The organism is Pseudomonas fluorescens (genome assembly GCF_902497785.1).
Taxonomy (GTDB): domain Bacteria; phylum Pseudomonadota; class Gammaproteobacteria; order Pseudomonadales; family Pseudomonadaceae; genus Aquipseudomonas; species Aquipseudomonas fluorescens_BO.
Map to the genome: position 1 here is coordinate 125232 of NZ_CABVHK010000016.1, position 50484 is coordinate 175715.

46 protein-coding genes and 2 tRNA genes (1 of these 48 cut by a window edge) are annotated in these 50484 nt (G+C 60.3%); 28 read left to right on the forward strand and 20 right to left on the reverse strand.

Translation table 11 applies throughout. The features are described from left to right. Window positions 1-832, forward strand: partial view of an NAD(P)/FAD-dependent oxidoreductase gene (locus F8N62_RS23175; RefSeq protein ID WP_150712862.1) — the 3' portion only. Its footprint begins 782 nt before the window's first position; 832 of the gene's 1614 nt are visible here — the last part of the coding sequence; the start codon falls outside the window, past its left edge; it ends in the stop codon at window positions 830-832. Window positions 833-928: 96 nt separating this feature from the next. Here the strand turns inward: F8N62_RS23175 and F8N62_RS23180 are convergent, their stop codons facing one another. Further along, entirely contained in the window at window positions 929-2023 is a 1095-nt protein-coding gene (locus F8N62_RS23180) for a PLP-dependent cysteine synthase family protein (RefSeq protein ID WP_150712863.1), read from the reverse strand. A 239-nt stretch (window positions 2024-2262) separates the two neighbouring features. Between F8N62_RS23180 and nhaA the strand changes: the two genes are divergently transcribed. Then, entirely contained in the window at window positions 2263-3450 is a 1188-nt protein-coding gene (gene nhaA, locus F8N62_RS23185; RefSeq protein WP_150712864.1) for a Na+/H+ antiporter NhaA, read from the forward strand. 337 nt (window positions 3451-3787) lie between these two features. Here nhaA and F8N62_RS23190 read toward each other — a convergent pair whose 3' ends face one another. Continuing rightward, the gene (locus F8N62_RS23190) at window positions 3788-4252 is read right to left on the reverse strand and encodes a glycine zipper 2TM domain-containing protein (RefSeq protein ID WP_131059267.1); all 465 of its coding nucleotides are present in this window, start codon (window positions 4250-4252) and stop codon (window positions 3788-3790) included. A gap of 168 nt (window positions 4253-4420) precedes the next feature. Between F8N62_RS23190 and F8N62_RS23195 the strand changes: the two genes are divergently transcribed. Further along, on the forward strand, window positions 4421-4657 hold the full coding sequence (locus F8N62_RS23195; RefSeq protein ID WP_150712865.1) for a hypothetical protein: 237 nt from the start codon (window positions 4421-4423) through the stop codon (window positions 4655-4657). Between the two features lie 5 nt (window positions 4658-4662). Here the strand turns inward: F8N62_RS23195 and pdxH are convergent, their stop codons facing one another. The 5 genes from pdxH to dinG all read right to left on the reverse strand — a co-directional run bounded on the left by pdxH (window position 4663) and on the right by dinG (window position 12635). Then, the gene (gene pdxH / locus F8N62_RS23200; RefSeq protein ID WP_150712866.1) at window positions 4663-5310 is read right to left on the reverse strand and encodes a pyridoxamine 5'-phosphate oxidase; all 648 of its coding nucleotides are present in this window, start codon (window positions 5308-5310) and stop codon (window positions 4663-4665) included. 24 nt (window positions 5311-5334) lie between these two features. Further along, window positions 5335-6468, reverse strand: a complete 1134-nt coding sequence (locus F8N62_RS23205; RefSeq protein WP_150712867.1) for an OmpA family protein — start codon at window positions 6466-6468, stop codon at window positions 5335-5337. 112 nt (window positions 6469-6580) lie between these two features. Further along, window positions 6581-7726, reverse strand: a complete 1146-nt coding sequence (locus F8N62_RS23210; protein ID WP_150712868.1) for a serine hydrolase domain-containing protein — start codon at window positions 7724-7726, stop codon at window positions 6581-6583. A gap of 247 nt (window positions 7727-7973) precedes the next feature. Continuing rightward, a complete protein-coding gene (locus F8N62_RS23215; RefSeq protein WP_150712869.1) occupies window positions 7974-10394 on the reverse strand; it encodes a beta-galactosidase in 2421 nt (806 codons plus the stop codon). A 96-nt stretch (window positions 10395-10490) separates the two neighbouring features. Next, entirely contained in the window at window positions 10491-12635 is a 2145-nt protein-coding gene (gene dinG, locus F8N62_RS23220; RefSeq protein WP_150712870.1) for an ATP-dependent DNA helicase DinG, read from the reverse strand. Window positions 12636-12734: 99 nt separating this feature from the next. On the opposite strand from dinG, the gene F8N62_RS23225 reads away from it, so the two are divergent. Continuing rightward, window positions 12735-13199 (forward strand): CopD family protein, encoded by a 465-nt coding sequence (locus F8N62_RS23225; RefSeq protein ID WP_150712871.1) that lies wholly within the window; start codon window positions 12735-12737, stop codon window positions 13197-13199. Window positions 13200-13384: 185 nt separating this feature from the next. Here the strand turns inward: F8N62_RS23225 and F8N62_RS23230 are convergent, their stop codons facing one another. The 4 genes from F8N62_RS23230 to F8N62_RS23245 form a co-directional block, all read right to left on the reverse strand. After that, window positions 13385-14143 (reverse strand): collagen-like protein, encoded by a 759-nt coding sequence (locus F8N62_RS23230; RefSeq protein ID WP_150712872.1) that lies wholly within the window; start codon window positions 14141-14143, stop codon window positions 13385-13387. Then, window positions 14136-14414: a DUF1145 domain-containing protein gene (locus F8N62_RS23235; RefSeq protein WP_150712873.1), complete on the reverse strand. Its 279-nt coding sequence runs from the start codon at window positions 14412-14414 to the stop codon at window positions 14136-14138. The genes F8N62_RS23230 and F8N62_RS23235 overlap by 8 nt, the downstream gene beginning before the upstream one ends. Before the next feature lie 148 nt (window positions 14415-14562). Beyond that, a complete protein-coding gene (locus F8N62_RS23240) occupies window positions 14563-15282 on the reverse strand; it encodes an OmpA family protein (RefSeq protein WP_150712874.1) in 720 nt (239 codons plus the stop codon). Window positions 15283-15371: 89 nt separating this feature from the next. Continuing rightward, the gene (locus tag F8N62_RS23245) at window positions 15372-16067 is read right to left on the reverse strand and encodes an OmpA family protein (RefSeq protein ID WP_150712875.1); all 696 of its coding nucleotides are present in this window, start codon (window positions 16065-16067) and stop codon (window positions 15372-15374) included. A gap of 190 nt (window positions 16068-16257) precedes the next feature. On the opposite strand from F8N62_RS23245, the gene F8N62_RS23250 reads away from it, so the two are divergent. The 4 genes from F8N62_RS23250 to F8N62_RS23265 all read left to right on the forward strand — a co-directional run bounded on the left by F8N62_RS23250 (window position 16258) and on the right by F8N62_RS23265 (window position 18071). Further along, window positions 16258-16755: a DUF6231 family protein gene (locus F8N62_RS23250; protein WP_150712876.1), complete on the forward strand. Its 498-nt coding sequence runs from the start codon at window positions 16258-16260 to the stop codon at window positions 16753-16755. 4 nt (window positions 16756-16759) lie between these two features. Beyond that, entirely contained in the window at window positions 16760-17236 is a 477-nt protein-coding gene (locus tag F8N62_RS23255) for a YchJ family protein (protein WP_150712877.1), read from the forward strand. Window positions 17237-17370: 134 nt separating this feature from the next. Continuing rightward, on the forward strand, window positions 17371-17865 hold the full coding sequence (locus tag F8N62_RS23260) for an LEA type 2 family protein (RefSeq protein WP_150712878.1): 495 nt from the start codon (window positions 17371-17373) through the stop codon (window positions 17863-17865). Beyond that, window positions 17862-18071: an SEC-C metal-binding domain-containing protein gene (locus F8N62_RS23265; protein ID WP_007906737.1), complete on the forward strand. Its 210-nt coding sequence runs from the start codon at window positions 17862-17864 to the stop codon at window positions 18069-18071. Before F8N62_RS23260 ends, F8N62_RS23265 begins: the two co-directional genes overlap by 4 nt. 122 nt (window positions 18072-18193) lie before the next feature. Here the strand turns inward: F8N62_RS23265 and F8N62_RS23270 are convergent, their stop codons facing one another. Beyond that, window positions 18194-18745: a cysteine hydrolase family protein gene (locus F8N62_RS23270; protein WP_150712902.1), complete on the reverse strand. Its 552-nt coding sequence runs from the start codon at window positions 18743-18745 to the stop codon at window positions 18194-18196. A 259-nt stretch (window positions 18746-19004) separates the two neighbouring features. Here F8N62_RS23270 and F8N62_RS23275 point away from each other — a divergent pair, with 259 nt between their 5' ends. The 10 genes from F8N62_RS23275 (at window position 19005) to pdeM (ending at window position 32269) form a co-directional block, all read left to right on the forward strand. After that, on the forward strand, window positions 19005-21455 hold the full coding sequence (locus tag F8N62_RS23275) for a penicillin acylase family protein (RefSeq protein ID WP_150712879.1): 2451 nt from the start codon (window positions 19005-19007) through the stop codon (window positions 21453-21455). Between the two features lie 154 nt (window positions 21456-21609). Continuing rightward, a complete protein-coding gene (locus F8N62_RS23280; protein ID WP_150712880.1) occupies window positions 21610-22644 on the forward strand; it encodes a ligase-associated DNA damage response exonuclease in 1035 nt (344 codons plus the stop codon). Beyond that, window positions 22641-24329 (forward strand): ATP-dependent DNA ligase, encoded by a 1689-nt coding sequence (locus F8N62_RS23285; RefSeq protein WP_150712881.1) that lies wholly within the window; start codon window positions 22641-22643, stop codon window positions 24327-24329. Before F8N62_RS23280 ends, F8N62_RS23285 begins: the two co-directional genes overlap by 4 nt. A gap of 413 nt (window positions 24330-24742) precedes the next feature. After that, a complete protein-coding gene (locus F8N62_RS23290; RefSeq protein WP_150712882.1) occupies window positions 24743-25525 on the forward strand; it encodes a transporter substrate-binding domain-containing protein in 783 nt (260 codons plus the stop codon). 56 nt (window positions 25526-25581) lie between these two features. Beyond that, entirely contained in the window at window positions 25582-26310 is a 729-nt protein-coding gene (locus tag F8N62_RS23295) for an ABC transporter permease (RefSeq protein ID WP_150712883.1), read from the forward strand. Next, entirely contained in the window at window positions 26307-27017 is a 711-nt protein-coding gene (locus tag F8N62_RS23300) for an ABC transporter permease (protein ID WP_150712884.1), read from the forward strand. Before F8N62_RS23295 ends, F8N62_RS23300 begins: the two co-directional genes overlap by 4 nt. Window positions 27018-27026: 9 nt before the next feature. Then, entirely contained in the window at window positions 27027-28145 is a 1119-nt protein-coding gene (locus F8N62_RS23305; protein WP_150712885.1) for a succinylglutamate desuccinylase/aspartoacylase family protein, read from the forward strand. Window positions 28146-28158: 13 nt separating this feature from the next. Then, entirely contained in the window at window positions 28159-28923 is a 765-nt protein-coding gene (locus F8N62_RS23310) for an ABC transporter ATP-binding protein (RefSeq protein ID WP_150712886.1), read from the forward strand. A gap of 206 nt (window positions 28924-29129) precedes the next feature. Then, a complete protein-coding gene (locus F8N62_RS23315) occupies window positions 29130-31616 on the forward strand; it encodes a ligase-associated DNA damage response DEXH box helicase (protein ID WP_150712887.1) in 2487 nt (828 codons plus the stop codon). After that, on the forward strand, window positions 31616-32269 hold the full coding sequence (gene pdeM / locus F8N62_RS23320; RefSeq protein WP_150712888.1) for a ligase-associated DNA damage response endonuclease PdeM: 654 nt from the start codon (window positions 31616-31618) through the stop codon (window positions 32267-32269). The genes F8N62_RS23315 and pdeM overlap by 1 nt, the downstream gene beginning before the upstream one ends. Window positions 32270-32387: 118 nt before the next feature. On the opposite strand, the gene F8N62_RS23325 is transcribed toward pdeM, so the two are convergent. Both F8N62_RS23325 and dcd read right to left on the reverse strand, forming a co-directional pair. Then, window positions 32388-32597 (reverse strand): hypothetical protein, encoded by a 210-nt coding sequence (locus F8N62_RS23325; RefSeq protein ID WP_150630745.1) that lies wholly within the window; start codon window positions 32595-32597, stop codon window positions 32388-32390. Window positions 32598-32703: 106 nt separating this feature from the next. Beyond that, on the reverse strand, window positions 32704-33270 hold the full coding sequence (gene dcd / locus F8N62_RS23330) for a dCTP deaminase (RefSeq protein ID WP_110658603.1): 567 nt from the start codon (window positions 33268-33270) through the stop codon (window positions 32704-32706). Between the two features lie 354 nt (window positions 33271-33624). On the opposite strand from dcd, the gene F8N62_RS23335 reads away from it, so the two are divergent. After that, window positions 33625-33834, forward strand: a complete 210-nt coding sequence (locus F8N62_RS23335) for a cold-shock protein (protein WP_002554837.1) — start codon at window positions 33625-33627, stop codon at window positions 33832-33834. A 164-nt stretch (window positions 33835-33998) separates the two neighbouring features. Here F8N62_RS23335 and F8N62_RS23340 read toward each other — a convergent pair whose 3' ends face one another. Further along, on the reverse strand, window positions 33999-35006 hold the full coding sequence (locus tag F8N62_RS23340; protein WP_150712889.1) for a DUF481 domain-containing protein: 1008 nt from the start codon (window positions 35004-35006) through the stop codon (window positions 33999-34001). A gap of 252 nt (window positions 35007-35258) precedes the next feature. Between F8N62_RS23340 and F8N62_RS23345 the strand changes: the two genes are divergently transcribed. The 4 genes from F8N62_RS23345 to F8N62_RS23360 all read left to right on the forward strand — a co-directional run bounded on the left by F8N62_RS23345 (window position 35259) and on the right by F8N62_RS23360 (window position 40032). After that, window positions 35259-35612, forward strand: a complete 354-nt coding sequence (locus F8N62_RS23345) for an MGMT family protein (RefSeq protein ID WP_150712890.1) — start codon at window positions 35259-35261, stop codon at window positions 35610-35612. Window positions 35613-35655: 43 nt separating this feature from the next. Next, window positions 35656-37215, forward strand: coding sequence for an AmpG family muropeptide MFS transporter (locus F8N62_RS23350; protein ID WP_150712891.1), 1560 nt, complete (start codon window positions 35656-35658; stop codon window positions 37213-37215). A gap of 130 nt (window positions 37216-37345) precedes the next feature. Beyond that, window positions 37346-39061: a proline--tRNA ligase gene (locus F8N62_RS23355; RefSeq protein ID WP_150712892.1), complete on the forward strand. Its 1716-nt coding sequence runs from the start codon at window positions 37346-37348 to the stop codon at window positions 39059-39061. Window positions 39062-39078: 17 nt separating this feature from the next. Then, on the forward strand, window positions 39079-40032 hold the full coding sequence (locus F8N62_RS23360; RefSeq protein WP_150712893.1) for a hypothetical protein: 954 nt from the start codon (window positions 39079-39081) through the stop codon (window positions 40030-40032). A 95-nt stretch (window positions 40033-40127) separates the two neighbouring features. On the opposite strand, the gene dinB is transcribed toward F8N62_RS23360, so the two are convergent. After that, window positions 40128-41189 carry a DNA polymerase IV gene (dinB, locus tag F8N62_RS23365; protein WP_150712894.1) on the reverse strand — a complete coding sequence of 354 codons (1062 nt, stop codon included), beginning with the start codon at window positions 41187-41189 and terminating at the stop codon, window positions 40128-40130. A 301-nt stretch (window positions 41190-41490) separates the two neighbouring features. On the opposite strand from dinB, the gene F8N62_RS23370 reads away from it, so the two are divergent. From F8N62_RS23370 to F8N62_RS23385, 4 genes are all read left to right on the forward strand, one after another. Beyond that, window positions 41491-41567: transfer RNA gene (locus F8N62_RS23370), tRNA-Met, on the forward strand. A gap of 297 nt (window positions 41568-41864) precedes the next feature. Beyond that, window positions 41865-41941, forward strand: a tRNA-Met gene (locus F8N62_RS23375). A gap of 277 nt (window positions 41942-42218) precedes the next feature. Beyond that, window positions 42219-44861 carry a bifunctional lysylphosphatidylglycerol flippase/synthetase MprF gene (mprF, locus tag F8N62_RS23380; protein WP_150712895.1) on the forward strand — a complete coding sequence of 881 codons (2643 nt, stop codon included), beginning with the start codon at window positions 42219-42221 and terminating at the stop codon, window positions 44859-44861. After that, window positions 44861-46156, forward strand: coding sequence for a virulence factor family protein (locus F8N62_RS23385; RefSeq protein ID WP_150712896.1), 1296 nt, complete (start codon window positions 44861-44863; stop codon window positions 46154-46156). Before mprF ends, F8N62_RS23385 begins: the two co-directional genes overlap by 1 nt. A 295-nt stretch (window positions 46157-46451) precedes the next feature. Here the strand turns inward: F8N62_RS23385 and F8N62_RS23390 are convergent, their stop codons facing one another. Genes F8N62_RS23390 through F8N62_RS23400 form a run of 3 tightly spaced genes read right to left on the reverse strand, consistent with a single transcriptional unit; the run spans window position 46452 to window position 48458 of the window. Next, on the reverse strand, window positions 46452-47123 hold the full coding sequence (locus tag F8N62_RS23390; RefSeq protein ID WP_150712897.1) for a PP2C family protein-serine/threonine phosphatase: 672 nt from the start codon (window positions 47121-47123) through the stop codon (window positions 46452-46454). After that, window positions 47120-47818: a hypothetical protein gene (locus tag F8N62_RS23395; RefSeq protein ID WP_150712898.1), complete on the reverse strand. Its 699-nt coding sequence runs from the start codon at window positions 47816-47818 to the stop codon at window positions 47120-47122. The genes F8N62_RS23390 and F8N62_RS23395 overlap by 4 nt, the downstream gene beginning before the upstream one ends. A gap of 1 nt (window position 47819) precedes the next feature. Beyond that, a complete protein-coding gene (locus F8N62_RS23400) occupies window positions 47820-48458 on the reverse strand; it encodes a MarR family transcriptional regulator (protein ID WP_150712903.1) in 639 nt (212 codons plus the stop codon). Window positions 48459-49139: 681 nt separating this feature from the next. Here F8N62_RS23400 and F8N62_RS23405 point away from each other — a divergent pair. Continuing rightward, window positions 49140-49445, forward strand: coding sequence for a DUF3077 domain-containing protein (locus F8N62_RS23405; RefSeq protein ID WP_150712899.1), 306 nt, complete (start codon window positions 49140-49142; stop codon window positions 49443-49445). A gap of 212 nt (window positions 49446-49657) precedes the next feature. Here the strand turns inward: F8N62_RS23405 and F8N62_RS23410 are convergent. After that, on the reverse strand, window positions 49658-50484 hold an 827-nt coding region (locus F8N62_RS23410; RefSeq protein ID WP_191632427.1), incomplete at its 5' end, for a KUP/HAK/KT family potassium transporter.

The window sequence follows — 50484 nt, forward strand, 5'->3', positions numbered from 1 at the left end:
GGCCCTCGGCCACAGCGCCCGCGACACCTTCCGCATGCTCCACGGCCGTGGCGTGTTCATGGAAGCCAAGCCGTTCTCGGTGGGTTTCCGCATCGAGCACCCGCAGTCGCTGATCGACCGCGCACGCCTGGGCAAATACGCCGGGCACCCGAAACTCGGGGCTGCCGACTACAAACTGGTGCACCACGCCAAGAACGGCCGCTCGGTCTACAGCTTCTGCATGTGCCCGGGCGGCACGGTGGTCGCGGCGACGTCCGAACCGGGCCGCGTGGTCACCAATGGCATGAGCCAATATTCGCGTAACGAGCGCAACGCCAACTCCGGGATCGTCGTCGGCATCACCCCGGAGGTCGATTACCCGGGCGGCCCGCTGGCCGGTATCGAATTACAGGAACGCCTGGAATCTCACGCCTTTGTGCTCGGCGGCAGCAACTACGAAGCACCGGCGCAGCTAGTGGGCGATTTCATTGCCGGCAAGCCGTCCACCGAGCTGGGCAGTGTTGAACCGTCCTACAAACCCGGCGTTGCACTGGGTGATTTGGCTCTGGCATTGCCGGCATTCGCCATCGAAGCGATTCGTGAAGCCTTGCCGGCGTTCGAGAAGCAGATTCGCGGTTACTCGCTGCATGACGCAGTGTTGACCGGGATCGAAACGCGCACCTCTTCGCCGCTGCGGATCACCCGTAACGAGTCGATGCAGAGCCTGAACGTGAAGGGCTTGTTCCCCGCGGGTGAAGGCGCAGGTTATGCGGGCGGGATTCTGTCGGCGGGTGTGGACGGGATTCGGATCGCAGAAGCCGTAGCGCGCGACATCCTCGGCCTGAACGCTTAAGGGTTTCACAACAAAACGATCGCAGCCTTCGGCAGCTCCTACATGAGACTGCATTCCTCTGTAGGAGCTGCCGAAGGCTGCGATCTTTTGCTTTCCTCAGATATTGGCGCGCAGCACCGTGGCCGGCAGCGGCTCCCCGCGCTCGACACTCGCCGCCACCACATCCATCAACCCCTTCAACTCATACCCTTGAGCCTTGAGCCAGGCCTGATCGTAATAACTGGTTTCATAGCGCTCGCCACCGTCGCACAGAATCGCCACGATCGACCCCGACTCCCCCGCTGCCGCCATCTGCTGTGCCGCCATCAGCGCGCCGATCAGGTTGGTCCCACTCGATCCACCGACCCGACGTCCCAAGTGTTGCGCCAGGTAATGCATCGCCGCCAGTGACAGCGCGTCCGGCACTTTGACCATCGCGTCGATCACCTTCGGCAGGAACGACGCTTCGACCCGGGGCCGACCAATGCCTTCGATCCGCGAGCCGTGATCCAGGCGCAGGCTGGCATCGCCGGTCAGGTAGTAATCGAAAAACACCGAACGCTCGGCATCGGCGCACAGCACCCGGGTGCAATGCTGGCGATAACGCACGTAACGCCCGAGGGTCGCGGTGGTGCCGCCGGTGCCGGGGCTGGAAATCAGCCAGCTCGGTTCCGGATGCTGTTCGAAACGCATCTGATGGAAGATCGATTCGGCAATGTTGTTGTTCGCCCGCCAGTCGGTGGCGCGTTCGGCGTAGGTGAACTGATCGATGAAGTGCCCGTCATGTTCGCGCGCCAGGCGTTCGGATTCGGCGTAGATTTGCGTCGGATCGTCGACCAGATGGCTGTTGCCCCCATAGAAAGCGATCTGCGCAATTTTCTCCCTGGACGTGGTCGCCGGCATCACCGCAATAAACGGCAGGCCCAGCAATCGGGCGAAATACGCCTCGGAAATCGCTGTCGACCCACTGGACGCCTCAATCACCGGCGCACCGGGTTTGAGCCAGCCGTTACATAACGCGTAGAGAAACAACGAGCGCGCCAGGCGATGTTTCAGGCTGCCGGTCGGGTGGCTCGACTCATCCTTGAAATACAGCTCGATGCCCGGAAAACCCGGCAGCGGCAACGGGATCAGGTGGGTGTCGGCGCTGCGCTGGAAATCGGCTTCGATGATCCGGATGGCTTCCCGGGCCCACTGTCGGTGGTCGCTCATGGTGGTTTTCTCGTTGAGACGGCCTTGTCGCAAGGCTCAGCCCTCAAGCTTAGGAAAGATCCTACATCCCGCATAGATACAGCTGAGCTTCAATAGGTCCGGCAACTGCTAGGCTCTGCTCCGTGCCCACCCTTTGCGTTGTAACGGCATATAACAAAAAAGAATATAACTTTTGTTTTAACAACTAACGGTACGGGTTAGGGTGTGCCACCTTTTTGATTATTCGATGGAGAGCGACCTTGCCTCTGCGTAGCACTTTCACGCGTTTCTTTCAGTTGGAAGCTGCCAGCGGTCTGCTATTGATCGCCGCGGCAGCCCTGGCCCTGGTCATCAACAATTCCCCGCTGTCGTGGATCTACAGCAGTTTTCTGGACACGCCAGTCGTTGCCCAGATCGGTGCGTTGCAGATCGCCAAACCTGCGCTGTTGTGGATCAACGACGGCCTGATGGCGCTGTTTTTCCTGCTGATCGGCCTCGAAGTGAAACGTGAAGTCCTTGATGGCCAGCTCTCGAAACCCTCGCAGATCGTCCTGCCGGGCGCAGCCGCCATTGGCGGCATGGTCGTGCCGGCATTGTTCTACTGGTTTCTCAATCGCGATAACCCGGCCGCCCTGGCTGGCTGGGCCATTCCGATGGCCACCGACATCGCCTTCGCCCTCGGCGTGCTCGCCCTGCTGGGCAAACGCGTGCCGGTCTCGCTGAAGCTGTTCCTGATGACCCTGGCGATCATCGACGACCTCGGCGCCATCATCGTCATCGCCATCTTCTATTCCGGCACCCTCTCGACCTTGTCCCTGGCGTTCGCGGCAACCTGCATCATCGCGCTGATCGCAATGAACCGGCTTGGGGTGGTCAAGCTCGGGCCTTACATGATCATCGGGTTGATCCTGTGGGTATGCGTACTCAAAAGCGGTGTCCACGCGACGCTGGCGGGCGTGACCCTGGCCTTCTGCATCCCGCTGCGCACGAAAAACGCCGAACCTTCGCCGCTGCTGACGCTGGAACATGCTCTGCACCCGTGGGTGGCCTACGGCATCCTGCCGCTGTTCGCCTTCGCCAACGCCGGCCTGTCCCTGAGCGGCGTCACCGTGGAAAGCTTCACCCATCACGTGCCGATGGGCATCGCGGTCGGCTTGCTGCTGGGCAAAACCATCGGTGTGTTCGGCCTCACTTGGCTGGCAGTAAAAATTGGCATCGCCGCCCTGCCCCAAGGCGCTAACTGGGGCCAGGTGCTGGGTGTGGCAATTCTCTGCGGGATTGGTTTCACCATGAGCCTGTTTGTCGGTTCGCTGGCGTTTGTACCGGGCGCCAGTGAATACGCCGGAATGGACCGGATGGGGATCTTGACCGGTTCGATATTGGCGGCGCTGATCGGGTATGCGGTGACGGCGGCGGCGAGTCGCAAGAGCGCTGCGCTGCCATCCTGATCAACAGAAACAACTCCTGGCGCTATTAGAGACGCGTCCTACAGCCACCACCCGCCTCGTTCGTTAACGTCGCACAACCCTTTAAAGAGGGTTGTCGACTAACGTATGAAAATCATCCCTCTGTAGGAGCGAGCTTGCTCGCGAAAAACGTCATTGCAACGCACTCATTCAGACAGGGCGCGTTATTGTTCAAGTCCATCGCAGGCAAGCCAGCTCCAACAGGGGATGCGTACGGCGCGTATCAACGAAGTAACGGATATGTCGTCGACCCGAACCCCCCTGCAAAAAAACCCCGACCAGCTGACGCTGATCGGGGTTTCTTTTCACCCGCTTGGGCTTAGTGCGAAACGCGGCTAGTACCATCCACAGTAGCAATCCGCACCCGCTCACCCACACGGAATACTTCATTCTCCTGAACCTGCTGCACGTAGGCGCGCATGCTGCCGTCGTCTTCGCGAACGGTGATTTCAACGCCCTGAGCACGGGTCAGGCCTTCTTCGGTTGCCGAACCGAGCAGACCACCGGCCACAGCGCCGATCACCGCGGCGACGATGCTGCCACGACCTCCGCCGATGGCACTACCGCCGACACCGCCGACGACTGCACCGGCAGCGCCGCCGATCGGGGTTTTGGTGCCTTCGATTTTCACCGGACGCAGGGATTCGATGGTGCCCATGCGAACGGTCTGCACTCGACGCGCTTCGTCACGGGAATAGGAGTCACCGGTCAGGCTCGATTGGCAGCCGGTGAGCAACATCGCCATCGTGGAAAAAGAAGCAACCAACAGAACAGACTTACGCATAGCATCAACTCCAAAGGACAGGTAGCCATTAAACTCCGCAGCTTGACGCCTGTCACGACGTCGCCCGGATAAAAATGATTTGATTCAGGCCAGGTACAGGCGCCTCCACGAACTCAACACGCACTGGCGGCCATTCGCAGCAACTGCGCCGCTGGCCCAAGGATTGTCATGGATTACTTCATCATTGTCGTCACCACTGTCGCCGGCCTGTACTTCCATGGGTGGTTGTACGTTCGGATCAAACGCTGGATGGACCGCGATCTGGCGTTAGCCCTGGCAGGTAACGACGAGCATAAAAAAGTCTTTATGCTCCAGCAACTGGCGAACGCTCAGGCACAGAAGATCAAGCGTCGGGACCTGCCGCAGTGGCTCGAGGCCGCTGCGGCAGGCTATCCCGGTCGGTAGACTGCCTAGGGTGCCAGACGTTCAAGAATCCAGTCGGTGCCCTGGGAACGGTAGTTGAGGCGATCGTGCAGGCGGCTCGAACGGCCCTGCCAGAACTCGATGCGCTCAGGTAGCAGACGATATCCGCCCCAATGCTCGGGGCAATGGGGCTGTGTGTCGCTGAAACGTTGCTCGGTGTTCTTGAGCAGCGCTTCCAGTTCAGCGCGATCGGCGATCACGCGGCTTTGCGGTGAAGCCCAGGCACCGAGACGACTGCCCAGCGGCCGCACCTGGAAATAGGCATCGGACTCCTGCGGCGTAACCTTCACCACCCGACCTTCGATGCGTACCTGGCGCTCCAGGGCCGGCCAGAAAAACGTCATGGCCGCGAACGGATTCGCGGCCAGGTGCTGGCCCTTGGCGCTGTCGTAGTTGGTGAAGAACGTGAAGCCCTGCGTGTCCAGGCCCTTGAGCAGCAGAATGCGGCAATGCGGCCGACCGTCCTTGTCGACGGTGGCCAGGGTCATGGCGTTTGCCTCCACCGGTGCCTGCTCGGTTTTCACCGCGTCGGCGAACCACTGATGAAACAGCGCGAACGGCTCGACCGGGGCTTGCGCCTCGGTCAGGCCATCTCGGGTGTAATCGCGACGCATATCAGCCAGGCCCTGGGTCATGGCGCATTCCTTTTGGTTAACGAATCACTTTTTCACAGCATCGGCGGCAACGACTTTCTTGTCAGCGGTCGCGGCTTTGGCCGGCGCGGTCTTCTTGGCCGGCGTCGCGGTTTTGGCCGGTGCTTTCTTGGCTGGAGCCTTGGCAGCGGCCTTCTTGGCCGGGGCTTTTTTCGTGGCAGGCACGGCAGCTTTCTTCGCCGCCGGTGCCGGGGTAACCGGCGTGGCCACTGGCTTGACGTCCTGGGCCGCGACCAGTCTCACCGGCGCCGGAGCGGGCATGTTGTACTTGCTCAGCAGCGCAATCATGGTGTTTTGCGGGGTCACCAGCAATTCGACGCGACGGTTCAAGGCACGGCCTTCCACACTGTCGTTGGCCGCACGCGGGGCTTCACTGCCCATGCCGCGCAGCATCAGGCGATCACGCTGCAGACCGCTGAGGCGGAAGATCGCCGCCACCGCTTGTGCGCGTTCCTGACTCAGTTTGACGTTGGCCGGTGCGGCGCCCGAGGTATCGCTGTGGCCGAGTACCAGCACCGCGGTCTTCGGATCGAGTTCGAGGATTTTCGCCACGCGAGTGAACGGACCCAGGGTCACCGGCAACAACATGGCCGGGCGATCAGGGTTGAACGAGCCTTCTACCGGCGCGGTGACGACCAACACGTTTTCACGGCGCTCGAGTTGCAGGTTGCTGTCCTTGATCGCCGTGCGCAGGCGCGGCTCGTAATCGTCGAGCCAGGCTTGGGTAACTTTCGGATCAGGCATCGGCACGACTTTGGCGGCGGGCGACTCTTTGCCGCCGAACGGCCACCACCATTTGGCACCCGTGTCGGTCTCGGCCTTGGCCACTTCAACCGGTTTGGCTTCAGGTTTTACCTCTGGTTTTTTGTCCGGAACCTCTTCGGAACCGAATGGCCAGTACCAAGGGTTGGAGCTTTCGGCCTTGGCAACCGGAGCGGCCGCGACCGGTTTCACAGGAGCTGGAGCTGGAGCTGGAGCTGGCGCCGATGCTGGTGCTGGTGCTGGTGCTTTAACCGCAACTTTGTCGGAAGAACCGAAAGGCCACCAGCTGCTGCCATCAGAATCATTTTGTGGGTTCTGTGCACAACCGGTGACAGCGACACACAGGGCCAAAGCGAGGGTGGTTTTATTGAATGACATTGGATATCCACAAAATGAAGTCATAAAAAATCAGGCCGGCGGGACCGGATAAACAGACGCTTGGAAAACATAAAGGCCTTTGGGTTCCGGCCCTGGAACCCTTGAGCGCGTTTTACAGACAAGTGGCCAGTACCCGCGCAAGCTTTTGCGCGCGCGGATCCATCAAGACGTAAGGCCCCAGGGTATTTGTCACAAAACCGAAGGCGACATCGTGTTCCGGGTCAGCAAAACCGATGGAACCGCCGGCGCCCGGATGGCCGAACGCCCGTGAGCCGAGGCCGTAGGTGGCGTTGGGAACGTCCGGTTGATCGAGCATGCAACCCAGGCCGAAACGGGTCCGGGTCAGTAAAGTCTTGTCTTCGCCGAGGCTGTGTTCGCGGGTCAGCTCGTCGAGCAGTTCGCCTTCCAGCAAGCTGCCGTCGAGCAGACCGGCGTAGAACCCGGCCAGGCTGCGGGCGTTGCCGTGGCCGTTGGCCGCCGGTTGTTGCATGCGCCGCCACTCGGGTTTGTTGGTGCTGGTCAGGACCGACGGCGGATTGGTGAACGCGCGCGTGGTCATGGCCGTCGGTTCGCGCATCGTCACTTGCAGCAGGCGCTGGGCCGCAGCATCGCCGGCGTTGCCCTTGCCACGGGCGATGTGCGCCACGCGATGGAATTCTTCATCCGCGAGCCCGACATGGAAATCCAGGCCCAACGGTTTGGCAACACGAGCGACGATCGACTCGCCGGGCCCACGCCCGTCAGCACGCCGCAGCAACTCGCCGACCAGCCAGCCATAGGTAATCGCGGCATAGCCGTGACCGGTCCCCGGGGTCCACCACGGCGACTCCGCCGCCAGTGCGTCGACCATGGTGTGCCAGTCGTAGAGCGCTTCCGGGGCTAGCAACTCTCGCAGCGCCGGCAGACCGGCCTGATGGCAGAGCAACTGACGCAGGGTCACGGTCTCTTTGCCGGCGGCAGCGAATTCAGGCCAGTAGCGGGCAACCGGGGCGTCCAGTTGCAGCTTGCCTTCGGCGACCAGTTGCAGGGCGGTGACGGCGGTGAAGGTTTTGGTGCAGGAAAACAGGTTGGCGATAGTGTCGCTGTGCCACGGCTCAAGACCGTCCTTGTCGGCGGTGCCGGACCAGAGGTCGACCACGGTTTCGCCGCCGATCTGAATGCACAACGCTGCGCCACGTTCCTGGGAATCGTCGAACAACGCAGCGAATGCCTCACGCACCGCTTCGAACTTGAGCTCGTAATGACCCTGAATCTGCACCCGCTGTTTCCTCGGATAAACGTTTTACAAAGTGGCCGGCATTGTTCCAGCCATTGATGGTTTTGGGAACAGGGTTGGGCTGGGCGGTCGAATCGACCATGGTGATTAGAGTTTTATATTGCCTGTCAGGCCGTCATCGCGGGCAAGCCCGCTCCCACAGGATCGGGGCTGCCTTCTTGATTGGCGGATAACCGATAACCTGTGGGAGCTGGCTTGCCAGCGATGAACGATGACGCGGACTCAGCGCCTAGTGACCTTTCCCGGAATGCCCACCCGAGCTTCCAGCGCCCTGCCCCGCACCTTTGCCGCCGTCGGCCTTCCTGCCACCCTGGGCATCGTGACTGGCTTTTTCCCCTTCAGCCTTGGCCTTCTCGGCTTCTTTGCTCAACTGATCGACGGTCGCCAGGTTGCTCTTGCGCACACTGTCGACAAAGCCTTGAAACGGCAGATCGGTAATGCCTACCAACCCGAAATGCCCGTTCTCCCCATCCAGCAGACGTCCGGTCACCGGTTGATCGAGGTACTGGAACCAGTGCACACCCACAATCGACGGCTCGCTGAGCGCCTGTTTGAGGAAGTTGGCGTACGCCGGTCCCCGGTCTTCTTCTTTCGCGAGTTGTGTCACGCCGCCCCAGAACGGGCCGCGATCGGCCGAGCCGAAGTTGAATTCGCTGATCAGCACCGGTTTGTCGAGGCTGCGCAGCCTGGCGAAGTCGTAGCCATCCTGCGGTTGCAGCGTGTACATGTTGAAACTCAACACGTCGCAATACTGGGCGCACGATTCCACGGCTTCCGGGGTGCTGATAGCGAAGCGACCGCCCAGCAACAGCTGATTCGGCGCATGCCACTTGAGCGAGTCGGAAATGGTTTTGAAGTATGTGTCGGCAAACACTTTCTGGAAGTATTTGAAGTCGGCCTCGATTTCCGGGTGTTCGGCGCTCGGCAGCGGTGGCACGAAGCCCGGGTCTTCCATCAATTCCCAGGCTGGCAGGTCGATGCCCCAGGCTTTGGACAGGCCCGCCTGGTTGCGGTATTTGTCTCGCAGCTGCTTGAGGAACGCGCGTTTGGCCGGCACGTCGGTGGTCATCTTCAACGTGCCGTAGGCCAGCGCGTAACGGGCTTTCGGATCATCGCCGGGGCCGGCCCAGGCCAATTCGTTATCGGCGAAGTAGCCGATCAGCCACGGATCGTCGCGGTGATCACGGGCGGCGATGGCCACGGCACGCTCGGTGGCCATGGCGAAACGCGGGTCGAACGGGTCAGGCATGCCACCCCACCAGTCGGTGCCGGTGCTGATGCTGGCGTAATCGCCGACAATCGACAGCGGCAAGGTGTAAGGCACGCGATCAGCGTTAGCCAGCGCCGGGGCGCTCCAGTTGCCGACCGTGTTGAAACCCCAGGCTTGCAGACGATCCAGGGTGTGGCTCGCCCAGCGCTGTTGATCAACCACCGCGGTGCAAGGCTCGGCGGGTTTCTGCTCAACCGCCTCCGGGACCGGGGCTTGCTCCGCGCCCGCCTTGGCCGCTTCGGCGACACCGGCCTTGGTCTCGCTGCCCACGCCACAAGGAGCGCCATACAGACGCTGCAAGTTCGCGCCATAAAAGTCATACCAGCGACCGGCGTTGTAGCCCCGGCCCTGATCAACGCCATTGCCCCCCCGGTTGTCGCCTTCGCCAAAGTGGCTGGCCAGCGGCTCATCGGGTTTTGGCAGCGATTCGAACATCCACTCGCGACCGGCGATGTACGTCTGGTTGACGTCCGGCGTGACGGTGCTGACCCCCAGTGAATAGAACGGATGGCCTTCTGGCGTCACCAGATACCAGCGACCATCACGTTTCTCGGTGCGGAAAAAACCGCTGGCCTTGAACGCCGGGCCTTTGTTCCAGCCACCAAACTTGTCCAGCGATGACTTCTCGCGCTCGGCCAGCCAGGTTTTGGTTTGTTGTTGTTCCTTGGTCGCGGCGCTTTTTAATTGCTCATCGCTGCTGACCTTTTCCGGCCATTTGCTTCGGGTCGATTGACCGTAAGCGTCCACCAATGCGCCGTAAACGGTTTGAGTGACCGTATCGCCGTCCTGCACGCCGAAGCGCTCAAGCAGAATGCTCTGGGCCACTTTCGGTTGATCCATCGACAAAGTCACCGACACCACCTGGCTGCGATCCAGTTCACCGGCGCTGCTGGCCAGCAGGATGCGTTGGCCATCAACGGTCATCGGCATTGGCGGCCCGGCTTTCATGCCCAGGCTCAGCGGCGAACTCGGTTGCAGCGGCACCAGCAAGGTCTGCGCAGGACCGGCCGGCAGGTCGACGCGACTGGTCAGCGTCTTGCCATCGTTGCTCTGGATTTTCACGTACAGGGTCACGGCCCAGTTCATCGCGCTCTGGATGCGCAGGCTCATCACGCCCGACTGCGACCAGTCCCAGGCACCGGTTTGCGGGGTCAGGCGCAGGGTCGGTTGCGCCACCGGGTTGAACGTCACCCGGCGCAACACTTCACCTTCGGCCGTTTGCTCCGCGTTGGACTGCGGCAGGCTGGCGTCCTGAGTCGCCACCTGGACCACGTCGGCGGGGCGCACAAAGTTGAACAGCGTCTGCTGGCCGGCAGGGGCCGCCAGTAGAGGCGTTGCGAACATCAGGGCAAAAACAGCGGGCAACGAACGGCGAATCATAGGAACGTGGTTCTCCCTAACGACCTTCAAAGGCCAGTGGAAATGCAATAGCTGAAAGGATAGACAGCGCGGTGGGCAAAACGGCCCACCGGTGTATCAGGAAATTTCGCGACGAAATGGCGGTAGCGCATTGAGGATGGCTTTGCCGTAACGCTGGGTAACCAGACGCCGGTCGAGCAAGGTGATGGTGCCTCGGTCCTCTTCGGTTCGCAGCAGGCGACCGCAGGCCTGAACCAGCTTCAGCGAGGCGTCCGGCACCGAGATTTCCATGAATGGATTACCGCCCCGCGCCTCGATCCACTCGGCCAATGCAGCTTCAACCGGATCGTCGGGCACCGAGAACGGGATCTTCGCAATCACCACATGCTCGCAGTACGCGCCGGGCAGGTCGACGCCTTCGGCAAAACTCGCCAGGCCAAACAGCACGCTGGAATCCCCGCCATCGACCCGCGCCTTGTGCTTGTTCAGGGTTTCCTGTTTCGACAGGTTGCCCTGAATGAACACCTGCTTGCGCCAATCGCGGTCGAGGCCGTCGAACACGTCCTGCATCTGCTTGCGCGATGAGAACAAAACCAGAGTGCCGCGTGAACCTTCGACCAATTGCGGCAGATCCCGAATGATCGCGGCAGTGTGGGCCGGCGCGTCCCGAGGGTCGGCTTTCAGGTCCGGCACTCGCAGCACACCAGCATCGGCGTGATGGAAGGGGCTTGGGACCACGGCGGTCACGGCTTTTTTCGGCAGACCGGCGCGCATGCGGAAGCGGTCGAAAGTGCCGAGTGCGGTCAGCGTCGCGGAAGTCACCAGCGCGCCGTACGCCACGTTCCACAGGTTGCGCCGGAGCATTTCCGCCGCGAGGATCGGGCTGGCGTTGACCTCGATGTCGAACAGCGAACCGCTTTCCGCCAAGGTCAGCCAGCGCGCCATCGGCGGATTGTCTTCCGGGTCTTCAGCGGTGAACGCGACCCACAATTCCCAATTGCCCGAAGAACGCGACAACAGGCTGCCGAACAGTGGATACCACTCTTCGGCCTGGTTGCTGGCGATGCCGATGTTGACCTCGCCGTCCATGCCTTCCTTGAGCAGTTCGGTGAGCCGGGTGAACAGGTCGGTGAGACGGGCAAAGGCTTTCTTCAGCTCGATGCCCATTTCGCGCATGTGCTCGGGAATCACCCCGCCGACGAAGCGGTGACGCGGCCGCTCGCGGCCTTCGACGTCTTCGCCGGGTTTGAAATCAGCGACCTGCTCACAGGCAGTGAACATGAATTGCTGCTGGGTCTTGATCTCGCGGGCCAGTTCCGGCACCTGCTCGAGCAACTTGCCCAGATCCCCCGGCAGCGGGTGCTGGGCGAGTAATTTGGTGAGATTCTTGGCGGTGGCTTCCAGCCAGTCGGCTGTGGAGCGCAGGCGCGTGTAGTGGGCGAAGTGGCCGATGGCCTTGTCCGGCAGGTGGTGGCCTTCGTCGAATACGTAGATGGTGTCGCGCGGGTCCGGCAGCACCGCGCCACCGCCGAGGGCCAGGTCAGCCAGCACCATGTCGTGGTTGGTGACGATCACATCGACCTTGCCCATGCCTTCGCGAGCCTTGTAGAAGGCGCACTGGCCGAAGTTCGGACAATGACGGTTGGTGCACTGGCTGTGATCGGTGGTCAGGCGCGCCCAGTCGGCGTCTTCCAGGGCGGTGGACCAGCTGTCGCGGTCGCCGTCCCATTTATTGCCGGCAAGCTTCTCGATCATGCTGGTGAACAGCTTTTGACTGGCCTCATCGACCTCGATCTTGAAGCCTTCTTCTTCGAACAGCTGCGCCGTGGCGGTTTGCGCATGACCTTCCTGCAGCAGCATGTCGAGCTTGGACAGGCACATGTAGCGCCCGCGGCCCTTGGCCAAGGCGAAACTGAAATTGAGCCCGCTGTTGCGCATCAGGTCGGGCAGATCCTTGTAGACGATCTGCTCTTGCAGCGCCACGGTGGCCGTGGCGATCACCAGGCGTTTGCCGGCGGCTTTCGCGGTCGGGATCGCCGCCAGGCTGTAAGCCACGGTTTTGCCGGTACCGGTGCCGGCTTCCACCGCGACAATCGCGGGGTCGCCACTGCGCCGGCCTTCGTCGTCGGTGTCGATGTCACCGAGGACCTTGGCAATTTCAGCGATCATCAGGCGTTGGCCGTACCGCGGCTTGAGGCTCTTGGCTTCGAGAAAACGCGAGTAGGCGCCCTGGATCGTGGTTTTGAGTTCTGTGCTGATCATGGATTGTCGGGCGCTAAAAACGCTGGATAAATTTTCAGTGGTTCGGTTCGGCGGCTATCATACCCCGCTAATTAATCCCGCGCAGAACGGAGTACCTCAATGACACCTTTTGGCATCGTTTACACCCTGCATGTGCTGTCCGCCCTGGTCTGGGTCGGCGGCATGTTTTTCGCGTGGATGGTTTTGCGCCCTGCTGCAATGAAGGCATTGGAAGGTCCCGCCCGATTGAAGCTGTGGGTGGAAGTGTTTCAAGGTTTCTTTCGCTGGGTCTGGGTCGCGGTGGTGCTGTTGCCGATCAGCGGGGTCGGCATGATCCATCTGCAATACACCGGTTTCGAAACGGCGCCGCGTTACGTGCAGGTGATGATGGGGTTGTATGTGGTGATGACGGCGCTGTTCATCAGGATTCAGGCGTTGCTGTTGCCGGAATTGCGCACGGCGGTAGAGGCGCAGGATTGGCCGACGGGGGCTGCGGTGCTGGGGAAGATTCGCAAATTGGTGGGGATAAATCTGCTTGTCGGGTTGGTATTAGTAGCAATCGCCTCGGCCCGACCGATGTTCTAAGGCAAACAAATCAACTGTGGCGAGGGAGCTTTGTGGCGAGGGGATTTATCCCCGTTCGGCTGCGAAGCAGTCGTAAAAGTCTGGTACTGCGGATAGGATTGGGGCCGCTTCGCAGCCCAACGGGGATAAATCCCCTCACCACAGTTCCCCCCAAGCACCATCACCACAGGCGTTCTCGGTGGTTTTTACAACCGCTGCACCGTCACCGACCCCGCCGCACCCGCTGCCCCTGGCTGACCGTCAGCGCCCGGTTTGCCGCTCTTGCCGCCATCGGCCTTGTAAACGATGCAACCCTTGGCTTTGCCACCTGCCCCCGGCTTGCCGCCCGGGCCCTCCAGGCCGCCGGCACCGCCAGCCACCTGAACCTGAATCTGCTCCACCGGATAACTCTGCGGCACTGCCAGCCTGACCAGTGCACCCGGCGCACCCGGTTGGCCGTCGCTGCCATTGCTGCCATCGGCTCCGCGACCGGCCTGGCCCCAGGTGCAACCCGGGGCCTGACCGTTGGCGCCGTCGAGACCGACAAAACCCGGCGCCCCGGCGCCACCGCGTGCGTCGACCATCAACTGCGGCGCATTCAGTGCCTTGATCTGCACATTCAGATTGCGCCCCGAACGTGCCGCCTTCAGATAAGTGCCCGGCGCACCGCGCGCGGTAATCTGGCTGCCTTCGGACAAATCGGCCCGATCGACCTTCAGCTCCAGCGCCGTCTCGCCGGGCACGATGGCGATCCGCGCATCACGGCCCAGATGCAGCTCGCCGACGCTGACTTCGGTCACGTTCGAGGGGATCAGCAGCGTGCCGTAATCGGCCACTTCCAGGCGTTCCAGCTGCAAGGTGCTGGTGGTGTTGGGCAAGCGCATCAGCGAATTGGTTTCCACGCTCACCACTTGGGCGCAGGCGAGCGGGCTGACGAGTGCGGCGAGCAGACAGAGTTTACGCATGGGAAGCCTTCGGTACGGCAGGAGCCGGAATGGTTTGCAGGTGGAAAACACCAAAGAAGATGATCTTCAGGCGATCACTCCAAGGGTGGGCGCGCCCTCTGAGGCTGCGAAAACACAACAGCGCCTCGAGCACGTGAAGGACTGCCAGCGCAGCGCCGGCCGCGTTGACTAACAGGTGCAGCGGATGAACAAACGGGATCAGCAGATTGACCGCTACCACCAGCCAGAACAGCAGGGTCAACAGCTTCCCCAGCCCCCAGATCACCTTCATACGCTCCCCCGTTGCGAATTATTCTTTGCGCGCACAGTAACGGCTTCCACGCGGGATAAGCCAGAGGGCAACGGAAAATTCTTCATGAAGGCCGTCGAATGGCCGTCGGTGCAACGCCTATCGTTGCCCGACGGCTCTATCGCGCGGTTCAGCGATTGATGTGCAATTCCACGCGACGGTTTTTCGCGCGTCCTTCGTCCGTTTCGTTATCCGCCACCGGCTCACGTTCACCGCGACCTTCACTGGTCAGTTTGTCAGGTGCCAGGCCCATGCCCAGCAGATAAGCCGCCACGCTGCTGGCGCGTCGTTCCGAGAGCTTCTGGTTGTAGGCATCCGAACCCACGCTATCGGTATGACCGATCACTTTGATGCTCGTCACATCCGCGCCTTGCAATTTGGGCACGAACGTATCCAGCTCACTTTGCGCCGATGGCGTCAGGTCGGACTGGTTGAACGCGAACAAAACGTCGTTCGCATCGCTCAGGGTGATGACTTCCGGTTGCGCAGGTTCAGCCGGTTTCACACTGGCCGGGTACTGCGGCAGCGGACATCCGTGATGTTCGACCGGGGTATTGGCGGGTGTGTCGGGGCAGCGATCACGTCGGTCGAACACGCCATCGTCGTCTTCGTCGCCGTCCTGGGCATAACAGATCAAGCCGCCGGTCAGGATACCGAGCGCCGCTCCGCCAGCCGCCCAGCCGCCACTCTGCAGCGCGCCCAAGCCACCGCCAACCAGCCCGCCGATCACGCTGCAGACCGGCCAGGTACGTTGATTGAGGGGGGCGGTGCCATCGCTGTGAGTCGCGCAACCGGTCAACAGACTGCCAAACAGCAGAACCGGCAAGACGGTCCTTGAGAGAACACTCATGGTGAAAGCTCCTGTGTTACCGGCCGATGCCGGTCACACAGGAGTAAAGACGTGCATCCGCGACTGCACAAGCCGCGGATGCAAGGGGCTCAACGGTTGATTTTGATTTCCGTGCGACGGTTCGACGCGCGGCCGTCCGCGGTTGAGTTATCGGCCACCGGCTGGCTCTCACCGGCACCGGCCACAGACACGAAGCTGCTGCGCGGTACGCCTTGGGAAATCAGGTACTCAACCACCGAGTGTGCCCGGCGATCAGACAGTTTTTTGTTGTAGGCATCGCTGCCCACGCTGTCGGTGTGACCGGTCACAGTCAACTGAGCGGTGGCAGCCTCCTGTTTCAGGCGCGTGGCGATGGTGTTGAGGACATCTTTGTCGGAAGGGGTCAGTGTGGCTTTGTCGAACTGGAAGTGAACATCGCGGATCACAATGGTTTCTTCCTTGACCACTACCGCCTCTTCAACCACTGGCGCTGGGACAGGTGGCGGGCAACCATCGGCATCGACCTGCACGCCTCTAGGCGTACCCGGGCACTTGTCGCGGCTGTCCGGCACGCCATCGCCGTCTTCGTCACCATCACCGTGAACCCAGCAATAGGCAGCGGCCGTACCGCCAACCAGCAGCGCGCCATACCCCGCCCATGCCGCACTCTCGGTTGCACCGAGACCCGCACCCACGACACCACCGACCGCCGCACAGGTCGGCCAGTCGGTTTTCTGCAAACCTGCGCAACCAGTCAACACACTGGTTAGCAGAACCAAGGGTAATGCTGTCCGGACTATGCTCATCTAGTTTTCTCCTGAAGGATCGGCTTAGAACCGATTCAGGGAGTAAAGACCCGAGTTTTAATCTCCGCCAGCAATAGGCCATTGCTGTTTTCGTCCCGTGTTCACGGGGGATCGGCACTTTTGCCGCTAAGCCGCTCTATATCTGGGCCTTGGAGCAGGCTAGTCTTGGCGCTCTGATTGAGGATCTTCGATGATTGCAGGTATTTCTTCGCGCACGCCCCAGCAGGCACTGGCCGCTTTGCTGGATCGATATGCCCCGCCGCGCCTGTTGCTGATCGGCGCCAGTGAGTTTCCCGCGCTTGAAGCGTTCAGGCTGGCACACCCCGACACCTGCGTAGCCTATGCGGCGCCCGGGCCGTTGCCTGCCGAGCTGGCGGCGCAAAGGTTCGATCTGGCGCTGGTGGTCGACTGCCTCGAACATTTGCCCAAACGTGACGGTCTGAATTTGCTCGGCGGGATTCGCAACCTCAATGCCAGTCGCATTGCGGTGCTGGCGGACCTGCCGGCCAGCGGCTGGCAGGAGACCGACTTTTTCTCCCTGGCCCTGCAAGCCAGCGAACGCTTTCAGCGCGACGATCAGGTACTGACACTGTTTACCTACGACCTGCTTGACTACAAACAAGTCCCCGACTGGCTCAACTCGCGGTTTTGGGCCAATCCGGAAAATTTCGGGAAATATTGGTGGTAACGCAATGAGTACATCCATTTGCCCCTGCGGCAGCGGCACCCTGCTCGATGCCTGCTGCGGCCATTACCATGCCGGACACCCGGCGCCCTGTGCCGAGGCGCTGATGCGCTCGCGCTACAGCGCCTACGTGTTGGGCCTGATCGATTATCTGGTTGCGACCACTCTGCCCGCGCAACAGGCGGGCCTGAATCGGCAGTCCATCAGCGACTGGAGCGCGCAGAGCACCTGGCTAGGCCTTGAGGTGGAAAGCTCCGAGGTTTTCGGCGGTCAACCGGAACACGCTTTCGTGACTTTCACCGCGCGTTGGCACGACGGCAGCGGTGAGCACAGTCACCGCGAGCGTTCCTCCTTTGTGCAGAACGCCGGCCACTGGTATTTCATCGACCCGACCGTGTCACTCAAGGCCGGACGCAACGATGCCTGCCCGTGCGCCAGCGGGCAGAAGTTCAAGAAGTGTTGCGCGGGGTATTTCGGCGCGTGAGGTGACGTAAAAGATCGTAGCCTGCGGCAGCTCCTACATTGGAATGGCGTACACCTGTAGGAGCTGCCGAAGGCTCGGGCCGCGGTCGGACGATCTTTTGGGGCTAGACTGGTGCTCAAGGGAGAAACTTCACCATGATCACCCGTCGGCTCGCACTGCACCTGCTCACCCTGCTCCTGTTCCTCGGGCTCGGCGGCTGTGCGTCCTGGTTCAACGGCGACGCAGCCGAACCGCAAGTGCATCTGGTCAAGGTCGAAGTCGTCCAGGCCAAACTGATGCAGCAACGCTTCCTGCTGTACTTTCGCGTCGACAACCCCAACGACAGTGACCTGACCGTGCGCGGCATCGAATACCGCATTCACGTCGGCGACATACTGCTGACCGAAGGCGAGCACGAACACTGGTTCACGGTCAGCCCCAGACACAGCGCGTACTTCAAAGTGCCGATCCGCACCAACCTGTGGCCCAAGGTGCGGGACTTGGTGAAATTGCTGAAAAAACCCGATCAACCCGTCCCCTATCGTCTGGAAGGTGAGCTGGAAACCGGTTTATTCATCGCGCACTACGTGCACCTGGCGCGTAATGGCGTGATAATCCCCGCCGATTTAATTCCGGAGCACACCCGATGACCCAGCAACCTCACGTCCATGGCCCTGACTGCAACCACGATCATGACCATCACGACCACCATGATCACGACCATGGCCATGTCCACGGCCCGAACTGCGGCCACGCGCACCAGGAACCGGTGCGCAACGCCCTGAAAGACGTCGGCCGCAACGACCCTTGCCCGTGTGGCAACGGCAAGAAATTCAAGAAGTGCCACGGCGCTTGATGCTTCGGGCGAAAAAACGCTTCGCCTGTTGAATAGCCATCGCGAGCAAGCTCACTCCCACATTTGCACCGCGTTTCCCTGTGGGAGCGAGCCTGCTCGCGAAGAGGCCTTCGAAGTCACCTTTAAGTCAGGATCTGCACGGTGCTCACGACCGTCGCATATTCCCCCTGCAGATTCCCCAGCGACATCGCATGCACCTCTTCGGCCGAGTGCGCATTCCCAAAGTAATCAGCCTTGTCGAAGGTAAAGCACGCATCCTCCACCACCCACGCCTCAAACCCCAGATTCCCGGCCGTTCGCGCCGTGGACTCCACCGAGTTGTGAGTCGCTACGCCCACGATGACCAGCTGATCGATCCCCGCCCCACGCAAACCCGCCTCCAGCCCCGTCCCACAGAACGCATCCGGCACCTGTTTCTGAATCAACTGCTCGCCGGCCAGTGGCTGAAACCGTTCTTGAAACTCCACGCCCGATTGTTCCGGCCAGAACACCGAATCCGCCGAGCGCGACAAGTGCGGCACATGAATCACAGGTCGCCCGGTATCGCGCCAATGCGCCAGCAACGACAGCATGCGCATTTCGGCCTGAGGATTATTTCGCCGGCCGAGCCTGGGTTCCAGGATGCCTTTCTGTTGATCGATGATGATCAGCGCCGCGTTGGTCTTGAGCTCCATGCCGACTTTTCTCATGCAAGGTCATTGGATTTTTCTGCACTTCAGCATTACCTTCTCTTGCAGGCAAGCCATCAAACCCACAGTCAAAAGATCGCAGGCTTCGCCAGCTCCTACATCCCCTGTAGGAGCTGGCGAAGCCTGCGATTTTTCGCGTTCGGCAGACAAATCCTGAAATAACCCCATACCCCGCTTGCGCGCCCTCCTCCTGCTCTCTAACGTAGCGCCTTTATTGCGCCTTTACCCCCGCAGGAGCTTTGCCATGGCCTCGCCAGCCCTTACACATTTTCTTCCCCGGTTCGGCGTTGCCGCAGCAGTGGCCGGTGTTTTGGGCCTGACCGGTTGTCAGACCTGGAACACCCAGGACACCCTCCCGCCCACCGTCGGCGTGCAGCCGCTCAAAGGCCTGGCGCAGAACGTTTCAGTGCGCCGCAATGGCATGGGCATGCCGCTGATCGAAAGCAACAGCTTCCACGACGCCCTGTTCGCCCTCGGTTACGTACACGCCAGCGACCGCATCACGCAAATGGTCACTTTGCGCCTGTTGGCCCAAGGCCGTTTGTCGGAGATGTCCGGTTCGGACCTGCTGGACGCAGACCGCTACATGCGCGCCGTCAACCTGAAGAAAAGCGCCGGCGAGCTGTACAAGGCTTCGTCGCCGCGCCTCAAACGCTTCTTCGAAGTCTACGCCCGCGGCGTCAACGCCTACCTGTTCCGCTACCGCGACAAACTCCCGGCTGACCTCGCCGCCACTGGCTACAAGCCCGAGTACTGGAAACCGGAAGATTCGGCGCTGATTTTCTGCCTGTTGAACTTCAGCCAGTCGGCCAACCTGCCCGAGGAGATTTCCTCGCTGGTGCTGGCCCAGTCGGTAACCACCGACAAACTCCCGTGGCTGACACCCTCCGCCCCCGACGAAAAACTGCCGGTGGCCGAAGCGGAAAAACTGCACGGCATCAAGCTCAATGGCGCCGTCGCAGGGCTTGCCGAAATCAGCAAGGCCACTGGCCAACTGTCCGATCTGAATCTGCTGGGCGCCACGTCATCGAACAATTGGGCGATGGGCGCGCAACGCAGCCGCAGCGGCAAGAGCCTGCTGGCCAGCGATAGCCACGGCCCGCTGGGTGTGCCGTCGCTGTTCAGTTACGTGCAGATCCGCGCGCCGAAATATCAGGCCTCCGGCGTGACCATCGCCGGGTTGCCCATGGTGCTTGGCGGTTTCAACGGCAAAGTGGCGTGGAGCATGACGTCGGTCATGGGCGATAACCAGGACCTGTTCCTGGAGAAAATCAAACGCCAGGGCAACGGACTTTCCTATGAGGTCGGCGGCAAATGGCAGCCGGTGATCGTTCGCAACGAAACCTATTTCGTCAAAGGCCAGCGCTCGATTCGCGAAGCGGTGTACGAAACCCGCCACGGACCGTTGCTCAACAGCGCCCAAGGCACCGCGCTGGCCAACGGTTTGGGCCTGGCGTTGCAGACGCCGAATTTCACTGACGACAAATCACTCGATGCGTTTTTCGACCTGTCACGGGCAAGGACCGTCGAGAAAGCGTCGGACGCCAGCCGGGAGATCCGCGCGATCACTCTGAACCTGGTGTTCGCCGACGCCAGTAACATCGGCTGGCAAGTCACCGGCCGTTACCCGAACCGCCGCGAAGGCGAAGGCCTGCTGCCGTCGCCAGGTTGGGAAGGTCGCTACGACTGGGACGGTTACGCCGACCCGATGCTGCACCCGTACGATCAGGACCCGGCGCAAGGCTGGCTGGGCACCGCCAACCAGCGGGTCATTCCCCATGGCTACGGCATGCAACTGTCCAACTCCTGGTCGGCGCCGGAACGAGGCGAACGCCTGGCCGAACTGGCCGGTGTCGGCAAACACGACACCCGCAGCCTGATCGCCATGCAATACGATCAGACCACTACCTTCGCGGCCAAACTGAAGAAAATGTTTGCCGCGCCGGGCATGGCCCAGCCGCTCAAGCAGGCAATCGATGCGTTGCCAGTCGCTGATCGCGACAAGGCTCGCGAGGCCTTGGGCCGCCTGATCGCGTTCGACGGCAAACTTGCGGCGACTTCCGCCGACGCAGCGATTTACGAGTTGTTCCTGCAACAAAGCACCCGGCAGATCTTCCTTGACGAACTGGGCCCGGAAAGCAGCCCGGCGTGGAAAGCCTTTATCGCCAACGGCAAGTTGTCCTACGCGGCGCAGGCCGATCACCTGCTGGGCCGTGAAGACAGCCCGTTCTGGGATGACGCGCGCACGCCGCAGAAAGAAGACAAACCGGTAATTCTCGCCCGCAGCCTCGCGGCGGCCATTTCCGCGGGCGACAGTCAGTTGGGCGGCGACCATAAAGCCTGGCAGTGGGGAAAATTGCACCGCTATGAGTGGAAGAATGCCAGCGGCCAGACCGTGCGCGGGCCACTCGCGGCGGGTGGCGATCACACCACGTTGAACACTGCGGCGTTCGCCTGGGGTCAGGACTTCAACACGACGCTGGCGCCCGCCATGCGCTTTATTGTCGACTTCGGCCAGGCCGAACCGCTGATGGGCCAGAACGGCACCGGCCAGTCCGGCAACCCGGCCAGCCCGAATTACCTCGACAGCGTCGATCCGTGGCTCAAGGGGCAATACATGAGCTTGCCGATGCAGCCGCAGAATTTTGACAAGGTGTACGGCAGCAAGCGGTTGACCCTGACACCCGGGAAATAAGATCAAAAGATCGCAGCCTTCGGCAGCTCCTACGGTGGATTCGCGTTTATCCGTAGGAGCTGCCGAAGGCTGCGATCCTTTTGCGCAAAATTGATAGAACTTCCGACCTCGCGCCCACCTCATAGCTAACAAATCCCTCCATTTTGGTAACGACATGGACCTTGTTATCGCGCGTCCCGAAGGTTTGTACTGCCCGGCCGGGGATTTCTATATCGACCCGTGGCGGCCGGTCGAGCGTTCGGTCATCACCCACGCCCACGGCGACCATGCCCGCGGCGGCAACCAGCATTATCTGGCGGCCGCGCCCGGCGAAGGCATTCTGCGCGCGCGACTGGGCCAGGACATCAACCTGCAAACCCTGGCGTACGGCGAACGGCTGTTGCACCACGGCGTCACCCTGAGCTTCCACCCCGCCGGCCATGTGCTCGGCTCCGCCCAGGTGCGTCTGGAATACGGCGGTGAAGTCTGGGTCGCCTCGGGGGATTACAAGATCGAACCCGACGGCACCTGCGCGCCCTTCGAACCGGTGCGCTGCCACACCTTCATCACCGAATCGACCTTCGGCCTGCCAATCTATCGCTGGCAACCCCAGGCGCAGATTTTTGCCGAGATCAATGAGTGGTGGCAGGCCAATGCCGCCGACGACAAAGCCAGCGTGTTGTTCTGCTATTCCTTCGGCAAGGCGCAGCGGATTCTCCACGGCATCGACGCCAGCCTCGGCCCGATTCTGGTGCACGGCGCCGTCGAGCCGTTGAATCGGGTATACCGCGAAGGTGGCATTCGCATACCGCCCACGATCTACGCCGGCGACATCAAAAAAAGCGACCCGCTGATGCGCAAGGCTTTAGTCCTGGCCCCGCCTTCGGCAGGCGGCAGCACGTGGATGCGCCGTTTCGGCGACTACAGCGACGGTTTCGCCAGCGGCTGGATGCGCTTGCGCGGCACGCGGCGCCGGCGTGGTGTGGATCGCGGCTTTGTGCTGTCCGACCATGCCGACTGGCCGGGCTTGCTCTGGGCTATCGAACAGACCGGCGCCGAGCGCGTCATGGTCACCCACGGCTCAATTGCGGTGCTGGTGCGCCATTTGCGCGAACAAGGTCTGGACGCTCAAGGCTTCAGCACCGAGTACGGCGATGATGAGGAAGACATCGCAGCCGTCGAACCTGCAAGCGCCGAGGTGTTGCCATGAAAGCCTTCGCCGAGTTGTATGCCGAGCTCGATGCCACGACGTCGAGCAACGCCAAACTGGCGGCGATGAAAGTCTATTTCGCAAAAGCTGCGCCCGCAGACGCCGCGTGGGCGGTGTACTTTTTGTCCGGCGGGCGCCCTCGTCAGTTGGTGCCCGTGCGTGTCCTGCGTGAACTCGCCGTGGCGGTTTCCGGGCTGTCGCCGTGGTTGTTCGAAGAAAGCTATCAGGCGGTCGGCGACATGGCAGAAACCATTTCGCTGGTGCTGCCCGAAGCACCGCACACGTCTGAGGACGGATTGGCGGTGTGGATCGAGGACAAACTCTTGCCCTTGCGCGGTGAATCCCCGCAAGTGCTTGCCGAAAAACTGCCCGAACTCTGGGCGCAACTGGACCGCCACAGCCTGATGCTGTGCATCAAACTGATCACCGGCAGTTTCCGCGTCGGCGTTTCAAAATTGCTGGTGACCCGCGCTCTGGCGGCGATGGCCCAGCTCGACAGCAAACGCGTGGCCCAGCGCCTGGTGGGTTATACCGACTTGTCCAACCGGCCGAGCGCCGCCAGTTACTTGAAGCTGATCGCCGCTGAATCGTCCGATGAACACGCCCAGCGCGGCGGTCAGCCGTATCCGTTTTTTCTCGCCCATGCGCTGTCGCAACCGGTCGAACAGTTCGAAGCCTTACTCGGGCCGGCCAGTGACTGGCAAGTGGAATGGAAGTGGGACGGCATCCGCGCCCAGGTAGTCAAGCGCGACGGTCGATTGTGGGTCTGGTCGCGCGGTGAAGAACTGGTCACCGAGCGCTTTCCTGAATTCGACAGCCTGGTCCACGGCCTGCCCGACGGCACAGTGATCGACGGGGAAATTGTCGTGTGGAAAACCGCACAACCGGACACCGCAGACGCCTTCGATCCTTCGGCACCATTGGCACCCTCGGTGCAACCGTTCGCCCTGCTGCAGCAGCGCATCGGCCGCAAAACCCTGGGCAAGAAAATCCTCGATGACGTGCCCGTGGTGGTCCTTGCCTACGACTTGCTGGAATGGAACGGCGAAGACTGGCGCAGCCAGCCTCAAGCCAAACGCCGGAGCCAACTGGAGCAGGTCATCGCGCAGTGCAACAACCCGGTGTTACTGCCCTCCCCGGTGCTGACCGGCAATGACTGGTTCGACCTCGCCCGCCAACGCGAAGCGTCCCGCAGCCTCGGTGTCGAAGGCATGATGCTCAAGGCCCGCGATGCCCTGTATGGCGTCGGCCGCACCAAGGACATGGGCGTCTGGTGGAAATGGAAAGTCGACCCGTTCAGCGTCGATGCGGTGTTGATCTACGCGCAACGCGGCCACGGGCGCAGGGCCAGTCTCTACAGCGACTACACCTTCGCCGTATGGGATGGCCCGTCCGACGCCAGCGAGCGCGCGCTGGTGCCGTTCGCCAAGGCGTATTCAGGGCTCACGGACGCCGAAATGCGCCAGGTCGACAGCATCGTGCGCAAGACCACGGTGGAGAAGTTCGGCCCGGTCAGCAGCGTGAAACCGAGCCTGGTGTTTGAGTTGGGCTTTGAGGGGATCGCCCTGTCCAAACGGCACAAGAGCGGGATTGCGGTGCGGTTTCCGCGCATGTTGCGGTGGCGGCAGGACAAGACCGTCGACGAGGCTGACAACCTGGCTACCCTGCAGGATTTACTGGGTTAACCCAATTCTCTCTGTGGGCGAGCCTTTGTGGTGAGGGGATTTGTGGTGAGGGGATTTATCCCCGTTGGGCTGCGAAGCGGCCCGAAATTCGCCAACCGTGGTGTACCAGATACAGCTTGTAAAATAGCTACGACTGCTTCGCAGCCGAACGGGGATAAATCCCCTCACCACAAATCCCCTCACCACACTAGCTCGCTCCCACAGGAATTCGCACCACGTGGAACCATTTTAGTGCGGGCTTTTCCCGACGCCCGTTTTCGTGCATAAATCCCCCGCTGCCATTTCTTGAATCACCTTTTAAACGCTTGTTCGGCACTCTGGTTCGGAAATTGCTACTTTGAATGGGTCTTACGCTTTCCAGTAACAATAATTCTGCGCCACAAGCGCTCATATTGGTTCTTAGGGATTGAATAATGAAAAAAGCATTGCTGACCCTTTCTGCACTGGCGTTGTGCATGGCTGCGGGTTCCGCGTTGGCCAAGGAATACAAAGAATTGCGTTTTGGCGTTGACCCTTCCTACGCTCCATTCGAGTCGAAAGCGGCCGATGGCAGCCTGCTGGGCTTCGACATTGATCTGGGGAACGCGATCTGCGCCGAGCTGAAGGTCAAGTGCAAATGGGTCGAAAGCGATTTCGACGGCATGATTCCGGGCCTCAAGGCCAATAAATTCGACGGCGTGATCTCTTCGATGACCGTCACCCCGGCCCGCGAAAAAGTCATCGACTTTTCCGGCGAGCTGTTCTCCGGCCCTACCGCTTACGTGTTCAAGAAAGGTTCCGGCCTGAGCGAAGACGTTGCGTCCCTGAAGGGCAAGACCGTTGGCTACGAGCAAGGCACCATTCAGGAAGCCTACGCCAAGGCTGTGCTGGACAAGGCCGGGGTGAAAACCCAGGCCTATCAGAACCAGGATCAGGTGTATTCGGACCTGATGTCCGGTCGCCTCGACGCGGCCATCCAGGACATGCTGCAAGCCGAACTGGGCTTTTTGAAGTCGCCTAAAGGCGAAGGCTACGAAGTCAGCAAGCCGGTCGACAGCGAATTGCTGCCGGCCAAAACAGCTGTCGGTATCTCGAAAGGTAACAAAGACCTCAAGGCACTTTTGGATAAAGGTATCAAAGCGTTACACGACGATGGCACCTACGCCACCATTCAGAAGAAACACTTTGGCGATCTGAATCTGTACAGCGGCAAATAATGCGCGGCGCCCATCTCGCGATGGGCGCTTTTTTCATCCCGTCAGGTTGCTGATTAATGTTCGAAAACCTCTTACAGAATCTGGGGCTCTCCGCCTTCAGCCTCAAGGGCTTCGGTCCGTTGTTGATGGAAGGCACCTGGATGACCATCAAATTATCCGCGTTGTCGCTGCTGGTGGCCGTCTTGCTCGGCCTGCTCGGTGCCACCGCCAAGCTGTCGAAAGTCAAACTGGTGCGCGTGCCGGCGCAGATTTACACCACGCTGATTCGCGGCGTGCCGGACCTGGTGCTGATGCTGCTGATTTTCTACAGCCTGCAAACCTGGCTGACGTCGTTCACCGATTTCATGGAATGGGAATACATCGAGATCAACCCGTTCAGCGCCGGGGTTATCACCTTGGGCTTCATTTATGGCGCGTATTTCACTGAAACCTTTCGCGGCGCGATCCTCGCGGTCCCCCGAGGTCAGGTCGAAGCCGCCACCGCTTATGGCCTCAAACGCGGCCAGCGCTTCCGCATTGTGGTGTTCCCGCAGATGATGCGTTTCGCCCTGCCGGGCATCGGCAACAACTGGATGGTGATGCTCAAGGCGACCGCGCTGGTGTCGATCATCGGCCTCGCCGACCTGGTCAAAGCCGCCCAGGACGCCGGCAAAAGCACCTATCAGCTGTTTTATTTCCTGGTGCTGGCCGCGCTGATTTACCTGCTGATCACCAGTGCGTCCAACTTCATCCTGCGCTGGCTTGAACGCCGCTACGCCGCCGGTTCCCGGGAGGCCGTGCGATGATCGAACTCCTGCAGGAATACTGGAGACCTTTCCTTTATACCGACGGCTACAACATCACCGGCCTGGCCATGACCATGTGGCTGCTGACGGCCTCGATCGTGATCGGGTTTTTGGTGTCGATCCCACTGTCCATCGCCCGGGTATCGCCGCATTTCTATGTGCGCTGGCCGGTGCAGTTCTACACTTATCTGTTCCGTGGCACGCCGCTCTATATCCAGTTGCTGATTTGTTACACCGGGATTTACAGCCTGGCCGCGGTGCGCGAGCAACCGATACTCGATGCGTTCTTTCGCGATGCAATGAACTGCACGATCCTCGCCTTCGCCCTGAACACCTGCGCTTACACCACGGAGATTTTCGCCGGAGCGATTCGCAGCATGAACCACGGTGAAGTCGAGGCCGCCAAAGCCTACGGCCTGACCGGCTGGAAGCTGTATGCCTACGTGATCATGCCGTCAGCGCTGCGTCGTTCGTTGCCGTATTACAGCAACGAAGTGATTCTGATGCTGCACTCGACCACCGTGGCGTTCACCGCGACCATACCGGACATCCTTAAAGTCGCGCGCGACGCCAACTCGGCGACGTTCCTGACCTTCCAGTCGTTCGGCATCGCCGCGCTGATTTACCTGACCATTACCTTTGCGCTGGTTGGCCTGTTCCGCCTCGCCGAACGTCGATGGCTGGCGTTCCTCGGGCCGACCCACTAGGACTTGCAGATGCGCCATCAGATACATGACCTGCTCGCCCCGCTGCCGGGGACCGCACGACAGATTCACAGCTTCCACTTCGGCCCGACGTCGGCCCAAGGCAAAATCTATATCCAGGCCTCCCTGCACGCCGATGAAATGCCCGGCATGCTGGTGGCCTGGCACCTCAAGCGGCGCCTGGCCGAGCTGGAGGCCGCCGGCCATCTGCGCAGCGAAATCGTGCTGGTACCTATCGCCAACCCGGTTGGCCTCGAACAAGTGTTGATGGATGTACCGCTGGGTCGCTACGAGCTCGAAAGCGGGCAGAATTTCAATCGCTGGTTCGTCGACCTGAGCGAAGAAGTCGGCAATGCGATCGAAGGCCAGCTCGGCGATGATCCGCAACGCAACCTCGAACTGATCCGCAGCAGCCTGCGTCAGGCGCTGGCGAAGCAGACGGCCAGCACCCAATTGCAATCCCAGCGCCTGATCCTGCAACGACTGGCCTGTGATGCGGACATGGTGCTGGACCTGCATTGCGACTTCGAAGCGGTCGCGCACTTGTACACCACGCCGCAGGCCTGGCCGCAGGTCGAGCCGCTGGCCCGCTACATCGGTGCCGAAGCCAGCTTGCTGGCCACCGACTCCGGCGGTCAGTCGTTCGACGAATGCTTCACCCTGATTTGGTGGCAATTGCAGGAACGCTTCGGCGAGCACTTCGACATTCCGCCGGGCAGCTTCTCGGTCACCGTCGAACTGCGTGGCCAGGGCGACGTCAATCACCCGTTGGCCAGCCTCGACTGCCAGGCGTTGATTGATTACCTGATTCATTTCGGTGCGATTGCCGGCGAACCGGCGCCATTGCCCACACTGCCCTACCCCGCCACGCCACTGGCCGGCGTCGAACCGGTGGCCACGCCCGTGGGCGGTTTGCTGGTGTTCACCGCGCTGCCGGGGGAATACCTGGAGGCCGGGCAACTGATCGCCGAAATCATCGACCCGATCAACGATCGCGTCACCCCCGTTCATTGCACCGCCGCCGGGCTGATGTACGCCCGTTCGCTGCGGCGCATGGCCACTGCCGGCATGGTGATCGCCCACGTCGCGGGCACCGAAGCCTATCGCAGCGGCTACCTACTTTCGCCTTGAGGATGCATGCCCCATGTACAAACTGACCATCGAAGGCCTGCATAAAAGCTATGGCGATCATCATGTGCTCAAAGGCGTTTCACTCAAGGCCAACACCGGCGACGTCATCAGCCTGATCGGCGCCAGCGGTTCGGGTAAAAGTACGTTCCTGCGTTGCATCAACTTTCTCGAACAGCCCAACGACGGCACGATGAGCCTCGACGGGCAGAACATCCGCATGGCCAAGGATCGCCACGGCATTCACGTGGCCGATCCCGATGAACTGCAACGCATCCGCACGCGCCTGGCCATGGTGTTCCAGCACTTCAACCTGTGGAGCCACATGACCGTGCTGGAAAACATCACCATGGCCCCGCGCCGGGTGCTCGGTTGCAGCAAGGAAGAAGCCGAGGACCGTGCCCGCCGCTACCTCGACAAGGTCGGTCTGGCGGCGCGCGTGGCGGACCAGTACCCGGCGTTCCTGTCCGGGGGCCAACAGCAACGGGTCGCCATTGCCCGCGCATTGGCGATGGAGCCGGAAGTCATGCTGTTCGACGAACCGACCTCGGCGCTCGATCCGGAACTGGTCGGTGAAGTGCTCAGGGTGATCCAGGGCCTGGCCGAAGAAGGCCGGACCATGATCATGGTCACCCATGAAATGAGCTTCGCCCGCAAGGTCTCGAGCCAGGTGCTGTTCCTGCATCAAGGGCTGGTCGAGGAAGAAGGCGCGCCGGAAGACGTGCTGGGTAATCCGAAGAGCGAGCGGTTGCAGCAATTTCTCAGCGGTAACCTCAAGTAAGGGTTCGCCGCAATACCTGTGGGAACGAGCTTGCTCGCGATAGCGGTCTGGCCGACACAAAGAAGTCGCCTGACATGGCCTCATCGCGAGCAAGCTCGCTCCCACAGTGATCAGGTGTCGTTCGAAAGTAGAACAGCACATCAATTAAACTTGTGCGCGCGTACTGCGGTCACTGAAAGAACACTTTCAGAGCGCACGCCGCCGGCATGGGAACCTCCCCCGACTTCGCAAAAAAATGGTTCACCGCTCGCGGCTGGAAACCCTTCGCCTTTCAAAAACAGGTGTGGGCCGCGGTCAGGCAGGGGCAATCCGGGCTACTTCATGCCAGCACCGGCGCCGGTAAAACCTATGCCGTCTGGTTTGCCGCGCTCAACCGCTTCGCCAAATCCATCAAGCCGCCTGCACAACCGCGCAAACGCCAACCGCCTGCCGAACCGCTGACCGTGTTGTGGATAACTCCCATGCGCGCACTGGCGGCTGACACCGCCCGCGCACTGGAAGCGCCGCTGCAGGACTTGCAGATCCCGTGGAGCGTCGGCCTGCGCACCGGCGACACCAGCAGCAGCGAGCGCGCACGCCAGAGCCGCCGCATGCCGACCGCGCTGATCACCACCCCGGAAAGTCTCACCCTGATGCTGGCCCGCGCCGATGCGCAAACCGCGTTGTCGACGCTGCGCATGCTCGTGGTCGATGAATGGCACGAATTGCTCGGCAACAAGCGCGGTGTACAGCTGCAACTGGCCTTGGCGCGCTTGCGTCGGTGGAATCCTGAACTGATCGTGTGGGGAGTTTCCGCGACGCTGGGTAATCAGGCTCACGCGGAACAGGTATTGATCCCACAGGGCGGCGGCATCAGCGTGCAAGGGCAAAGCGCCAAAGAGTTGCGGGTCGACACCCTGCTGCCGCCCGCCGCCGAACGCTTTCCTTGGGCCGGGCACATCGGCTTGAAGATGTTGCCGCAAGTGCTGGCCGAGGTTGAATCGAGTCCCAGCAGCCTGGTGTTCACCAACACCCGGGCGCAATCGGAAATCTGGTATCAGGCCTTGCTCGACGCCCGTCCCGATTGGGCCGGTTTGATTGCCCTGCATCATGGCTCGCTGGCACGCGACACCCGTGACTGGGTCGAGCGGGCGCTCAAGGACGGTCAACTCAAAGCGGTGGTCTGCACCTCCAGCCTCGATCTGGGCGTGGACTTTCTCCCGGTCGAGCGAGTGCTGCAAATCGGTTCGGCCAAGGGTGTGGCGCGGCTGATGCAGCGCGCCGGCCGCTCGGGGCATGCACCGGGTCGCGTGTCGCGGGTCACGCTGGTGCCGACCCACAGCCTGGAGTTGATCGAGGCCGCAGCGGCGCAGGATGCCGTGGCCCAGCGCCGGATCGAGCCGCGTGAGTCTCCGCATAAACCGCTGGATGTGCTGGTTCAGCATGTGGTCAGCATGGCGCTCGGTGGTGGTTTTTTGCCCGATGAGTTGTACGAAGAAGTTCGCGGGGCCTGGGCCTATCGTGACCTCACGGTGCAAGACTGGACCTGGGCGCTGGCTTTCGTACGCCATGGCGGTCTTTCCCTGACGGCCTATCCGGATTATCGCCGGGTCGAACCGGACGAACAGGGCATCTGGCGCGTTCCGGATGCGCGACTTGCTCGGCGCCATCGCATGAGCATCGGCACCATCGTCAGCGATGCGAGCATTCAACTGAAGTTCTGGAGCAAGGGTGGTGGCGGCAAGCAACTGGGGAGCGTCGAGGAAGGCTTCATCGCGCGGCTCAAACCGGGCGACGGCTTTTTGTTTGCCGGGCGAACGCTGGAATTGGTGCGGGTGGAAAACATGACCGCCTACGTCAAACGCAGCACCGTCAAGAAAGCCGCGGTGCCACGCTGGAATGGCGGGCGGATGCCGCTTTCCAACGAACTGGCGCAAGCGGTGGTCATGCGTTTCAGCGCCGCGGCCCGGGGCGAGTTCATCGGCGCAGAGATGCAAGCGCTGCGTCCGCTGCTGGAGGTCCAGCAACGCTGGTCTGGTCTGCCGACTTCGGAAACACTCCTCGCCGAAGCGCTGAAATCCCGTGAGGGCTGGCACCTTTTCCTTTACCCCTTCGCTGGCCGGCAGGTGCATTTGGGGTTGGCGAGTTTGCTGGCCTGGCGCGTCAGCCAGCGGCAACTGTTGACGTTTTCCATCGCGGTCAATGATTACGGGCTCGAATTGCTCAGCGCCACGGCGGTGGACTGGGTGCAGGTGTTGAACCTCGAATTGTTGAGCCCGGAGCATTTATTGAGGGATGTACTCGCCAGCCTGAACGCCGGCGAACTGGCCTTACGCCGCTTTCGGGAAATTGCACGAATTGCCGGGCTGGTGTTTGCCGGTTATCCCGGCGCACCGAAAAGCACACGCCAGGTTCAGGCGTCGAGCGGGTTGTTTTTCGAAGTCTTCAAGCAGTACGACGCCGGGAACTTGTTACTGGCCCAGGCCGGGGAAGAAGTCCTGCGGGAGGAACTGGATATTCGTCGCCTTGAACAGACATTGGCGCACCTCAGTCGACTCAGACTCGATGTGCATCTGATCAAACGTCCTACACCGCTCGGGTTTCCCCTGTTGGTGGAACGCATGCGCGAGAGCATGAGTTCGGAAAAACTCGCCGACCGCATCCGACGCATGGTCAGCGACCTAGAGAAAACTGCGGAAACCGGGAAATCCTGATGAGTGCGCCTTATCCCGTTGTACTGGCCGGCGAAGAGGTGTGGTTATTGCCCGAGAAAGCGATCTATTGGCCGGGCCAACAAGCACTGTTGATCGCCGATGTGCATTTCGGCAAGGCTGCCGCCTATCGAAGCCTGGGTCAGCCGGTGCCGCAGGGCACCACGTCACGCAACATCGCCGTGATCGACGGCTTGCTGGCGGCTTTGCCCTGCCGACAGCTGATCTTCCTCGGCGACTTTCTTCACGGCCCCGGCTCGCATGCAACCGGCACCCTGAGCGCATTGGCGCAGTGGCGAGCACGCCACCCTGAAGTGGTCATGACCCTGATCCGCGGCAACCACGACAAGCGCGCTGGCGATCCACCGCCATCGCTGAATATTCAGGTAGTCCCTGAGCCGATGCTGTTGGGGCCTTTCGCGTTGCAGCACGAACCCGACCCGCATCCGGACCGTCACGTACTCGCGGGCCATGTCCATCCGGTTTACCGGCTGAATGGTCGAGGTCGGCAGCGCCTGCGGCTGGCCTGTTTCAAGCTGGGGGAGAACATCAGTTTGCTACCGGCCTTCGGCGCGTTTACCGGCGGTCATCAGATAGCGCGAGACGAAAGCTGCAGGATATTCGTGATCGGTGACAACGAAATATGGCCTGTCTGACTTGTAGGAGCGAGCTTGCTCGCGAAAAACGTCAACGGTAACGCGCTCTTATGAAAGCCACGGTGACCTTGGGTTTTTCGCGAGCAAGCTCGCTCTTACACATTTATTTGGGCGTGCATCACGCAACCGGCGCGGGAGGCGGCTCATCCGGCAGAGTGGGCTCACCGGGTTCAGTAGGCTGTTCGTTGGGGGTATCGGGATCAGGCTGGCCGGGGATGCCCCCCGCCATGCTGATGGGCGGATGTGCCAACAAGGACCAGGCCAAGACGCCAACCTGATTGGGCTCAAGCCTTGCCAGTTCGGCACTTATTTGCGGATCGATCTTCATAGAGCACTCCTGAGCTAAGGCCCTGCTCGCTGTGCGCGAGCCGGACAGTACACCCAATAGAGTGTCTACCCGCCCAGGAATTCCCACGACCTGTCGCAAGATCCGATCAAGTGCGTGGCAGCGTCACGCCGCGTTGGCCCTGGTACTTGCCGCCACGGTCCTTGTAGGAGACTTCGCACTCTTCGTCGGATTCAAGGAACAGCATCTGCGCCACGCCTTCGTTGGCGTAAATTTTCGCCGGCAGGTTGGTGGTGTTGGAGAACTCCAGGGTGACGTGACCTTCCCACTCAGGCTCAAGCGGGGTGACGTTGACGATGATGCCGCAGCGGGCGTAGGTGCTTTTGCCCAGGCAGATCGTCAATACGTTGCGCGGAATACGGAAGTATTCGACGGTGCTGGCCAGGGCGAAAGAGTTCGGCGGAATGATGCAAACGTCGCTGTGGATGTCGACGAAGCTGCCGGCGTCGAAATTTTTCGGGTCGACGATGGCCGAATTGATGTTGGTGAACACTTTGAAATGATTGGTGCAACGAACGTCGTAGCCGTAACTCGACACGCCGTAGGAGATCACACGGTTATCGTCGCTGCCGCGCACCTGGCGCTCGACGAACGGTTCGATCATGCCGTGCTCTTGCGCCATGCGGCGAATCCACTTGTCCGATTTGATGCTCATGGCGTATTTCCTGAATAGCGAGGTGGAAAAAATCTGTCCGGCATCTTACCGGGGCGCGCCGCCGGGTTCAAAGTCCGAGGCACAATTCTCGGCGATCCCCCGTAATTAGCTGGCCTGAGCGCTGATCGAGTGCACCGTCAGTCACGAAAACAAAGAAACCTTCGCAAGAAGCATTGGCACGTTCGGTAAAAAGGGTTAAGGTGGCGCCACTGTGCTGCTTGTGTCACTGAGAATCTCTACACGATATGTTGAATTTCGATCCAACCATCTACAAGAATTTTTCCTGCTCTTTGCACTCAGTCTCGTCCAGGGTTCTTCCTGGGTCGCAGTTATCTTTGTTCAAGGAGTTACACCATGTCTAATCGCCAAACCGGTACCGTTAAGTGGTTCAACGATGAAAAAGGCTTCGGCTTCATCACTCCACAATCCGGTGACGACCTGTTCGTTCACTTCAAAGCTATCCAATCCGACGGCTTCAAAAGCCTGAAAGAAGGCCAACAGGTTTCTTTCATCGCTACCCGCGGTCAGAAAGGCATGCAAGCTGAAGAAGTTCAAGTTATCTAACTTGTACTTGCTTTAGTAAAAAGCCCCGCCCTTAAAAGCGGGGCTTTTTTGTGCCTGTGTGTTTTTGCCGGGCAAAAAAGATCGCAGCCTTCGGCAGCTCCTACATGGGATTTGTATATACCCGTAGGAGCTGCCGAAGGCTGCGATCTTTTGCTTCTAACGTCTTACCAGGCCACACCAAAACCCGCGGTGTAGCGGGTCTTTTCCAGATCTGCATCGTCAGTACCGCTAATGACGTCGCGCTCGGCCTTCAGGTTAAGCGACGCCCACTCGGTGACCTTGTAGCGCAAGCCCACTTCGGCATCGAGCGCATAATCAGCCACGCCCGACAATGGCTTGCCCACTTCGCCGTTGGTGAAGAACTCCACTTTCTTGCCGATCAGGTAGCGGTTGTAATCCCACTTCATCGCCAGGGAATAGAAGTTTTCCTTGCTGCCGTCGGAGAATTGGTAATCCGTGCGGTTGAGCAGCGAGCCCAGGGAGAATGCGCCCAACTCGTCATCCCAGAACTGGTAACCCGGACCCGTACCGACGGTGCGCTGACGGGAAAGGTCTTCAACCTTGTCGCGCTTGTACACCGCACGCCCCTGCCAGAACCATTTCTCGGTGAGGAAGCGGTCGAGCGAGTACTCACCCCGCCAGTTGTCGGTGGCGACCACGTCATCCTGGAATTCACGGTTGTACTCGCCTTCCGCGATATGACGCCATTTGCCATGGCGCGCAGTGGTCTTGAAGTCGATGTCGTAGTCGTCGGTGTCCTTCTCCGCCCGCTGGTAATCCAGCGCGGCATCGATATTGCCTTTCCAGACCAGGTCTTCGATGACCGGCTTGGGCTTGAGAATCTGCTGAATGCTCGCCAGCTCGACCGTCTTCGGTGCCTCGCCGTTTTCCAGCGTCACCTTGCCATCGTCCGCCGCGTGCAGCGACTTGGCCTTTTCACCGGTGTAAGCATCCTGCTTGACCAGCAACTCCTGGTCACTTTCCAGGGTTTTGACCTGCTTCCAGTCGATCGGCACTGCACCGGCGTATTCGGTCTGAATCAACAGTTTGCCGCCGTCGAACAAAGTGATCTTGCCGCTCAGCTTGTCACCGTTTTTCAACCAGACGGTATCGGCAAGCACAGGAGTGGAAGCACCAAGGACAGCGAGGCACAGCAAGGTTCTGGACACCATAAGCAAATACAGGCTCAAGTTTGCGGGAAAAGTCGGCATTATCCGTAGGAATAAGACCCTAGCAAGGACTGACACAACTATTAGTAGTGAGTTCCTTTCTCAACGGCCGATTGCGGATATTCCCTACAGACGGCAACCAGCTGTAGGAGCGAGCTTGCTCGCGATGCACTCGAATGCGACGCTTTGTTCCAGACAGTTCGCGTTTTCGTTAACGACCATCGCGAGCGAGCTCGCTCCTACAGGAAGCTAACCGTGACCAACCCCACCCTCGAAACCGAAAGCGCCGCGCAAATCCGACGCACGGCGCTCTACCTGACGCTGGCGCAAGTGCCGGAGGGCAAAGTCGTGAGTTATGGCCAGTTGGCAGACCTCGCTGGGCTGGGGCGGGCCGCGCGATGGGTCGGCCGCACACTGAGCCAGTTGCCCGGCGACACCAAATTGCCCTGGCACCGCGTACTCGGCGCCGGCGGCCGGATCAGCCTGCCCGTGGGCAGCCCTTCGGGGGATGAGCAACGCGCACGATTACGCGCCGAGGGCATCAGTATCCTGAACAATCGTGTTGATATTCAGCGCCATGGCTGGCGTCCGGTAGAGCACAGCGGTTAGAGTGCGCGCTTTGTTTCCGTAATCTTGAGGCAGACTTCAGCCCATGCCCCGTAAAACCTGGCGCGCCGCGCTCGCCGCCTATGCCAGCCCTTCAACGCTTGTGCTGTTGTTGCTTGGATTCGCCGCCGGCCTGCCCTACATGCTGGTGTTTTCGACACTTTCGGTCTGGCTGCGTGAAGCCGGTGTGGCTCGCGAAACCATTGGCTATGCAAGCCTGATCGGTCTGGCCTACGCCTTTAAATGGGTCTGGTCGCCGCTGCTGGACCAATGGCGCCTGCCATTGCTCGGCAAGCTCGGTCGTCGACGTTCCTGGCTGGTGCTTTCACAGGCACTGGTGATCCTCGGCCTGGTCGGGATGGGTTTCTGCGACCCGCAAAAACACTTGTCCTGGCTGATCGCCATCGCCGTAGTCGTCGCCTTCGCCTCGGCGACGCAAGACATTGCGGTCGACGCCTATCGCCTGGAAATCGCCGACGACAGTCGCCAGGCCGCCCTCGCCGCCAGTTACATGTCCGGCTACCGGATCGCCGCGTTGCTGGCCACTGCCGGCGCACTGTTCTTCGCTGAAGGCTTCGGCTCCACCGGTTTCAACTACAAACATTCGGCATGGGCCGGCACGTACCTGCTGTTCGCCGCGCTGATGGTCCCGGCGTTGCTGACCTCGTTCTTCATGCGCGAACCGCCGGTGCCGCTGCGCACGCAACTGCAGGCCGGGCGCTACAGTTTTGTCCATCAACTGGCGTCCGTGTTCGTCCTGATCGTGCTGCTGGTGTCCGTTCCCGCGATGTTCACCCAGCTCTACAACACCGATTTCGCTAGCGTGCTGTTCGACGGCGTGAGCCTGCTCGACCTGTTGCTCGACGACCGCGCCTTCCTGCGGGCGATTCTCTACACCACGCTCACTGCCCTGTGCCTGTCGGCCATTGGCCGCCGCGGCCTCGCGCCGGTGCTGACGCCGATCAACGACTTCATTCTGCGTTACCGCTGGCAGGCGCTGCTGCTGCTCGGGCTGATCGCCACGTACCGGATGTCGGATACGGTCATGGGCGTGATGGCCAACGTTTTCTATATCGACCAGGGCTTCACCAAAGATCAGATTGCCAGCGTCAGCAAAATCTTCGGGCTGATCATGACCCTGGTCGGCGCGGGCATGGGCGGCCTGCTGATCGTGCGCTTCGGCATTCTGCCGATCCTGTTCATCGGTGGCGTGATGTCGGCGGGCACGAATCTGTTGTTCCTGATGCTCGCCGACATGGGCGCCAACCTGAACATGCTGATCGGCACCATCTCCCTGGACAACTTCAGTTCCGGCCTGGCGACTTCCGCGTTCGTCGCCTATTTGTCGAGCCTGACCAACCTCAAGTTCTCCGCCACTCAATACGCCCTGCTCAGCTCGATCATGCTCCTGCTGCCGCGCCTGATCGGCGGCTATTCAGGAGTCATGGTGGAGAAGTTCGGCTACCACGATTTCTTCCTGATCACCGCATTGCTCGGCGTGCCGACGCTGCTGTTGATCGCCTTACACTGGTTCCAGGAGAGCCGCCGCGAAGGCCCGACACCCAAGCCTGAGCCGGTTCCGACCCAGGTCGCGGAAGAATCGTAGGAAGCATCGCTGAGGGCGCGGAGATTCCCGCCCTCCTGCCACACCGCCGACCGCGCGCCTGTACGCCAGCAGATCTCGCCCGTACAATGCTCCGTCATTTCTCGTCATCAGCAACCGACAACGGCCAACCATGCGCACCAGTCAATTTTTGCTCGCCACACAGAAAGAAACGCCTTCCGATGCGGTCGTGATCAGCCATCAGCTGATGCTGCGCGCCGGCATGATCCGCAAACTCGCCTCGGGCCTTTACACCTGGCTGCCCATGGGCTTGCGAGTGATGCGCAAGGTCGAAGCCGTCGTTCGTGAAGAAATGAACGCCGCAGGCTCTCTCGAAGTGTTGATGCCGAGTACTCAACCGGCTGAGTTGTGGCAGGAATCCGGTCGCTGGGAAGAATACGGCCCCGAATTGCTGCGCTTCAAGGATCGTCACGGCCGCGACTTCTGCGCCGGCCCGACCCACGAAGAAGTGATCACCGACCTGATGCGCAACGAGTTGAGCAGCTACAAACAGCTGCCGATCAACCTGTATCAGATCCAGACCAAATTCCGTGACGAAATCCGCCCTCGCTTCGGTTTGATGCGCGGCCGCGAATTCATCATGAAGGACGCCTACTCGTTCCACGCTGACCAGCCTTCGCTGCAGGTCACATACGACCGCATGCACCAGGCGTACTGCAACGTATTCACCCGTCTGGGCCTGAAATTCCGCCCTGTCGAAGCCGATAACGGCTCGATCGGCGGCGCCGGCTCCCACGAGTTCCACGTGCTGGCGGACTCCGGCGAAGACGACATCGTCTTCAGCAACGGTTCCGACTACGCGGCAAACATCGAGAAAGCCGAAGCCGTGCCACGGGAAACTTCCCGCGCCGCGCCGACTGAAGAGCTGCGCCTGGTCGACACGCCGAACGCCAAGACCATTGCGCAACTGGTCGAAGGCTTCAACCTGCCGATCGAGAAAACCATCAAGACCCTCGTGGTCCACGCCGAAGAAGCAGGCAAGCTGATTGCCCTGATCATCCGTGGCGACCACGAGCTGAATGAAATCAAGGCGGCCAACCAGCCAGGCGTTGCCAGCCCGCTGGTCATGGCGTCCGAAAGCGAACTGCGCGACGCCATTGGCGCCGGCGCCGGCTCTCTCGGCCCGCTGAACCTGCCGCTGCCAATCATCATCGACCGTTCCGTCGAGCTGATGAGCGACTTCGGCATCGGTGCGAACATCGACGACAAGCACTACTTCGGTGTGAACTGGGAACGTGATCTGCCGGTTCCGACCGTTGCCGACCTGCGCAACGTGGTCGCCGGCGACCCAAGCCCGGACGGCAAAGGCACGCTGGAAATCAAGCGCGGCATCGAAGTCGGGCACATCTTCCAGCTGGGCAACAAGTACAGCAAAGCGATGAAGTGCGAAGTGCTGGGCGAGAACGGCAAACCAGTGACTCTGGAAATGGGTTGCTACGGCATTGGCGTTTCCCGTGTGGTGGCTGCGGCCATTGAACAGGGCAACGACGACAAGGGCATTATCTGGAGCGACACCCTCGCGCCGTTCCAGGTGGCTTTGGTGCCGCTGCGCTACGAAACAGAACAGGTTCGCGAAGCCACGGACAAGCTCTACGCAGAATTGACTGCGGCCGGCTTCGAAGTGCTGCTGGACGATCGCGACAAGAAAACCAGCCCGGGCATCAAGTTCGCGGACATGGAGCTGATCGGCATTCCTCACCGGATCGTGGTCAGTGACCGCGGCCTCGCCGAAGGCAATCTGGAATACAAGAGCCGCACCGAGGCCGAAGCGCAAGCGCTGCCGGTTGCTGACGTGCTGTCGTTCCTCCAGGCCCGTATCCGCCGCTGACACCAGATAGAGAAGTCATGTTCAAGCGAAACACCTTAGGCCTCGGTGGTGCCGCCCTGTGCGGCACCCTGCTGGTCAGCGGCTGCGCCAATCACATGTCGCAACGCAGCGAGCACGAGGAACGTGTCGAGCGCAAACTGCTCGATCACAGCCTGCAGATCGATGTCGGCGAGCCCAAGGTGCTTGAGCTGCCGCAACGTCGGGTGAAGATCCACGAGCAGAAGACCTTCGAGGTCACCGAGTTCGAAGTCACTCGTCGTTACGATCGCTACACGCCCTACCAACCCTGGCGGGAGGTCTACGAGATCCCGCTGGGCGCAGTGGCCGTAGTGGCTGGCGTCGGCGCGAACGTGGTCAACGTATTCGCGCTCGGCAACCTGCCGGATAGCGTGACCAAGGACTGGTTCAGTTACGGCATCGCCGGGCTCAACCCGTTCATGAACGCGCCGTCCAACGGTCGTTCCCAGCAGAATCTCGCCGGTATCGACGAGGTCCAACTGGACAAGCGCACTGAATACTCGAGCCTGCCGTGGAGCGAGCGCCCGGTGGAGGTCAAGGCCGGCAAGGAAACGTTCGAGCTCAGCACCGACAAAAATGGTGTGTTGCGGATCAACCTGCTCGACAGCCCGTTTGCCGAACATGACATCAATCACCTGAGCCGGTTGTTGATCAGCGTCGCCGATTCCCAGGACGATGTGCACAGCGACTCGTCCCTGGCAGTCAGCAGCTCGTTGCGCGGAAAACTGCTCGAAGCCCATGGGCTGATTTATGACGACCTCGAAGACGACGAAGTGAGCCAGTGGGTACACCGGGTCAAACGCCTGTCGGAGCTCGGTCTGGAAGAAGAAGCAAGCGAGCTGGAACAGAGCCTGATCGAACTGACGCGCAACGATCCCGAATTGCAGACCGAATTCCTCAAGTCGCTGACCAAGGATGCCGGTCGACTGGTGGCGGATCCGGGACCGACTTAAGACCTGTTAAAAGATCGCAGCCTTCGGCAGCTCCTACAGAGTACGCATTCCCGTGTAGGAGCTGCCGAAGGCTGCGATCTTTTGATTTTCAAGCCTCAACGCTCAAACAACTCCATCTGCTCAAATCCGCCCCGCAAATCCTCCAGCCGCACTCCAATCCCCAACAACCGCACTGGCTTGCCGCCGCGATTGAACGCTTGGGTCAGCAGCAGCTGATAACTCCCCAGATCCCGCCCTGCCCCGGCCTGCTCCAGCGTGGTCTGGGTAAAGTCATGGAATTTCACTTTGACGAACGGCTTGCCCGGTCGATAGCTGCTGTCGATCCGCGCCATGCGACCCGCCAGGGTTTCCAGCAGTTCGGGCAGTTTGTCCAGACAGCTCACTAGATCCGGCAGGTCCACGTCGTAGGTATTTTCGACGCTGATCGACTGACGCCGACTGTCGTTGTGCACCAAACGGTCATCAATCCCACGGGCCAGGCTCCAGAGTCGTTCGCCAAAACTGCCGAATTCACGCACCAGCGCCAACTTGTCCCATTCGCGCAAGTGCGAGCAATCGACAATGCCGAGCCTGCCCAGTTTGTCAGCGGTCACTTTGCCGACGCCGTGCAACTTGCTCACCGGCAAGCCGCTGACAAAATCCTCGACCTGATCCGGAGTGATGACGAACAAGCCGTTGGGTTTCTTCCAGTCGCTGGCAATCTTCGCCAGGAATTTATTCGGCGCGACACCGGCCGAGACTGTGATGTGCAGCTGATTGGACACCCGACGACGGATATCCTGGGCAATGCGTGTGGCGCTGCCGCCAAAATGCGCGCAGTCCGACACATCGAGGTAGGCCTCATCGAGGGAAAGCGGTTCGATCAAGTCAGTGTAATCGCGAAAGATCGTATGAATTTCCTTCGACGCTTCTCTATAGGCGTCCATGTGCGGCTTGACGATGGTCAGGTCCGGGCACAACTTCAGAGCATGCCCGGAAGACATCGCCGAACGCACGCCATACGCCCGCGCCTCATAGTTACAGGTGGCGATCACGCCACGACGATCCGCCGAGCCGCCGACCGCCAAGGGTTTACCGGCCAGTCGCGGGTCGTCACGCATCTCGATAGCGGCGTAAAAGCAGTCACAATCGACGTGGATGATTTTTCGCTGGGTCATAGGAAAGCGATGTTCATGGCAAAGAAATGGAGTCAGTACGTGCCGGACCGGCAGTATCTCACCGACACCTGTATATAGCACCAGTGGTATGAATGTTCTTTTCGGCACGTAGGAAAAGTAACAGCTGAATTTGTTTTCTCAATCGAAAGACCGCCTACGATAGAGCTGCAGGCCTTGCCACGCCTGACTCACAGCCGGTTACAGCCTTCTCGATTCAAGCTAAGCGATTGAACCAGAAGAAGTTTTATCTCGATTGCAGGTTGACAGCCCAGCGATCCTCTGTAGAATGCCGACACACAGACGCGGGATGGAGCAGTCTGGTAGCTCGTCGGGCTCATAACCCGAAGGTCGTCGGTTCAAATCCGGCTCCCGCAACCAAACATCAAAAAAGGCTACTCGAAAGAGTGGCCTTTTTTGTGCGCGTCAAAAAAACTCATTGTAGGAGCGAGCTTGCTCGCGAAAAACCGGAGGCAACCACGGGGCATCTGGTTTTACGCGTTTTCGTTCACGACCATCGCGAGCAAGCTCGCTCCTACAGGTCTGACGGGAAATCATTCCAACTCCGAACTTTATCCCTCCCCTGCGACCGTTCGCCGCTTAATCACGCTTATTTGACCCCTTTCCAGATTAACGGTTGACACCTCGGCGTATCTCTATAGAATGCCGCCACACAGACGCGGGATGGAGCAGTCTGGTAGCTCGTCGGGCTCATAACCCGAAGGTCGTCGGTTCAAATCCGGCTCCCGCAACCAAACATCAAAAAAGGCTACTCGAAAGAGTGGCCTTTTTTGTATCTGTCGAAAAAGTCCTTTCGCAACAATGACCTGTCATTCTCCGCAGAGACGTTCGAGATCAACGATGCGCCGGGTTCAGACTATGCTGATCCCAGGCCGAACGCTCTAAAACGGATGCCTTGCCATCGCCGACATCCGGTGAGAGGCGTTAATATTTGTGATTATTTTTTTCTACAGGGATTGGTAACTTGGCTCGATACCCCCATCCTGTCGCGCACAATCCAAGAGGTGATTGATGCGCGCCAACTCGTCTGATCCACAAGACACCGTCACAGCGACACAACCGATCAAGGCCGAGCGTTTGCGCTTGCTGGATCTGGTGAGCAAATACCGTCAGCCCATCGGTTTGGCGGTCACGTTGCTACTGTTCGCTATCGCGCTGATTGCCTGTCGCCACCTGCTGAGCGAACTCGATCTCTACGCTCTGCACGACTCTATTCTCGATGTACCGAAACCGGCTTTGCTCGGTGCGCTGCTGGCCACCGTCGTCGGTTTCATCATTTTGCTCGGCTACGAATGGTCCGCCAGCCGCTATGCCGGCGTGACGCTGGCGCCTCGGATTCTCGCCCTCGGCGGGTTTACCGCGTTCGCCATCGGCAATGCCATCGGTCTTTCGATGCTGTCGGGAGGCTCGGTTCGTTACCGTTTATATGCGCGTCATGGTCTGGGGGCAGGCGAAGTTGCCCGCATGACCCTGTTTGCCAGTCTTTCCCTCGGCTGCGCCCTGCCCCCGCTGGCCGCCCTGGCCACGCTGAGTAACCTGCCTGCCGCTTCTGCCGCTCTCGGTTTTTCCGAAACGTTGCTGGGTGCGATTGCCGCCGCAGTGTTGCTGCTGTTTACAGTGCTCGCAGTCGGCATCTACCGTCGTCGCCTGCCGGAGCAACCCTACCCGGACAACCTGCTAGTCAAGATCGGTCGTCGCACCGTGCGACTTCCAGGTCGCCGCCTGACCTTTCTGCAACTGATCATCACCGCCCTCGACGTGGCCGCCGCCGCGACCGTGCTTTATCTGCTGCTGCCGGAAGCGCCGCCCTTCGGCGCATTCCTGCTGGTGTACTTGCTGGCGTTGGCCGCGGGCGTGCTCAGTCATGTGCCCGGCGGCGTCGGCGTATTCGAAGCGATTCTGCTGGCCGCCTTCGCCGACAAACTCGGCGCTGCCCCCCTGGCGGCCGCGCTGCTGTTGTATCGCTTGATCTACGTGGTGCTGCCGTTGCTGGTGGCGTGTTTGCTGCTGCTGATCAACGAAGGCCAACGCCTGTTTCAGACGCGTCAGTCATTGCGTGCAGCGTCCGGTCTGGCCGCACCGATCCTGGCGGTGCTGGTGTTTCTGTCCGGCGTGGTGTTGCTGTTTTCCGGTGTGACGCCAGAAATCGACACGCGCCTGGAACACATCGGTTTTCTGATCCCCCATCGGCTGGTCGACGCCTCGCACTTCGGCGCCAGTCTGGTTGGCGTGCTTTGCCTGCTGCTGGCGCAGGGTCTGCGTCGGCGCCTGTCGGCGGCGTGGATGTTGACCACCATTCTGTTGCTGGTCGGCGCCGTGCTCTCGCTGCTTAAAGGCTTCGACTGGGAAGAAGCCTGCCTGATGACCTTGACCGCAAGCCTGCTGGGGGTTTTTCGGCGCTCGTTCTATCGCCCGAGCCGTTTGACCGAATTGCCGTTCTCGCCGCTGTATCTGGTGTCGAGCTTGTGCGTTCTGGGTGCATCGATCTGGCTGCTGCTGTTTGCCTATCAGGACGTTCCCTACAGCCATCAACTCTGGTGGCAGTTCACCCTCGATGCCGATGCCCCGCGCGGCTTGCGTTCGTTGCTCGGCGCCGCGGTGCTGCTGGTGGTGGTTTCCCTGACCTGGCTGTTACGCACAGCGCGCCCGGTGATTCACCTGCCGACACCGGACGAGCTGGACCGCGCAGTAAAGATCCTGATGGCGTCCGCGCAACCGGACGGCGGCCTCGCCCTGACCGGTGACAAGGCGCTGCTGTTTCACCCCAACGACGAAGCGTTCCTGATGTACGCCCGCCGTGGCCGCAGCCTGGTGGCGCTGTATGACCCGATTGGCCCGACCCAGCAACGGGCGGAAATGATCTGGCAGTTCCGCGACCTCTGCGACATTCACCACGCCCGCCCCGTGTTCTATCAAGTGCGCGCCGAGAACCTGCCGTATTACATGGACATCGGCCTGACCGCGATCAAGCTCGGCGAAGAAGCCCGGGTCGATCTGAGGCGCTTTGATCTCGACGCCAAGGGCAAAGAGATGAAGGACCTGCGCTACACCTGGAACCGTGGCACCCGCGATGGGCTGTCGCTGGAAATCCATGAGCCAGGGCAAGCGCCGATGGATGAACTGAAGGTCATCTCCGATGCCTGGCTGACCGGCAAGAACGTGCGCGAGAAAGGCTTCTCCCTCGGCCGTTTCAGTGATGACTACCTCAAGCATTTCCGCGTCGCGGTGATTCGATTCGAAGGGCGTCCGGTGGCGTTCGCCAATTTGCTCGAGACCTACGGCCATGACCTGGCCAGCCTCGACCTGATGCGCGCGCACCCGGAGGCCCCCAAGCTGACCATGGAATTCATGATGGTCGGCCTGATTCAACATTATAAAAATCATGGATACGCACGGTTCAGCCTGGGCATGGTGCCGCTGTCGGGGTTGCAACCCCGGCGTGGCGCGCCACTGACCCAGCGCCTGGGCTCGATGGTATTCCGCCGTGGTGAGCAGCTCTACAACTTCCAAGGCTTGCGCCGCTTCAAAGACAAGTTCCAGCCTGACTGGGAACCCCGTTATATGGCCGTGCCCGCCGGACTCGATCCGTTGGTGGCGCTGGCCGACACTGCCGCCCTGATTGCGGGCGGCTTGACTGGATTGGTGAAACGCTGATGATTCAACGCTCCTTGAAGTACATCCTGGCCGCACTGATTGTGCTGGCCGTGATTGCCGGCGGCGGCTTCTGGTACCTCAAACGGCCGGCACCCGAGCCGACCCTCGAACGGCTGACGCCGGCCGATGGCGCCGCGATGACCCGCGTCATTCCCGGCAACACACCACGAGCGCAGGTGCTGGTGGCGGTCAATGAAGACCAGAAACTCAGCGACAAACAACTGATGACGCTCAGCCGCAGCGGCTCGGCGCAGATAGTTCAGGTGATCCTGCCCAAGGACTGCCTGCTGCAAAGCCGCGCCCTGCAAGCGGGCCTGAGAGAACTCAAAGGCCCGGCGACCCTGGTCAGCGGCATCGGCCCCGGCGCCGTGCTGGCGTGGCGCTGGTTGTCCGAGCAGAAGGACGCCAAGGCCCAAGCCGTTTCGGTGGACCTCGCGCTGGAAAAACCAGGTTGTACTCATCTGCTGCCGAAAAGCGCCGCCCACGGACATTGGCTGGTGGCGTGGAACGACAACCCGGACGACACCAGTGCCGGTTTCGTGCGCGACCAGCCCAACGCCGAAACCAGCATCAGCGACTACGACATCAACCTGCCGCAAGTGCTGAACAACGAACTGCGCAAGATTCTCGTCGGTGGCGACAAAGCCGCTGGCGGCCTGCAGATTCCAGTGGTTGAAGTCCCGGCCGGCCAAGCCAGGGACACCGTCACCCTGTTCCTCTCCGGCGACGGCGGCTGGCGCGACCTCGACCGCGATGTGGCGGGCGAGATGGCCAAGATCGGCTACCCGGTGGTCGGCATCGACACCCTGCGCTACTACTGGCAGCACAAAAGCCCGGAGCAAAGCGCCCTCGACCTCGCCGAACTGATGCAGCACTACCGGCAGAAATGGGGCACCAAGCGCTTCATCCTCACCGGTTACTCCTTCGGCGCCGACGTCCTACCGGCGATCTACAACCGCTTGGAAGCCTCGGAACAGCAACGCGTCGACGCGATCATCCTGCTCGCCTTCGCCCGCACCGGCAGCTTCGAAATCGAAGTCGAAGGCTGGCTCGGCAACGCCGGCAAAGAAGCCGCCACCGGCCCGGAAATGGCCAAGCTGCCAGCGCAGAAGGTGGTGTGCATTTACGGTGAAGAAGAAACCGACGAAAGCGGCTGCACCGACAAGACTGCCGTGGGCGAAGCGATCAAATTGCCTGGCGGGCACCACTTCGACGAGAACTATCCGAAACTGGCGGGCCTGTTAGTGGATGTGATCCAGAAGCGCCAAGCTAAGGACGCGGCGACTCAGGAGTGATCTGAGTCCCGCCCACAAAAAAGCCCTCGCTGCCACACGGTATCGGGGGCTTTTTCATTCCGCCTGTCACACCACAAATCCCCTGTGGGAGCGAGCCTGCTCGCGATAGCGGCGGCACATCCACCAAAGATGTGACTGACAGAACGCTTTCGCGAGCAGGCTAGCTCCCACAAGGGATTACCAATCGCCTCGAACTCGCCCACAAAAAAAGCCCTCGCTGCCATAAGGCTGCGAGGGCTTTTCGGCATGTACAACCCCCGGCCTGACTTTATGGCGATGGGTCTGCCTTCAAAGTCTAAAGTTGAACATCTATCCACGTTACGTCATCTTCAACGGCGATAAATTCGCTATCCGGTGCCGCCAGCAAGCTGCTTTGCTGCGACTCCGTTAACTCCGCCCAGAAACCATCGGTTACGAAAACCAGTCGCTCACCGACGGCGAGTGGGTGGAAAACAAAGTCAGGGTTAGGGGCACGATTAACCTTCAGGCATCGAGTGATCCAGTTTCGAGCCGGATCTTGTGCCAGCTCGCGATGCGAACGGTCGCGCCTCCAATTGGCCTTGCAATGAGGCGGCGTAATCCACTCGATCGTGCCTGCCGGTGTCACCACACCGCACGAACAGTCACCCTCATACGCCAGCGTGAGCCTCCCATGAGCAGCGACACCGACCAGATAACAAGTGGCTCCGGCCTGGTCCGCAAACAAAGTGGTGTGAAGCTCGGCCAACACCGAATTAAGTACCTGCTCAACTGCTGCGTACTCAGTGATGCCGTCACCCTGATCCATGTGTTTCGGGCAGGTGGATAAAATACCTTTTACGAAACACTCCGCCAGCTGGCCACTGCCCGGCTTCGATGTCCCGTCAGCAATGACGAATAGCCCTCGGTAGCCGTCGCAGAAAACTCCAGCAAAGTCATGATTAGCTTTCCTGGCCTGCCCCATTACTGATCGGGTGACGTATCTCATGCGTTGCCCAGGTCCTTCATGCGCGCGTGAATAATTCGACCTCTACCCGGATTGACCTGCACTGAACCCGAGCTTTCAATCACGTAGTCGGTGCCATCGAGCGTCCTGAGTTCTCGAATTCCAGCGGTGATGAAAGCCTTGAGCTCCGAGCCAGCCTGACTAATTTCTTCCAGAAGCTCTGGACGACCATCAATCAATATGATGATGTCTTCGACATCCTTGTGGTATGGATCGCCTTTGCCACGACCGCTAAAGGCCTCCAGTTTGGTGGCAAGAAAGTAGGTCGGTTTGAAGATCTGAATAACGAAACCGCTGGGCAACGTAAATTTATCTGCATTCGCCAGCCCTTCAACGAACCAACGATTGGCATATCCGAGAACCGCCGGATCCGAAGGCATCACGTCGACGATGACATCGTTGAAGCGAAAACGGCAGTTGACCTCATCCTCGCCGGTAATCTTGAAGTTCTTTGCCGCGAGACGTTCGGTGAGGCGTTGCCATTCGCTAATGCCTGCCAGTTCGATCACCAGGTCAACATCGTCAGTGAAGCGAATGTCGTCGAGCACAGCAGCATCGGTGACCAGCATGGCCGTGGTGCACCCACCGACGAAAGCAACCTCAGCGAGAAACGCTTCTCCCAAGCCGCCAGCAACATATTCTATGAGCTCAAAGTTGTGATCAGCGTTTGACGGCATGCTATTTCAGACCCATCCCGGCCCTTAGAATGTTAATCGCCACGCCACACTCTCGCGGGCCGCCAAGACGGATCGCATCAGCAAGCGCTAAATAATGATAAAGGGTTCGATCTTTCTTGACCGCTACCGGCACGGTCTTGTAGAGGGGCTCTATCGCTTGACCACGCTCAGTTCCCAAGGCGTCAGGCCAAACCGGAATCAACTCGCCAGCGCTCTTGATGCTTTTGGACAACGCTGGCGCTGCGAAACCCGTCGGAATACCGCGAACCATTGCACCCGGTTTCACGGGGAAGAAATATTTTAAAGCGTGCTCGGTGATTTTCAGTAGCTCTCGCCGATTAACTTTCGGCAACCCAGTGTCGTAATCGCTGATAAGCATTCCGGACTCGCGACATCTGGCTATGGAGTTTGAAATCTCACTTTTACTTATTCCAAGAGACGCGGACAGCGCACGCAACGAGTAGCTTTCACTCCAACTCGCCATTGGTGGAGAGGGCACTGGGTCCGACCAGCCTTCCCAACCATCCTCTTCGTTCAGGGGTGAGTCAAACGCTTGAGAGTGGTTCACCCCGTAAAGATTTTCTTCCTGTGCGCGCAGGCTGGCTAGCTTGAACAAAAGCAAAATATCTTGACTCTTCACGATTCTAAAAACTCCAAGTGTCCACATTCCATAAAACGTGGACACTTGTCTCATTGAAAATATTGAATCGTCAAGACCGAATCGACACATCGGCTGCTGTTGATAAATGCCCCATGCCCAGTCGCGTCGGTCTTTTCTGGCGTACCGTGCCCGCATGTGATCGTGGCTGATTGCATAGGTCTCATCAAAACCGGTCAACACGCCTAGTAATTCCGTCATATTTACCCCTCGGACACGCGCCTGATCTTTCGAGCACCGCTCCTGTTGAATAACGCATTGCGCAAGCGTGCCCATGTCCTCGGCTTGTCAAATCACTCGCGGCGTTTAGTTTTCGTTTGTTTCAGACGGCGCGATATCGGATGACGTCCGAAGACCTTGTAGGCAAACTCCGAATCGTGTTTTTTGGGCACTTTGATGCCTTGTTGCGCTTTTATTTGGCGGGATACGCTCCGGACGTCGCTGACCATTCAGCGATCGGGCTTGGAAACCCGTCGAATCGAACGCTACGCCATCCTTCATGAATGCAGCGGATTTCACGGCAGTATTCTTGAGTAATGGCGGCTATGTGTGGGACGCCCTCGGGCGTGCCGGTTCCATGGTTCCCGGTTTCCAACCTGCGCATAGCTGCCACCCATTCGCTTGGAAACGAATGTGGCAGCCTCTCGAACCCTGGAGTAAAACATGACAATAAGAAACCAGCTCGAACCCTCAGAACTAAAAACCATCGGCCTCACCCCCCTCATCTATTGCTCAAACCAACCGCTATTCCATGTCACCCGAGACGTTCCCCTCGGTGATGCATTAGCCATGGCCTCTGATTTTCTGTTCCTGGCCAAGGAACTGAGCAGAGATGCTGCCTTCAACCGTGAAACCGACCGCCACATCTGGGCCGCGCATTATCTGACGGCGATGAGCAAGGCAGTGGTTGATGATGTGATGAAGGTGCTGCAGGGACTTGCTCCGGCAAAAACCGAATCTAAAAAATAATGGTCTGAACACCACAAATCCTGTGGGAGCGGGCTTGCCCGCGATGGCGGTGGGTCAGTCAATAAAGATGTTGGATGAACCGGCCTCATCGTCGGAATGCCGCCCAGACCAAGCCCGCTCCCACAGGGATCTGTGCTGGCTCGGAGTAAGAGCCAGACAATAAAAAGCCCCCGCCGCCTTTACGGCAACGAGGGCTTTTTGATGTCGCGGGCTTACATCTCGACCTGCGTCCCCAACTCAATCACCCGGTTCAGCGGCAGATTAAAGAAGCGCAAATTGCCATTGGCGTTTTTCAACATGAAGGCGAACAACGCCTCGCGCCAGCGGGCCATGCCTTCAAGCTTGGAGGCAATCACCGTCTCGCGGCTGAGGAAGTAGGTGGTGCGCATCGGGCTGAAGTCCAGGTCATCGAGATGACACAACTTCAAGGCCTGCGGCACGTCCGGTTCGTCGACGAAGCCGAAGTGCAGGATCACCCGGAAGAACCCTTCGCCGTGGGACTCGACCTCGAAGCGCCGTGTTGGCGGCACTCGGGGGATGTCTTCATAGACCACCGTCAGCAGCACCACCTGTTCGTGTAACACCTGGTTATGCAACAGGTTGTGCAACAACGCATGAGGCACAGCGTCCGGGCGGGCGGTGAGGAACACGGCGGTGCCCTGGACGCGATGCGGCGGTTGGACGGCGATGCTGCTGATGAAAATCGGCAGTGGCAGCCCCCCTTCGTCCATGCGTTCCACCAGCAACTGTTTGCCGCGTTTCCAGGTGGTCATCAACACAAACAGCGCAATACCGGCGATCACCGGGAAGGCCCCGCCCTGAACGATTTTCGGCACGTTGGCGGCGAAGTACAGACCGTCCACCAGCAGGAAGCCGAGCAATACCGGCACCGCGAGGATCGGTGGCCATTTCCACAGCAACAACATCACCGCCGACACCAGAATGGTGGTCATCAGCATCGTGCCGGTCACCGCCACGCCATAGGCAGAGGCCAAGGCGCCGGAGGATTCGAAGCCGATCACCAGCAGGATCACGCCCA

Excerpts from the sequence above, each read along its gene's own strand:
- F8N62_RS23335 (WP_002554837.1), top strand. The coding sequence starts at position 33,625 with ATGTCTAATCGCCAAACCGGTACCGTTAAGTGGTTCAACGATGAAAAA.
- pdeM (WP_150712888.1), top strand. The coding sequence starts at position 31,616 with ATGAGTGCGCCTTATCCCGTTGTACTGGCCGGCGAAGAGGTGTGGTTA.
- F8N62_RS23340 (WP_150712889.1), bottom strand. The coding sequence starts at position 35,006 with ATGGTGTCCAGAACCTTGCTGTGCCTCGCTGTCCTTGGTGCTTCCACT.
- F8N62_RS23285 (WP_150712881.1), top strand. The coding sequence starts at position 22,641 with ATGAAAGCCTTCGCCGAGTTGTATGCCGAGCTCGATGCCACGACGTCG.
- F8N62_RS23395 (WP_150712898.1), bottom strand. The coding sequence starts at position 47,818 with ATGCCGTCAAACGCTGATCACAACTTTGAGCTCATAGAATATGTTGCT.
- F8N62_RS23355 (WP_150712892.1), top strand. The coding sequence starts at position 37,346 with ATGCGCACCAGTCAATTTTTGCTCGCCACACAGAAAGAAACGCCTTCC.
- F8N62_RS23300 (WP_150712884.1), top strand. The coding sequence starts at position 26,307 with ATGATCGAACTCCTGCAGGAATACTGGAGACCTTTCCTTTATACCGAC.
- F8N62_RS23325 (WP_150630745.1), bottom strand. The coding sequence starts at position 32,597 with ATGAAGATCGATCCGCAAATAAGTGCCGAACTGGCAAGGCTTGAGCCC.
- F8N62_RS23270 (WP_150712902.1), bottom strand. The coding sequence starts at position 18,745 with ATGGAGCTCAAGACCAACGCGGCGCTGATCATCATCGATCAACAGAAA.
- F8N62_RS23360 (WP_150712893.1), top strand. The coding sequence starts at position 39,079 with ATGTTCAAGCGAAACACCTTAGGCCTCGGTGGTGCCGCCCTGTGCGGC.
- F8N62_RS23230 (WP_150712872.1), bottom strand. The coding sequence starts at position 14,143 with ATGCGTAAACTCTGTCTGCTCGCCGCACTCGTCAGCCCGCTCGCCTGC.
- F8N62_RS23390 (WP_150712897.1), bottom strand. The coding sequence starts at position 47,123 with ATGAGATACGTCACCCGATCAGTAATGGGGCAGGCCAGGAAAGCTAAT.
- F8N62_RS23280 (WP_150712880.1), top strand. The coding sequence starts at position 21,610 with ATGGACCTTGTTATCGCGCGTCCCGAAGGTTTGTACTGCCCGGCCGGG.
- F8N62_RS23195 (WP_150712865.1), top strand. The coding sequence starts at position 4,421 with ATGGATTACTTCATCATTGTCGTCACCACTGTCGCCGGCCTGTACTTC.
- F8N62_RS23190 (WP_131059267.1), bottom strand. The coding sequence starts at position 4,252 with ATGCGTAAGTCTGTTCTGTTGGTTGCTTCTTTTTCCACGATGGCGATG.
- F8N62_RS23245 (WP_150712875.1), bottom strand. The coding sequence starts at position 16,067 with ATGAGCATAGTCCGGACAGCATTACCCTTGGTTCTGCTAACCAGTGTG.
- F8N62_RS23265 (WP_007906737.1), top strand. The coding sequence starts at position 17,862 with ATGACCCAGCAACCTCACGTCCATGGCCCTGACTGCAACCACGATCAT.
- F8N62_RS23275 (WP_150712879.1), top strand. The coding sequence starts at position 19,005 with ATGGCCTCGCCAGCCCTTACACATTTTCTTCCCCGGTTCGGCGTTGCC.
- F8N62_RS23225 (WP_150712871.1), top strand. The coding sequence starts at position 12,735 with ATGACACCTTTTGGCATCGTTTACACCCTGCATGTGCTGTCCGCCCTG.
- dinB (WP_150712894.1), bottom strand. The coding sequence starts at position 41,189 with ATGACCCAGCGAAAAATCATCCACGTCGATTGTGACTGCTTTTACGCC.
- F8N62_RS23315 (WP_150712887.1), top strand. The coding sequence starts at position 29,130 with ATGGGAACCTCCCCCGACTTCGCAAAAAAATGGTTCACCGCTCGCGGC.
- F8N62_RS23295 (WP_150712883.1), top strand. The coding sequence starts at position 25,582 with ATGTTCGAAAACCTCTTACAGAATCTGGGGCTCTCCGCCTTCAGCCTC.
- F8N62_RS23405 (WP_150712899.1), top strand. The coding sequence starts at position 49,140 with ATGACAATAAGAAACCAGCTCGAACCCTCAGAACTAAAAACCATCGGC.
- dcd (WP_110658603.1), bottom strand. The coding sequence starts at position 33,270 with ATGAGCATCAAATCGGACAAGTGGATTCGCCGCATGGCGCAAGAGCAC.
- F8N62_RS23250 (WP_150712876.1), top strand. The coding sequence starts at position 16,258 with ATGATTGCAGGTATTTCTTCGCGCACGCCCCAGCAGGCACTGGCCGCT.
- F8N62_RS23215 (WP_150712869.1), bottom strand. The coding sequence starts at position 10,394 with ATGATTCGCCGTTCGTTGCCCGCTGTTTTTGCCCTGATGTTCGCAACG.
- F8N62_RS23290 (WP_150712882.1), top strand. The coding sequence starts at position 24,743 with ATGAAAAAAGCATTGCTGACCCTTTCTGCACTGGCGTTGTGCATGGCT.
- F8N62_RS23255 (WP_150712877.1), top strand. The coding sequence starts at position 16,760 with ATGAGTACATCCATTTGCCCCTGCGGCAGCGGCACCCTGCTCGATGCC.
- dinG (WP_150712870.1), bottom strand. The coding sequence starts at position 12,635 with ATGATCAGCACAGAACTCAAAACCACGATCCAGGGCGCCTACTCGCGT.
- F8N62_RS23305 (WP_150712885.1), top strand. The coding sequence starts at position 27,027 with ATGCGCCATCAGATACATGACCTGCTCGCCCCGCTGCCGGGGACCGCA.
- F8N62_RS23310 (WP_150712886.1), top strand. The coding sequence starts at position 28,159 with ATGTACAAACTGACCATCGAAGGCCTGCATAAAAGCTATGGCGATCAT.
- F8N62_RS23235 (WP_150712873.1), bottom strand. The coding sequence starts at position 14,414 with ATGAAGGTGATCTGGGGGCTGGGGAAGCTGTTGACCCTGCTGTTCTGG.
- F8N62_RS23260 (WP_150712878.1), top strand. The coding sequence starts at position 17,371 with ATGATCACCCGTCGGCTCGCACTGCACCTGCTCACCCTGCTCCTGTTC.
- F8N62_RS23180 (WP_150712863.1), bottom strand. The coding sequence starts at position 2,023 with ATGAGCGACCACCGACAGTGGGCCCGGGAAGCCATCCGGATCATCGAA.
- F8N62_RS23205 (WP_150712867.1), bottom strand. The coding sequence starts at position 6,468 with ATGTCATTCAATAAAACCACCCTCGCTTTGGCCCTGTGTGTCGCTGTC.
- mprF (WP_150712895.1), top strand. The coding sequence starts at position 42,219 with ATGCGCGCCAACTCGTCTGATCCACAAGACACCGTCACAGCGACACAA.
- F8N62_RS23240 (WP_150712874.1), bottom strand. The coding sequence starts at position 15,282 with ATGAGTGTTCTCTCAAGGACCGTCTTGCCGGTTCTGCTGTTTGGCAGT.
- pdxH (WP_150712866.1), bottom strand. The coding sequence starts at position 5,310 with ATGACCCAGGGCCTGGCTGATATGCGTCGCGATTACACCCGAGATGGC.
- F8N62_RS23350 (WP_150712891.1), top strand. The coding sequence starts at position 35,656 with ATGCCCCGTAAAACCTGGCGCGCCGCGCTCGCCGCCTATGCCAGCCCT.
- F8N62_RS23385 (WP_150712896.1), top strand. The coding sequence starts at position 44,861 with ATGATTCAACGCTCCTTGAAGTACATCCTGGCCGCACTGATTGTGCTG.